At 73.8% G+C, this 56,899-nt stretch carries 48 protein-coding genes (1 of these 48 cut by a window edge); 23 read left to right on the forward strand and 25 right to left on the reverse strand.

Annotated elements, in window-relative coordinates; genetic code table 11:
* Positions 1-9: 9 nt before the first annotated feature.
* Entirely contained in the window at positions 10-231 is a 222-nt protein-coding gene (locus tag ACFRQN_RS09410; protein WP_117486616.1) for a hypothetical protein, read from the reverse strand.
* A 466-nt stretch (positions 232-697) separates the two neighbouring features.
* Here ACFRQN_RS09410 and ACFRQN_RS09415 point away from each other — a divergent pair, with 466 nt between their 5' ends.
* Positions 698-1,921: a hypothetical protein gene (locus ACFRQN_RS09415; protein WP_380739473.1), complete on the forward strand. Its 1,224-nt coding sequence runs from the start codon at positions 698-700 to the stop codon at positions 1,919-1,921.
* Positions 1,922-2,001: 80 nt separating this feature from the next.
* Here ACFRQN_RS09415 and ACFRQN_RS09420 read toward each other — a convergent pair whose 3' ends face one another.
* Both ACFRQN_RS09420 and ACFRQN_RS09425 read right to left on the reverse strand, forming a co-directional pair.
* A complete protein-coding gene (locus ACFRQN_RS09420) occupies positions 2,002-2,814 on the reverse strand; it encodes an isocitrate lyase/phosphoenolpyruvate mutase family protein (RefSeq protein ID WP_380739417.1) in 813 nt (270 codons plus the stop codon).
* Between the two features lie 133 nt (positions 2,815-2,947).
* Positions 2,948-3,691, reverse strand: coding sequence for a hypothetical protein (locus ACFRQN_RS09425; RefSeq protein WP_380739419.1), 744 nt, complete (start codon positions 3,689-3,691; stop codon positions 2,948-2,950).
* A 168-nt stretch (positions 3,692-3,859) separates the two neighbouring features.
* Between ACFRQN_RS09425 and ACFRQN_RS09430 the strand changes: the two genes are divergently transcribed.
* Entirely contained in the window at positions 3,860-4,930 is a 1,071-nt protein-coding gene (locus ACFRQN_RS09430) for a LuxR family transcriptional regulator (protein ID WP_159028455.1), read from the forward strand.
* A gap of 88 nt (positions 4,931-5,018) precedes the next feature.
* Here ACFRQN_RS09430 and ACFRQN_RS09435 read toward each other — a convergent pair whose 3' ends face one another.
* Positions 5,019-7,898 carry a hypothetical protein gene (locus ACFRQN_RS09435; RefSeq protein ID WP_380739422.1) on the reverse strand — a complete coding sequence of 960 codons (2,880 nt, stop codon included), beginning with the start codon at positions 7,896-7,898 and terminating at the stop codon, positions 5,019-5,021.
* A 481-nt stretch (positions 7,899-8,379) separates the two neighbouring features.
* A complete protein-coding gene (locus ACFRQN_RS09440) occupies positions 8,380-9,588 on the reverse strand; it encodes an RICIN domain-containing protein (RefSeq protein ID WP_380739424.1) in 1,209 nt (402 codons plus the stop codon).
* A 403-nt stretch (positions 9,589-9,991) separates the two neighbouring features.
* On the opposite strand from ACFRQN_RS09440, the gene ACFRQN_RS09445 reads away from it, so the two are divergent.
* Positions 9,992-10,462 carry a hypothetical protein gene (locus tag ACFRQN_RS09445; RefSeq protein WP_380739426.1) on the forward strand — a complete coding sequence of 157 codons (471 nt, stop codon included), beginning with the start codon at positions 9,992-9,994 and terminating at the stop codon, positions 10,460-10,462.
* Positions 10,463-10,553: 91 nt separating this feature from the next.
* Here the strand turns inward: ACFRQN_RS09445 and ACFRQN_RS09450 are convergent, their stop codons facing one another.
* Entirely contained in the window at positions 10,554-10,901 is a 348-nt protein-coding gene (locus tag ACFRQN_RS09450) for a GNAT family N-acetyltransferase (RefSeq protein ID WP_380739475.1), read from the reverse strand.
* Here ACFRQN_RS09450 and ACFRQN_RS09455 point away from each other — a divergent pair.
* Positions 10,792-11,235: a TetR family transcriptional regulator gene (locus ACFRQN_RS09455; RefSeq protein ID WP_380739479.1), complete on the forward strand. Its 444-nt coding sequence runs from the start codon at positions 10,792-10,794 to the stop codon at positions 11,233-11,235. The two genes, ACFRQN_RS09450 and ACFRQN_RS09455, sit on opposite strands and share 110 nt — an antisense overlap.
* Positions 11,236-11,500: 265 nt before the next feature.
* Here ACFRQN_RS09455 and ACFRQN_RS09460 read toward each other — a convergent pair whose 3' ends face one another.
* Positions 11,501-14,488 (reverse strand): ATP-binding protein, encoded by a 2,988-nt coding sequence (locus tag ACFRQN_RS09460; protein ID WP_380739428.1) that lies wholly within the window; start codon positions 14,486-14,488, stop codon positions 11,501-11,503.
* A gap of 193 nt (positions 14,489-14,681) precedes the next feature.
* On the reverse strand, positions 14,682-16,799 hold the full coding sequence (locus ACFRQN_RS09465; protein WP_380739430.1) for a transglycosylase domain-containing protein: 2,118 nt from the start codon (positions 16,797-16,799) through the stop codon (positions 14,682-14,684).
* A gap of 259 nt (positions 16,800-17,058) precedes the next feature.
* On the opposite strand from ACFRQN_RS09465, the gene ACFRQN_RS09470 reads away from it, so the two are divergent.
* Together ACFRQN_RS09470 and ACFRQN_RS09475 are read left to right on the forward strand one after the other, a co-directional pair.
* The gene (locus ACFRQN_RS09470; RefSeq protein WP_049650683.1) at positions 17,059-18,186 is read left to right on the forward strand and encodes a hypothetical protein; all 1,128 of its coding nucleotides are present in this window, start codon (positions 17,059-17,061) and stop codon (positions 18,184-18,186) included.
* A gap of 254 nt (positions 18,187-18,440) precedes the next feature.
* Positions 18,441-18,977 (forward strand): GNAT family N-acetyltransferase, encoded by a 537-nt coding sequence (locus ACFRQN_RS09475; RefSeq protein ID WP_074003688.1) that lies wholly within the window; start codon positions 18,441-18,443, stop codon positions 18,975-18,977.
* Between the two features lie 89 nt (positions 18,978-19,066).
* Here ACFRQN_RS09475 and ACFRQN_RS09480 read toward each other — a convergent pair whose 3' ends face one another.
* From ACFRQN_RS09480 to ACFRQN_RS09495, 4 genes are all read right to left on the reverse strand, one after another.
* Positions 19,067-19,966 (reverse strand): Gfo/Idh/MocA family protein, encoded by a 900-nt coding sequence (locus ACFRQN_RS09480; RefSeq protein ID WP_049650681.1) that lies wholly within the window; start codon positions 19,964-19,966, stop codon positions 19,067-19,069.
* Between the two features lie 79 nt (positions 19,967-20,045).
* Entirely contained in the window at positions 20,046-20,717 is a 672-nt protein-coding gene (locus tag ACFRQN_RS09485; RefSeq protein WP_049650680.1) for an O-methyltransferase, read from the reverse strand.
* A 114-nt stretch (positions 20,718-20,831) separates the two neighbouring features.
* Positions 20,832-21,497 carry a DedA family protein gene (locus ACFRQN_RS09490; protein ID WP_117486626.1) on the reverse strand — a complete coding sequence of 222 codons (666 nt, stop codon included), beginning with the start codon at positions 21,495-21,497 and terminating at the stop codon, positions 20,832-20,834.
* Positions 21,498-21,699: 202 nt separating this feature from the next.
* Entirely contained in the window at positions 21,700-22,515 is an 816-nt protein-coding gene (locus tag ACFRQN_RS09495; protein WP_380739433.1) for a class I SAM-dependent methyltransferase, read from the reverse strand.
* A gap of 275 nt (positions 22,516-22,790) precedes the next feature.
* Between ACFRQN_RS09495 and ACFRQN_RS09500 the strand changes: the two genes are divergently transcribed.
* Complete coding sequence (locus ACFRQN_RS09500; RefSeq protein WP_380739435.1) at positions 22,791-23,336, forward strand: tetratricopeptide repeat protein; 546 nt, start codon at positions 22,791-22,793, stop codon at positions 23,334-23,336.
* A gap of 60 nt (positions 23,337-23,396) precedes the next feature.
* On the opposite strand, the gene ACFRQN_RS09505 is transcribed toward ACFRQN_RS09500, so the two are convergent.
* From ACFRQN_RS09505 to ACFRQN_RS09515, 3 genes are all read right to left on the reverse strand, one after another.
* Entirely contained in the window at positions 23,397-23,936 is a 540-nt protein-coding gene (locus ACFRQN_RS09505) for a hypothetical protein (RefSeq protein ID WP_079272358.1), read from the reverse strand.
* 104 nt (positions 23,937-24,040) lie between these two features.
* On the reverse strand, positions 24,041-24,835 hold the full coding sequence (locus ACFRQN_RS09510; RefSeq protein ID WP_074003839.1) for a spermidine synthase: 795 nt from the start codon (positions 24,833-24,835) through the stop codon (positions 24,041-24,043).
* Positions 24,836-24,933: 98 nt separating this feature from the next.
* On the reverse strand, positions 24,934-25,905 hold the full coding sequence (locus ACFRQN_RS09515) for an alpha/beta hydrolase (protein WP_380739437.1): 972 nt from the start codon (positions 25,903-25,905) through the stop codon (positions 24,934-24,936).
* Positions 25,906-26,110: 205 nt separating this feature from the next.
* Between ACFRQN_RS09515 and ACFRQN_RS09520 the strand changes: the two genes are divergently transcribed.
* The 5 genes from ACFRQN_RS09520 (at position 26,111) to ACFRQN_RS09540 (ending at position 34,905) form a co-directional block, all read left to right on the forward strand.
* Positions 26,111-27,088: an alpha/beta fold hydrolase gene (locus ACFRQN_RS09520; protein ID WP_380739439.1), complete on the forward strand. Its 978-nt coding sequence runs from the start codon at positions 26,111-26,113 to the stop codon at positions 27,086-27,088.
* Entirely contained in the window at positions 27,085-29,190 is a 2,106-nt protein-coding gene (locus tag ACFRQN_RS09525) for a hypothetical protein (RefSeq protein WP_380739441.1), read from the forward strand. Before ACFRQN_RS09520 ends, ACFRQN_RS09525 begins: the two co-directional genes overlap by 4 nt.
* The gene (locus tag ACFRQN_RS09530) at positions 29,190-30,173 is read left to right on the forward strand and encodes an AAA family ATPase (protein ID WP_380739443.1); all 984 of its coding nucleotides are present in this window, start codon (positions 29,190-29,192) and stop codon (positions 30,171-30,173) included. Before ACFRQN_RS09525 ends, ACFRQN_RS09530 begins: the two co-directional genes overlap by 1 nt.
* A 64-nt stretch (positions 30,174-30,237) precedes the next feature.
* On the forward strand, positions 30,238-33,405 hold the full coding sequence (locus ACFRQN_RS09535) for an SAV_2336 N-terminal domain-related protein (RefSeq protein ID WP_380739477.1): 3,168 nt from the start codon (positions 30,238-30,240) through the stop codon (positions 33,403-33,405).
* Between the two features lie 96 nt (positions 33,406-33,501).
* A complete protein-coding gene (locus ACFRQN_RS09540) occupies positions 33,502-34,905 on the forward strand; it encodes a selenium-binding protein SBP56-related protein (RefSeq protein WP_049650674.1) in 1,404 nt (467 codons plus the stop codon).
* A gap of 61 nt (positions 34,906-34,966) precedes the next feature.
* On the opposite strand, the gene ACFRQN_RS09545 is transcribed toward ACFRQN_RS09540, so the two are convergent.
* From ACFRQN_RS09545 to ACFRQN_RS09560, 4 genes are all read right to left on the reverse strand, one after another.
* Positions 34,967-36,208: a globin domain-containing protein gene (locus ACFRQN_RS09545; protein WP_380739446.1), complete on the reverse strand. Its 1,242-nt coding sequence runs from the start codon at positions 36,206-36,208 to the stop codon at positions 34,967-34,969.
* A gap of 264 nt (positions 36,209-36,472) precedes the next feature.
* Complete coding sequence (locus tag ACFRQN_RS09550) at positions 36,473-37,003, reverse strand: DUF6114 domain-containing protein (RefSeq protein WP_241852985.1); 531 nt, start codon at positions 37,001-37,003, stop codon at positions 36,473-36,475.
* A gap of 2 nt (positions 37,004-37,005) precedes the next feature.
* The gene (locus ACFRQN_RS09555) at positions 37,006-37,662 is read right to left on the reverse strand and encodes a DUF6230 family protein (protein ID WP_380739448.1); all 657 of its coding nucleotides are present in this window, start codon (positions 37,660-37,662) and stop codon (positions 37,006-37,008) included.
* Between the two features lie 186 nt (positions 37,663-37,848).
* On the reverse strand, positions 37,849-38,577 hold the full coding sequence (locus ACFRQN_RS09560) for a TetR/AcrR family transcriptional regulator (protein WP_380739450.1): 729 nt from the start codon (positions 38,575-38,577) through the stop codon (positions 37,849-37,851).
* A 585-nt stretch (positions 38,578-39,162) separates the two neighbouring features.
* Here ACFRQN_RS09560 and ACFRQN_RS09565 point away from each other — a divergent pair.
* The 3 genes from ACFRQN_RS09565 (at position 39,163) to ACFRQN_RS09575 (ending at position 42,360) form a co-directional block, all read left to right on the forward strand.
* Complete coding sequence (locus tag ACFRQN_RS09565) at positions 39,163-39,831, forward strand: hypothetical protein (protein WP_049650670.1); 669 nt, start codon at positions 39,163-39,165, stop codon at positions 39,829-39,831.
* A gap of 193 nt (positions 39,832-40,024) precedes the next feature.
* Positions 40,025-40,906: an AAA family ATPase gene (locus ACFRQN_RS09570; protein WP_380739452.1), complete on the forward strand. Its 882-nt coding sequence runs from the start codon at positions 40,025-40,027 to the stop codon at positions 40,904-40,906.
* Positions 40,903-42,360, forward strand: coding sequence for a VWA domain-containing protein (locus ACFRQN_RS09575; protein WP_380739454.1), 1,458 nt, complete (start codon positions 40,903-40,905; stop codon positions 42,358-42,360). Before ACFRQN_RS09570 ends, ACFRQN_RS09575 begins: the two co-directional genes overlap by 4 nt.
* 43 nt (positions 42,361-42,403) lie before the next feature.
* Here the strand turns inward: ACFRQN_RS09575 and ACFRQN_RS09580 are convergent, their stop codons facing one another.
* The 3 genes from ACFRQN_RS09580 to ACFRQN_RS09590 form a co-directional block, all read right to left on the reverse strand.
* Positions 42,404-43,372: an alpha/beta fold hydrolase gene (locus ACFRQN_RS09580; RefSeq protein ID WP_380739456.1), complete on the reverse strand. Its 969-nt coding sequence runs from the start codon at positions 43,370-43,372 to the stop codon at positions 42,404-42,406.
* Between the two features lie 169 nt (positions 43,373-43,541).
* Complete coding sequence (locus tag ACFRQN_RS09585; protein ID WP_380739458.1) at positions 43,542-46,976, reverse strand: S8 family serine peptidase; 3,435 nt, start codon at positions 46,974-46,976, stop codon at positions 43,542-43,544.
* 346 nt (positions 46,977-47,322) lie between these two features.
* Complete coding sequence (locus ACFRQN_RS09590; RefSeq protein WP_380739460.1) at positions 47,323-48,174, reverse strand: siderophore-interacting protein; 852 nt, start codon at positions 48,172-48,174, stop codon at positions 47,323-47,325.
* A gap of 81 nt (positions 48,175-48,255) precedes the next feature.
* On the opposite strand from ACFRQN_RS09590, the gene ACFRQN_RS09595 reads away from it, so the two are divergent.
* Positions 48,256-49,071 (forward strand): TetR/AcrR family transcriptional regulator, encoded by an 816-nt coding sequence (locus tag ACFRQN_RS09595; RefSeq protein WP_380739462.1) that lies wholly within the window; start codon positions 48,256-48,258, stop codon positions 49,069-49,071.
* A gap of 36 nt (positions 49,072-49,107) precedes the next feature.
* Here the strand turns inward: ACFRQN_RS09595 and ACFRQN_RS09600 are convergent, their stop codons facing one another.
* Positions 49,108-49,305: a hypothetical protein gene (locus ACFRQN_RS09600; RefSeq protein ID WP_049660802.1), complete on the reverse strand. Its 198-nt coding sequence runs from the start codon at positions 49,303-49,305 to the stop codon at positions 49,108-49,110.
* A gap of 233 nt (positions 49,306-49,538) precedes the next feature.
* On the opposite strand from ACFRQN_RS09600, the gene ACFRQN_RS09605 reads away from it, so the two are divergent.
* From ACFRQN_RS09605 to ACFRQN_RS09615, 3 genes are read left to right on the forward strand one after another with little or no spacing between them, the layout of a single operon-like run.
* Complete coding sequence (locus ACFRQN_RS09605; RefSeq protein WP_380739464.1) at positions 49,539-50,915, forward strand: D-alanyl-D-alanine carboxypeptidase family protein; 1,377 nt, start codon at positions 49,539-49,541, stop codon at positions 50,913-50,915.
* 19 nt (positions 50,916-50,934) lie between these two features.
* On the forward strand, positions 50,935-51,720 hold the full coding sequence (locus ACFRQN_RS09610) for a DUF4239 domain-containing protein (protein WP_380739466.1): 786 nt from the start codon (positions 50,935-50,937) through the stop codon (positions 51,718-51,720).
* Between the two features lie 53 nt (positions 51,721-51,773).
* On the forward strand, positions 51,774-52,187 hold the full coding sequence (locus ACFRQN_RS09615) for a PPOX class F420-dependent oxidoreductase (RefSeq protein WP_117486643.1): 414 nt from the start codon (positions 51,774-51,776) through the stop codon (positions 52,185-52,187).
* Between the two features lie 16 nt (positions 52,188-52,203).
* On the opposite strand, the gene ACFRQN_RS09620 is transcribed toward ACFRQN_RS09615, so the two are convergent.
* On the reverse strand, positions 52,204-52,983 hold the full coding sequence (locus tag ACFRQN_RS09620; protein WP_375873666.1) for an MBL fold metallo-hydrolase: 780 nt from the start codon (positions 52,981-52,983) through the stop codon (positions 52,204-52,206).
* A gap of 142 nt (positions 52,984-53,125) precedes the next feature.
* On the opposite strand from ACFRQN_RS09620, the gene ACFRQN_RS09625 reads away from it, so the two are divergent.
* Positions 53,126-53,527 carry an NTP pyrophosphohydrolase gene (locus tag ACFRQN_RS09625; protein ID WP_117486644.1) on the forward strand — a complete coding sequence of 134 codons (402 nt, stop codon included), beginning with the start codon at positions 53,126-53,128 and terminating at the stop codon, positions 53,525-53,527.
* 13 nt (positions 53,528-53,540) lie between these two features.
* On the opposite strand, the gene ACFRQN_RS09630 is transcribed toward ACFRQN_RS09625, so the two are convergent.
* Positions 53,541-53,996: a hypothetical protein gene (locus ACFRQN_RS09630; protein ID WP_074003709.1), complete on the reverse strand. Its 456-nt coding sequence runs from the start codon at positions 53,994-53,996 to the stop codon at positions 53,541-53,543.
* Positions 53,997-54,227: 231 nt separating this feature from the next.
* Between ACFRQN_RS09630 and ACFRQN_RS09635 the strand changes: the two genes are divergently transcribed.
* The 3 genes in view from ACFRQN_RS09635 to ACFRQN_RS09645 are tightly spaced (each overlapping or abutting the next) and all read left to right on the forward strand, a layout consistent with a single transcriptional unit that may run on beyond the window.
* Complete coding sequence (locus tag ACFRQN_RS09635) at positions 54,228-54,389, forward strand: hypothetical protein (protein ID WP_158077736.1); 162 nt, start codon at positions 54,228-54,230, stop codon at positions 54,387-54,389.
* Positions 54,386-56,659 (forward strand): heavy metal translocating P-type ATPase, encoded by a 2,274-nt coding sequence (locus ACFRQN_RS09640; RefSeq protein WP_380739469.1) that lies wholly within the window; start codon positions 54,386-54,388, stop codon positions 56,657-56,659. Before ACFRQN_RS09635 ends, ACFRQN_RS09640 begins: the two co-directional genes overlap by 4 nt.
* A protein-coding gene (locus ACFRQN_RS09645; protein WP_380739471.1) for a copper chaperone PCu(A)C crosses the window boundary here: on the forward strand, positions 56,656-56,899 show its 5' portion. It continues 242 nt past the right edge of the window; only the first 244 of its 486 coding nucleotides appear in the window; it begins with the start codon at positions 56,656-56,658; the stop codon falls past the right edge of the window. The genes ACFRQN_RS09640 and ACFRQN_RS09645 overlap by 4 nt, the downstream gene beginning before the upstream one ends.

Here is a 56,899-nt window from a genome sequence, read left to right on the forward strand (position 1 = left end):
GGGGCGGGTCTAGCGCGGTGCGGCGGGCTGGGTGGCGCCGGCCACGCCGTAGACGGTGACGGCGGGCTTGGGGACCGAGGCGGGCGCGGCGGTCGCGGCACCGGCGGTGGCGACCGCGACGCCGGTGAGCACGCAGGCGGCCACCGCGGCGGCCCCGGCCGCGGCGGCGAGCCGGCTGCGGACGCTCGTGGTCGAGGGACGGTCCAGCGGGCGGTAGTACGTCCTGTTCATGGCACACCAGTCCAATCGGGAAGGTCCACGGGGCGCCGCACGAGGGCCGTGGGGCGCCAGAGGTTCGCTGAGCTGGAGCGACCCTAGCCGGGGCCGGAACGGCTGGGCACGTAGCACCATGCCCATGCCACGAACTTGGCCGAAATCCGCGTGACGCCCGATCAGTCGCTGAACCCATCGGCGGCCGCGGCCGTTGCGGTGGCGGCGACGATGAACCACCCCTCACCCCCACACCCTCCGGGGGCCTCCACCGGAGCCCGCTCGGCGCGCCATCTCCCGTGTCCCACCAGGGAGTTGCTCACCTGGCCCACCCCCACCAAAGCCACACCTTCCCGACCTCGACAGAGGTCGATCAAAAGTGTTCTGATGATCACATTCATCGATCATCTTCTGAACAGCTCCTGATTGAAGATCAGAGAAATGGGGTCCCGTGCGGACTGCTCGCGGCTCGGCCATCCTGCTGGCGATGGGGGTCCTCGGGGCCTCCGCCCTGGCGACGGGATGCGACGGCACACCGAGCAGACCCACCGCCACCACCGGCACCACCCCGCCCAGCCCCGCCCCGAGCACCACCACCGAGGCCCCCGCCCCGCCACCGCCCGCTCCCACCCCCACCTGGGACGGCCAGGTCAAGGTGCTCGGCGACGGCTCCACCTCCGACACCGGCCCGCAGCCCAAGCAGCCCGTGCCGGAGAAGCTCAAGCCCGGGGAGAAGCCGCCGCAGTTCGTCGTCTTCTCCTGGGACGGGGCCCTGGAGGGCGACGACCGCCAGTTCTCCCGCTTCCGCAAGCTCGGCGCCGAGAACAACGCCCAGATGACCTTCTTCCTGAGCGGCCTCTACACCCTCCCCAAGTCCAAGAGCACGCTCTACAAGCCGCCGCAGCACAAGCCCGGCGACGCCTCCATCGACTACGCCACCGACCCCCACATCAAGGACACCCTGGAACAGCTGCGCCTCGCCTGGCTCGACGGCAACGAGATCGGCACCCACTTCAACGGGCACTTCTGCAACGCCAAGGGCGGCGGCGAGTGGAGCACCGAGGAGTGGAAGAGCGAACTCGACCAGGCCGTCTCCTTCGTCACCAACTGGAAGACCAACACCGGCTTCAAGGACCTCCCGCCGCTCCCCTTCGACTACACCAAGGAACTGGTCGGCGGCCGCGCCCCCTGCCTGGAGGGCCAGAAGAACCTGCTGCCGGCCGAGAAGGCGACGGGCTTCCGCTACGACGCCAGCTCCCCGGGCGAGTTCCAGGTCTGGCCGACGAAGAAGGAGGGCATCTGGAACTTCCCGCTGCAGCTGCTCCCCACCCCCGGCAAGTCCACCCAGAGCCTCTCGATGGACTTCAACTTCCTGGCGAACCAGTCCGGGAACACCACCAACGGCGACCCCAAGAAGTACGACACCTGGGAGAAGGAGACCCGCGAGAGCTACCTCGCCGGCTTCGAACGCGTCTACAACGGCAGCCGCGCCCCGCTGTTCATCGGGAACCACTTCGAGTCCTGGAACGGCGGCATCTACATGCAGGCCGTCGAGGACGTGATGAAGGGCGTCTGCAAGCGCGACGGCGTCCGCTGCGTCTCCTTCCGCCAGGTCGCCGACTGGCTCGACGCCCAGGACCCGAAGGTCCTCGACCAGCTCCGCCAACTCGACCCCGCCCAACCGGCCGACTGGTCCCGCCTGGCCAAGTAGCCCGGCGGACCGCCACCGGAGACCCGGAGCCCGTGCGCCGGCGCCGGGTCTCCAAGCGGACCGCCGCAGCCGGGGCGCGGTCAGCCGCTCGCGGTGAACAGGCCGTTGAGCTCCGGGTAGTCGATGGTCCGCCGGAGGGAGTCGTAGCCGCCGGCGCGGTGCAGGTCGAGTGCCGCCTGCCGTGCGGCGGCGTAGGCGGCCTGGGCCACCCCCGAGCCGAGGCTGACCCGGGCCACGCCCAGGGCCCCCAGTTCGTCCACCGGCGCGGTGCCCGGCCCCGCCATGATGTTGAGGGGCACCGTCAGACCCGCGGCCAGGTCCCTGATGACGCCGGGGTCCGCGACACCGGGGACGAAGATCCCGTCCGCACCGGCGTCCACGTAGCGGCGCGCCCGTCCCAACGTCTCCCGCAGCCGGGTGGCGGGGTCGCCCAGCCCGAGCAGGTAGGTGTCGACACGGGCGTTGACGAACAGGTCGACGCCCGCCCGCCGCGCCGCACCGCGCGCGGCCGCGATCCGGTCGGCGAGCGCGCCCGGCGGGCGGGTGCCGTCCTCGATGTTGACGCCCACCACGCCGGCCTCCAGCACCCGCGTGACGGTCTCCGCGACCTCGGCGGGGCTCTGTCCGTAGCCGCCCTCGATGTCGGCGGTCACCGGGACGGCGACCGCCGCCGCGATGCGGGCGATGGCGTCCAGCACCGGGCCCCGGGGGACGCGGTCCCCGTCCGGGGCACCGAGCGACCAGGCCACCCCGGCGCTGGTGGTGGCGATCGCGGTCGCCCCCGCGGCCTCGATGACGCGGGCACTGGCGACGTCCCAGGCGTTCGCGAGCGCGAGCGGACGAGCGGGCGTGTGGAGGGAACGGAAGAGCGCGGACTTGCTGGCGTTGATCATGCCCCCAAGGCAACCAGCGGCTGCCACCGTTGTCCGGCGGAAAACCGACACCAACGACCGTAGGCCCAGGCCGCCTGAGCGCCGGGCGGGGCGGTCACGGGGCGTCGCCGGCAGCGGGCCAGGGCTAAGGGCGCTACGGCCAGGGGTAGCCCACCTGTTCGGGTTCGTAGCCTCCGCAGAGCTCGGCGGTGGCACGGGGGTCGCCCGCGGTCAGCCGCGCTTCGAGGCGCTCGGCCTGGTCCGACGGGTCCTCCGCGGAGATCGGGAGGATCATCGAGAACTGGGCCCAGGGCAGATCCGTCTCCTCCCGGCCGGGGGGATGCCGCAGGATGACGTCGATCCGGTCGGGTTCCAGGCGGGAGGCCCAGACGGCCTCCAGCTCGCACTCCCACCTGGCGAGCCAGTCCTCGCGTCCCCTCAGCCCTTCCTCCAGCAGCGTCGCGACCACTGCCCCCGGCCACTCCCAGCCGCGGTCCGCTTCGGCTCGCAGCACCTCGGCCTCGTACTGGTCCGCGGCGAACCGGAACTCCGGCAGGTCGAAGCCCCGTTCGGCCGGGTCGCGCCAGCCCGCCCAGACGACGTGCTCCCCGTCCCGAGCGACCGTCACGTACAGGGTGCTGCAGCACTGTTCCAGGCCGCACCCGGACACACCGAGCCGGACCTCCCGGGGCACGGCCGTGGCGTGCAAGCGCCCGCCCCGGCCCAGGAGGTACCGGGGACCTGATCCGATGAACCGGGGGCCGCCCGACTCCCTGTTGCGGAGGGTCAGTTCGGCCAGGAGGTCCCGGCCGCTGACGACCGGGCGGACCTCCAGGTAGCCCTCGCCGGGCGGCGGGCAGAGGATGTTCAGGTCGAGGATGTCCGGTTCCGTAGCCACCGGCCCATGATCCCGGAGCCTTCCACCGCTGTCATGCGGATTTCGCCCGGCCCGCGCCCAGGGCGGCGGTTCGGACCGCCCCTGGCCCTCTCCGCCCCCGGGGAGGGAGCCTCCGCGCTGCCGTTCGGTGCGTGGGTGGGGCGCGAACTGTCGTGCTAGCTTCACCGGATGGGGCGACGTGGGGTGGCGGGGCGGGCGGCGATCGAGGGGGTGCGGGAGCTTGCCGGGGCGGGCTTGACGGCGCCCGAGGTCTTCCGGCGGGCGGATGAACTGCTGCGGCCGGTACTGGAGTTCGACGCCGTGTGCTGGCACACCGCGGATCCGGCGACCGGGTTGGTGAACTCGGTGCAGAGCGAGGACCTCACCCTGGACGCGTTCGAGCACGCCGTGCGGCTGGAGGTGTGGGCGGACGACGTGGCGACCTTTCCCGAGATCCGGCGCAGCGGGGTGCAGGCCGAGACGCTGAGCCGGGCGACCCGGGGGTCGCTGCGGGAGAGTGTGCGGTTCCGGGAGCAGGTCAGGCCGGCCGGGTTCGGGGACGAGTTGCGGGCGGTGTTCGACGCGGCCGGCGGCATGTGGGGGTGCGCGGCGTTCCTGCGGGCTCCGGACCGCGGTCCGTACCTGGAGGGCCAGCGGCAGCTCGCCGACGCCGCCGCCCGGCACCTGGGCAACGCGCTGAGGGCCTGTCACGTACCGGCCGGCCCGCCCGAGGAGGCGGATGCCGGGCCGGCGGTGCTGGTGCTGGACCGGCGCAACCGGCTGCAGGCGCTGTCCGGACCGGCCGAGGAGTTGCTCGCCCGGCTGGCCGACCCCACCCCGACCTCGTTGACCGTCCCGACCGGCGTGGCGATGGCCGCCGAGCAGGCCCGCCGGGCGGCGCACGGGCTGCCCGTGCCGCAGGCCCCGGTGCGGGTGTGGAGCCGGGACGACCGCTGGTACCTGCTGCACGGTTCCGCCCTGCGCGACGGCGGGGCGGCGGGCGCGGTGACGGTGGTGGCCTCGCCCGCCTCGCCGGCCGAGGTGATGCCGCTGTACCTGGCCGCGTACGGGCTGACCGCCCGCGAGCGGGAGGTGGCGCTGCTGCTGGTGCGCGGCGGCGACACCCGGGACGTGTCCCGGGCCCTCGCGATGACGCCGTACACGGTGCAGGACCACCTGAAGTCGGTGTTCACCAAGACCGGGGTGGGCAGCCGCCAGGAGCTGATCGCGCGGATCATGCTCGGCGAGGGGCGCTGCTGACCCGCGCCGTGCGGGCGGCCCGAAGGCGCCCTCCCGATCGCCGCGCGGCGGTCGGGAGGGCGCCGATTTCGGACGGGCGGACGGGGTGTCAGCCCCAGTTGCCCACCAGCGGGATGTCGCCCGGGTTGCCGAACTTCCTGCTGTAGACCACCAGGTCGGAGTTCTCGGCGGCCCCGTAGAAGGTCTGGTCGCCGGGCCGGTACACGCCGATGGTCTCCTTGCCGCTGCCGTCCCAGTCGCCCTTGACCGGGCGGTCGCCGGGGTTGCCGAACCTGACGCCCGGGCGCGGGTGTTCCGTCTCGTTGGAGTCGTTCAGGTAGAAGGTCTGGGTCTGCGGGTCGTAGACGGCGACGGTGGTGGTGCCGTTGCCGTCCCAGTCGCCGACCAGCGGCTTCCAGCCCTCGTTGCCCAGCTTGATCCGGTACCTGACGGTGGCGTTGTCGTCGGACAGGTAGAAGTACTGGTCGCTGGGCCGGTAGACGCCGACCGTGCTCCGCCCCTGCCCGCTCCAGTCGCCGACCAGCGGGACGTCACCGGGGGCCCCGAACGGGAAGGTGGCGGCCACGGTGGCGTTGTCGTAGGACAGTTGGAAGGTCGCGGTGTCGCGGTGGTAGACGCCGACGGTGTCGGTGCCCGGCCCGTTCCAGTGGCCCGTCAGCGGGACGACGTCGCCGCCACCGCCGCCGAACACGGCCTGGCCGGTGTACCAGCCGTTGTGGGCGGCCTGGCCGAAGCTGCCGTCCGAGGGCCGGTACACGCCCACCGAGGCGGGCGCCGGCGTGGGCGTGGCGTCGACCACGGCCTTGCCGATCCTCTTCTGCGCCGCGACGGTCAGCGGCACCTTGTTCGGCTGGTCCGGGCCGAGCCAGCGGAAGTTCTGCAGGTAGACGACCCGGGGGTCCTGCGCGGCGATCGCGCGGTACTCGGCGTTGTACGCCGCGATGTCGGCATCGGTCTTGCCGGAGTAGCAGCCGTCGGCGACCCGGTACTCGTTGGTGGACTCCGGGAAGAGCATCAGGTGCTGGTCCGGCGAGGAGAGGAAGGTCTTCAGGTTCGCCAGCAGCCGCTGGATCTCGCCGCGGCCCTCGCAGTAGTAGTCGAAGCCGACGATGTCGACCGTGGACGGGATCGGCGCGGTCTGCTCGGCGTTCCAGCGGTCGAGGCTCATGATCAGCGTCTTGTCCGGGAACGCGGCCCTGATCTGCTCCGCCTGCGTCTGGACCTGCGCGGGGCTCAGGCCGTGCGAGTAGGGCTCGTCGCTCACGTCGACGGCGCCGATCTTGTCGATGTTCGGCCCGATGCGCCGCACCAGGTCCAGGAGGTTCCGCGCGGCGTTCGGGTTCGGGTCGACGGCCCAGGAACCCGGCGCACGCGGGACCACCGTCTCCTGGTTGAGGTCGATCACGCAGGCGGCCGGCCGGCACTGGTCCAGGAACTCCAGGCGGGGGTCCTGGTCGCGCAGGTAGTTGTTGAAGTTGGTCCACTGCGCCACCTCCGGCGCGTGGTTGGCGCTGAAGTTCGGCTCGTTCGGGTCCCGGATGTCGAAGAACCCGTAGTAGCCGAGCCCGCCCAGCATGGAGACCCGCAGGTCGTCCGCCGTGGTGACCTGGCCGGCCGCCGAGTGGTGGGCGCCGAGCGAGACGTAGCCGTCGCGGGGCAGCTTGGCGGCGGTGCGGCCGGAGAACACCGTCGTGCCGTTGACCCTGACGGTCGCCTGCTGCCGGTCGCCGGTCGCCAGCGCGGCCGACACCTCGTAGGAGCCGGCCGGCGGGACGGCGGGCAGCGCGGTCGGGGTGCCGCCCTGGAAGAGCGTCAGCCCGCCGTCGGCCTGGACGCGCAGGCCGAGCGCGATGTCCTCGGCGTCGACGGCGCCCGTGCCGCCCGAGGCGTTGCCGACGGCGAGGGAGGCCCAGTCCTGGCCGGAGGTGCTGCCGACCACGGGAGTCAGGACGGCGTGCACCGTGTAGGCGCCGCTCTGGACGTCCGAGGTGGCCGGCTTGTTGAGGCGGACCGCCGAGGTGCCCTGGGGGAAGGAGAGCACGTTCGGGTGGGCCGGGCTGTTGACCTGCACCGAGCCCGCCGGCGGGTCGAGGGCCAGGCCCTTGACACCCGACACGGCGGTGTAGTTGGCGGAGATCAGGCTCGGCTGGCGGGCGGCCAGGTCCTGGTTGAGGCCGTGGTCGGCGGTGGCGTTGGGCGCGCCGTCGAAGGTGTCGACGAACGGCTTGGCGCTGCGGGTGGCGCTGGTGTCGATCCGGCTGACGTTCAGGCCGTGGCCGGCGCCGTCACCGAAGGTGGTGACGCGGTTCGGGTCGGAGAGGTACGCGCCGAGGTAGAGGAACTCGCTGCCCGGCCAGCGGGTCACCCCGGCCGGCGCGGAGACGGTGAACGGGGTGCCGTTCACCGTCAGGGTGACGGCGCGGTCGGCGCCGGTGGAGACGGTGAGCGAGACGGCGTACTGCGCCGTGGGCGCCACCGTGCCGGTCCAGAAGGGGTTCTCGCCGCCGCCACCGTGGAAGAGGGCGAGCTTGCCGCCCGAGGTGACGGTCAGGCCGAGGTCGACGTCGCCGCCGGTGACGTAGCCGTTGCCGCGGTGGCTGCGGCTCAGCACGATCGATCCCCAGTCGGCGCCGCCGGTGTCGCCGACGACCGGGTCGACCACCGTCGAGACGGTGTAGTGGCCGGTGCCGTCCGCGACGGCGGGCGCGCCGAGCATGATCGCGGAGACGCCCTTGGCGAACAGCAGCTTGTCGGGGTGGTCCGGATGACTGGTCTGGACGAACCACTGGTCGGGCGCGGTCGAGGTGTCCCAGCGGCCGGAGACCCGGGTGTAGGAGATCCCGTGCTGCCCGGGCGGGGGCGACTGCCGGGCGTCGAGGCCGACGTTCAGCCCGTACAGCGGGTCGGTGTCCTGGGCCGGGTCCAGCCGGAAGGTGTCCGCGAAGGCGCGCGTGGTGGTGAGGTCCACCGGGGCCGGGCCGGACCCGTCACCGGCCGGTGCGCCGGGTGCTGAGCCGGCGGGTGCTGAGCCGGCGGGTGCTGAGCCGGCGGGCGTTGAGCCGGCGGGCGTTGAGCCGGCGGGCGTTGAGCCGGCGGGTGCGGCGGCCGCCGTGGTGGGTGCGAGGCCCGCGGGCAGCAGTGCCAGCGCGAGCGCCGAGGCGCCGGCGAGCAGCCCGCGGCCCAGGCGTTGAGTGAGTATCACCGAGTGTTCGTCTCCCGGTCGTCGAATCGGCGACGCGGGTGTGCGCCCCCGAGGGGAGAGCGGACACAGCGGTGTCGTACCCCAGCTCAGCGACCTTCCCCCCGGGCGGGATCATAGAGGGTGGGTACGAACGGCCGCGCCGGGTGTTCCGGCGCGGCCGTGGGCGGGTCGACTCGTTCACACCCCGTGGGGCGTCGACAGCTCGTAACTCATGACACCTCGTGGGGCGTTGGCACCTGGTGGCTCGTCACACCTCGAAGGGCGTGATCGTCTGCTCGGCGCGCCCGTCGAAGACCTGCGCGGTCACCGGGTCGCCACTGCCCCCGGACGTGCTGGAAGTCATGGCCCAGCCGGCGGAGTTCACCACGGCCTCGTTCATCACGTCGTACGTCCACTGCTGGGCGGCCGAGCCGTCACACGCGGCGGGTGTGATCTGACCGCCGACGGAGGACGGCGCGGCCAGGCACTCGTTGCCCTCGGCGCTGCGCATGCTGCCGTCGCGGGCGAAGACGAACAGCTGGTTGCCGTTGGGTGATTCGGCGCAGCCGTAGGTGATCACGCCGGTGGCACCGCCGCGGTCCAGACAGGCGCCGTTGGTGAAGCGCAGGGGCCAGCGGGCGGACTGGCCGAGACCGGTCTCGGTGATCAGCGTCCCGTCGTCCTGCTTCTGCTGCCGGACCATGTCCTGACAGGTGCCGCTGGTCGACGTTCCCGTGTTCGCGGCGGTGAGGGTGCCGCCGTTGCCGGTCATCTTGCCCCACCGGTTCTCGGCGTACGCGTTGTCGTCGCACACGTACCGGGAGTCGTTCCAGTCGAAGTACTCCACCCAGCTGCTCCAACTGTGCTGGATCTTCGAGGAGTTCGGCAGCAGGGCCTCACCCAGGACGAAGCTGGTGCCGGCGGTCTCGTCGCTCACGGTGACCTTCGACCAGTGGGTCACGGGGTCGATCTCCACGTGGAAGGCGTAGGTGTCCCCGGTGACGGGACGGCCGTGGTTGACGGTGGTGTTGGAGCACTGCAGGTGCTGGCCCTCACCCTCGTTGTTCCAGCAGTGCGAGCCCTCGGTCCCGTCCTTGAACTGGAGGTCCTTGTCGGCCCAGGTCGACCAGAGGAACTGTCCGCTGTTCTGCTTGCCGAGCTGGAAGCCGGTGTAGGAGAGGTTCCCGTCGAAGTTGAACTGGTGCGCCCAGTACACGTCGCCGTCTCCCGGGCTGGTGACCACGGTGTTGCGGAAGTCGACGTCCGTCACGGTGTCGGTGGTGTTGAAGGTCCAGTCCGAATAGGCGCCGGGCGTCTGACCGGTGGCCGCGATACCGGCGGCCGCCGGCAGGGCGGACGGCGTCGGAACGGCCTCGGCCGTCACGGCTCCGGTCCAGATCCCGGAGAGGGAGAGGAGGGCGGCGACGGTCGCCGGCCAGGCGGACGGGCGGGTTCGAGGACGGGCTGGGAATGACACGTGGGGCTCCTTGGGAGAATCGGGAGAAATCGGGCGGTCGAGCATCCACAAGATTTCTCCGGCCGGAGGCACGCGGCAATCGGAAGCGCTACGGAGCGTGACGGATTTCCTGCCGGATCCGCCCGAACGCCCTGGTCAGCGGGACGGTCCTGCGGGAGGTCCGGGCAGGGGCGGGCGGCGCGTGGGACGACCAACCGGACGCATCCGGCGACCGCCGTCCGGAGCATGGCCGGGCCGCGCCATGACGGTCAGTTGGGATCGTTTTCGGTCAGGTCAGTCGATGTATCGATCTGGATCTATCAGCGACCTGATCACCGCCGCTAAGGTGCGGCGCGTCCCCGCTGTTACACCCTCCCCGCGCCGCACCGACGGCGGGGAGACGACCGATCGGAACGGTGTCGCCGTGACCACGATCCTCCGCAAGCTGATGACCCGTACGGGGAGGGCGGCCGCCACGGTCGCCGTGCTCGCGGCCGCCCTCACCGGCACGACGGCGGCCGGCACGGCCTCCGCGGCCTCCTCAGCCCCGGCGGCCGCCGCGGCCGGCGGCTGGAGCTGCTCCGGGGCGCCCGTCCCGGCCGGCTACGTCATCACCATGTACAACGCCGGCGGCTGCAACAACCACGGCTCGTGGTACCAGCGGCCCGCGCAGGACCGCCTCTGGACCTGCTCCGGCTCGCCGATCGTCTCCGGCTACGTGCTGACCAACTACGACTCCCGGGGGTGCAGCGGCGTCGGCGCCTGGTACCACGAGCTGGTCCGCAACGGCGTCTGGACCTGCCCGTACTCGCCGATCCCGGCCGGGTACCGCAGCACCACCTACGACGCGCGCGGCTGCAGCGGCCTCGGCGCCTGGCTCACCGTGAAGATCTGAGCACCGGGAACCGCAGGACGGGACGGCGGTGGGCGACGGCGCGCGCCGAGCACGGGGGGCGAACCCGCGCGCCCGCCCGGCCGCCGTCCCCTCAGAACCGCAGGTCCATCCGCTGCTCGACCGCGTCGACGCCGAACTTGCGGGCCGGGCGGGAGACGGTGAGCTCGAACCTGGCCGTCGCGTAGAGGTGGTGGGCGGCGCCGAGCCCCTCGACCGTCCAGAGCAGCACGCCCTCGTACGCACGGGCCCGGGCCTCGTCCAGGGCCGTCTCCAGCATCCGGCGGCCCAGCCCCCGGCCCCGGGCGTCCGGGATCGGCTCCAGCCCGCGCGTGCTGCTGTACCTGTTCGGGTCGAAGGAGCAGCTGGTCCGGGAGGTCCTGGCGGTCGGACGGGCCGAGCAACTGGCGCTGCTGGAACGGTCCGAGGCCGAGGGCGGCAGCGCCCGCGAGACCCTCGACCTACTCTGGGAGTGGCTGACGCAGCCCGAACACCGAGGGGCGCTGCGGCTGTTCTTCGAGGGGTACGTCCGCGCCTTCGGCCGGCGCGAGCCGTGGCCGGACTTCGGCACCGCCTCGCTGGAGGAGTGGCTGCCACCGCTGGAACGCGTCCTCGACGGCACCCGGGCGAACCCCACCGTGGTGCTCGCCGTCCTCCGCGGCCTGCTGCTGGACCTGCTCGCCGGGGTCGACGACGAGTCCGACAGCTCCGACGGGTCCCACGCCCGGCGCGTCCACGCCGCCTGGCACGCCTTCCTCGACGCCACCCTCGCCTGAGCCCCGGCCCGGGCGACGGATCCCGTCGGCCGACAGATGTCGCGCACCGACGGATGCCGCGGTCCCGCCGGCCGCACCTCCGGCCGGGTCCGTCCCCTGCGCGGACCCGACCGGCAGCCCATGCGGCGCCTACGGGACTGACGCGTACGCCTGTCCCGTGCCGTGGGGATCGAGCCTAGGCAGGGGCGCTTACCGATCGCTTACCAATCACTGACGGCTGCGGCCCTCGACCGGTACGGCCGCGGCAACGACCCCGGCCCGGCCGCTACCGGACGTCGCTCAGCTCCCGCGCCTCCGTGAGCACCCGCGCGGCCGACTCCGGCAGCCCGGCCGCCTCGTAGGCCCGGCCGAGCGCCCGGAGCGCCTCCGCGAGGAAGGAGCGCCAGCCGCGGGCGCGCCACACCAGCACGGACTCCTCCAGGTGGGCGACGGCCGAGGCGTGGTCCCCCGCCGCCAGGTCCAGCTCCCCGAGGATGCCGAGGGCCTGGGCGAGGTGGTGCCCCAGGTCGAAGCGGCGGGCGATGGCCAGCGCGGCCTCGGCCGTCTCCCGGGCGCGGCCGTCGCCGGTGGCCGCGTACAGCGTGGCCAGGTACAGCAGCGAGAACGCCTCCACGTAGCGGTCCTTGAGCGAGCGGGCCATGGCGAGCGAGCGCAGGAGCAGCTCGCCGCCCCGCTCCACCTGGCCGGCCCGGCCGTGGGCGGCTCCCAGGAACTGGATCGCGGTCGCCTCGAAGCGGGTGTTGCCGATCAGCCGCGCCAGCCGCAGCGTCTCGGTGAGGTGCTCGATCGTGCGGTCGAGGTCCGTCTCCCCGTGGGCGATGGCGATGATCTGGTGCGCCCGGGCCTCGCCGCCCGGGTGGTCGTGGGCGGTGGCGAGGTCCAGGGCACGGTGGCCGGCGTCCAGGGCCTCCTGCGCGCGGCCCTGGGCGACCAGGCTCCAGGCCGTCAGGACGAGGGCGTCGGCGGCCCCGCGCTCCTCCCCGACCTCCTCGAACAGGCGCCGCAGGTGCCGCGCCCGCTCCTCCAGGGCGACCATCGTCTGGGCGCCGTCCGCCAGGTCGACGGCCGTGCCGGAGCCGTCGGCCGGGGTGGTCCAGGTCGTCACCTCGATCAGGCCGCGGGTGAGCACGGCGGTGCCCAGGCCGTCACCGGCCGACCGGCAGGCCTGGAGGACGGCCAGGTGGGTGGTGCGCCACTCATCGTACAGGCCGCGCACGTCGCAGTACTTCTCCTGGCAGGCGGCGAGGTCCCAGGCCACCGGCACCATGCGCAGCGCGGCGGCCTGCCGGGCGCTCGCGTCCAGGGCCGGCTGCTCGGCGTCGAACCAGGCCATCGGGTCGTCCAGCAGCGCCGCCGCGACGCCGGACGGCATCGGGTGGCGCGGCGCGGTGCCGTGGATCGGCGCGAAGCACGGCCCGGGCACCTGGTCGGCCGCCTGCTCGGCCAGCCAGAGCCAGGCGCCGAAGGCCCGTCCGAGCGCGGCGGTGCGGGCGGCCGGCTCGTCCGCGGCCTCGGCGTGCTCGCGCGCGTACAGCCGGACGAGGTCGTGGAAGCGGTAGCGCAGGTGCGGCTCCGTGCCGGTCTCCTGGAGGAGCTGGGCGTCGATCAGCTCCTCCAGCTGGCGCTCGGCCCGCTCCGGCGGGATGTCGGCCACCGCCGCCGCGACCCACGGCGCGAAGTCGGGCGCGTCGAGCAGTCCGAGCAGCCGGAACGTACGGCGGGTCGGCTCCGGCAGCCGGGCGTAGCCGACGGCGAAGCCGGCCCGTACGGCCAGGTTCCCCGCGGCCAGTTCGTCGAGCCGGCGCCGTTCGTCGCGCAGCAGGTGCGCGAGCCGGGCCAGGGTCCAGCGCGGGCGGGCGGCCAGGCGGGCCCCGGCGATGCGGACGGCCAGCGGCATGCCGCCGCACAGCTCGACGATCTGGGCGGCGGCCACCGGCTCGGCGGCGACCCGGCGGTCCCCGAGGATCCGGCGCAGCAGCGTCCGGGCGTGGGGCGCGTCGAGTTCGTGCAGGTCGACGAGCAGGGAGCCGGGCAGCGCCGTGAGCGCGGCGCGGCTGGTGACCAGGACGGCCGGGCGGTCCGGCCCGTGCCCGGCCGGGTCCGCCGGCGTGCCCGGGAGCAGCGGGCCGATCTGCTGCTCCCCGGCGGCGTTGTCGAGCAGGACGAGCGTGCGGCGGCCGGCCAGCAGCGTGCGGTACAGCGCGGAACGCTCCTCCAGGGAGGCCGGGATCTCCCGGGGGTCCGCGCCCAGGGCGCGCAGGAAGGCGGCGAGGACGCCGGCCGGGTCGGCGGGCGTCTCGTCGGCCCCGCGCAGGTCCGCGTACAGCCGGCCGTCCGGGTAGTCGACGGCGGCGCGGTGGGCGCTGTGGACGGCCAGCGCCGTCTTGCCGATGCCGCCCATCCCGGCGATCACCGGCACCCGACCGGCCGCCAGGGCGTCCAGGACGAGCCGCACCTGCTCGTCACGACCGGTGAAGTCCGGGATGTCACGCGGGAGTTGGGAGGGCACCCGGGACCGCCCCGGAACGGCTCGGGCGTCCTCCCGGTCGTGCGCCAGCAGCGCCAGGAAGACGCTCTGCACCTGCTCGCCCGGCTCGATCCCCAGCTCCTCGGACAGCCGTCGGCGCAGCGCCTGGAAGCGGCGCAACGCCTCCGCCGCCCGCCCGTCCGCCGCCAGCAGCTCCAACAGGGCGGCCTGCACCGGCTCGTCGTACGGGTACTCCTCGGCGAGCGCCGTCAGCGCGGGAACGGCCGTCCGGGCCGCCCCGTCGGCCTGCGCGGCCCGGGCCAGGGCCAGGACCGTGGCACGCACCTCGTCCTCCACGGCGGCCACCAGCGGGTCCTCCCGGTTCACCCGCTCCAGCCCGGCCAGCACCGGCCCGCGCCGCAGCCCGATCGCCCCGGCCACGTCCCCGTCGGCGGCGAGCCTGCGGAACCGCCCGAGGTCCACCGCCCCCGGCCCGGTCACCAGCCGGTACCCCTGCGCGTCCGACTCCAGCACCACCGACTCGTCCCCGAACCCGCCGAGCCAGCCGCGCAGCCGCGACATCCCGGTGTGCACCGCACCCCGGCCCACCCGGTCCGCCTGCCCCGCCCACACCAGCTCCAGCAGCCGCCCCACCGACAGCCGCTCCCCCTCCGCCAGCAACAGGACCCCCAACAGCCCCCGCAACACGCCGGCCCGCGGCAACACCTGCGGCACGGAGTCCACGGCGACCGCCAGAGGCCCCAACAGCCCGAACGTCATCTTCATCCGCTGCATCCGCTTCAGTCCCTCAGAGCCCACGACCGCCCTCGGCCCGCCCACGACCCTAGTACGGACACGGCCCGACCGGCATTCACCAGCCCTCCCCGGACCGGGGCGCCCTACCGCTCACGCGAACGACGAAACGGCAAGGCGTGGGCTGCCGGGCCCGTGAGGGTCTCGGGCCCGGCAGCCGACCGGTCTACTGTGCCGCCGTCTTCATGTAGGTGCTCCAGATGCGGGTCGGGAGGGCGGCGTCGGAGGTGTCCGGGGTGGCGCCGCCGAGGCCTTCGAGGGAGAGCAGCTTCATGTCCTTCAGGTCCGCGCGGAAGATGGTGACCGCCGTCGACAGCTGCCCGTTGTAGCCGACGAACCACCCTGCCGTACGGTCCGCGGTGGTGCCGGGTTTGGCGGCCAGGCCGGGGCCGGCCTCCGCTGCCGGCTTGGCGGCTCCGTCGCGGACGGAGCCCTTGAGTGCCGCGTCCACCTCGGCCGCGACCGACGGGGTCAGTGCCTGGGTGGCGGCCGGCAGGCGCAGGGGGAGCTGGGCGCCGTTGCGGGAGATCCTGAGGACGGAGTACGGGTCGGTGTGGCTGCCGCCGGCCGCGAAGGCGGCGTACGCGTCGGCGGTGCGGACGGCGCTGGGGGTGGAGTTGCCGACGCCGAGGGCGGGGACGAGTTCGCCCAGGCTGTTGGGGAGCAGGCCGAGGTCGGTGGCGGTCTTCTGCACCCGGTCCAGGCCGACGTCCATGCCGAGCTGCATCAGCGGCCCGTTGACGGACTGTTCGACCGCGTTCCGCAGGGTGACCGTGCCCCAGTTCCGCCTGCCGTCGTTGGCGGTCTTGACGATCTTCCCGTCCCGTCCCCAGTACGGCCCTTCCGGGGTCATCACGTTCACCCCGTCGTCGCCGTTGTAGGGGGTGGCGGGCGTCACCGGGGTGCGGTCGCCGCCCCGTTGGCGCTGCACTCCCTGGCCGAGCCCGGCGGCGTACACCACCGGTGTGAAGGCCGAACCGATCGGCACCGTGGTGGTGTTGGCGTTGTTGAAGCCCTGCTTGAGGTAGTCGGTGCCGCCGTAGAGCGCGACGATCCGGCCGTCCGGGGCCACCGAGGCGGCGCCGACCTTCAGGAGCTTGTCGGCCTCCCGGTTGTCCGGGTCGATCCCCGCGGTGCCCTCCCGTACGGCGGCGGCCAGGGCGTCGACCCTCGGCTTCTCGAAGGTGGTGCGGATCTGGTGGCCGCCGAGGTCGAACTGGGCCGGGGTGATGTCGCTGTGGCTCTCCACGTAGGCGCGGGCCATGTCCACCAGGTACCCGGTCTGGCCGCTCAGCCCCGCCGACTTCGGCTGCGGCCTGGGCTCGGGGAACACGGTGTACTTGGCGCGCTCGGCGGCGGACAGCTTGCCGACCTCCACCATCCGGTCCAGGATCCACGACCAGCGCTCCTCGGCCCGCTCCCGGTTCTCCGCGCTGACCGCCGGGTCGTACTGCCCGGCGCCCTTCAACAGCGCTGCCAGGAAGGCGCCTTCGCTCGGGTCGAGCTGGGAGACGTCCTTGCCGTAGTACGCCGCCGCGGCGCGCTCGATGCCGTAACTGCCGCGCCCGAACCAGCTGGTGTTGAGGTAGCCGGCCAGGATGTCCTGCTTGCTCATCCGGTCGTCCAGCTTGATCGCGATGACGATCTCGCTGAGTTTGCGGGACATGTCCTGGCGCTGGTTCAGGTAGATGTTCTTGACGTACTGCTGGGTGATGGTGGAGCCGCCCTGGGTCTCACCGCCGGTGACCATCTGGACGACGGCGCGCCCGATGCCGGTCACGGAGATGCCCGGGTCGTCGTAGAAGGTCTCGTTCTCGGCGGCCAGCACCGCCCACTGCACCGGCTCCGGCACCTGGCCGAGCGGCACCTCCTGCCGGTTGGTCGGACCGATCCGCGCCATCTCGCTGCCGTCCGCCCAGTAGTAGACGTTGTTCTGCTGGGTGGCGAAGGAGTTCAGGTCCTCCGGGACGGCGGTGTGCGCGTAGAACCAGAGCAGCCAGCCGCTCAGCCCGGCCGCGCCCGTCCCGGCCACCAGCAGCAGCTGCCGCCAGGACGGGAGCCAGCGGCGGACGCCGCGCCGTCCGCGGCGCGGGTAGTCGATCCGCAGGGACGGGCGCCGGCCCCGGAACGGACGCGACCCGCGTAACGGCCGGGGGCGCGGGCGCGGCAGGAAACGTCGGCGTCGGCGCCCGGGCGTCTCCTTCTCGGCGGTCTCGCCGGCGGTCTTCTCGGCGGTCTCCTCGGCCACGCCCTCGGCCGTCTCCCCGGCCCCGTCTTCGGCCACGTCTTCGGCCCCGCCGTCTTGCTGAGCACGCACAGTCCGGTCTCCGATTCGCTCGTGGGCTGACCCTCCGTACACATAGACGTGATGAGAACATCAGTACGTATGCCTGGCTTTGGTGTGATCATGGTCATACTGCGCTCGACGGGTGGGACGTGAGCGTCCGACGGGCGGGCCGCGGACCGTGGACGAACAGCCCGCGGACGGCCGCCCGCGCGGAACCCGGTCCGCGCCAGCCCCGGCGTGCCGCCAGAATGGCGCCATGAGGATGATCCAGACCGCGCTCGGCACGCTGCTGCTCCTGCTGATCATCGGCAGCATCCTGCGCACGCTGGTCGTTCCGCGCGGCCTCTACTCGGCGCTGGTGATGCGGCTCTGGCGGGTGCTGCGCACGCTGCTGCGGCTGTCCGCCGGGCCGAACCGCGGCTACCTCGCGCAGGACCGGGCGCTCACCTGGCTGGCGCCGCTGGTGCTCCTCGGCATGCTCGGCGTCTGGCTCAGCTGCATGCTGACCGCCTACACCCTGCTGCTGCACGGCACCTCCGAGCTGAGCTGGTCGGTCTCCGTGCGCGAGGCCGGGTCCAGCCTGTTCACCCTCGGCTTCGCGAGCGGCGAGCGGCTCCACCTCTCCGCGATCGACTTCCTGGCCGCCGCCAGCGGCCCGCTGGTCATCGCCCTCCAGATCGCCTACCTGCCGACCCTCTACGCCGCCTACCAGCGCCGCGAGACCGAGGTGACCCTGCTGCAGTCCCGGGCCGGCGAGCCCGCCTGGGGCCCCGAGCTGCTGGCCCGCCAGTCCCTGGTGGACACCGAGACCGCGCTCCCCCAGCTCTACCGGGACTGGGAGCGGCTGGCGGCCGACATCGGCGAGAGCCACTCCAACTACCCGGTGCTGCTCTCCTTCCGCTCCCCGCAGCCCCACCGCAGCTGGGTGGTCGGACTGATCGCCGTGATGGACGCCGCCGCCCTGCACCTGGCGCTCTGCCCGCGCTCGGCCCCACCCGAGGCCCGGCTGGTGATCCGGGCCGGCTTCACCGCGATGCGCGACATCGGCCGCTCGCTGCGGATCGACTTCGAAGCGGACCCGGACCCGGACATCCCGATCCGGCTGACCTACGCCGAGTACCTGGGCGCCGTCGCGATGATCACTGCGGCCGGGTTCCCGCGCGAGCGCCCGGTCGAGGACGCCTGGGCGCACTTCCACGGCTGGCGGGTCAACTACGAGGCGCTGGCGTACGAACTGGCCCGGCGCAGCGACGCCGTCCCGGCGCTGTGGACCGGCCCGCGCGACTTCCGCGCCCCCGTCATCCCGCCGAGCCGCCCCACCGACCGCCGCCCGTCCTCGACCCCGCCGCCGGGGGCGCCGCTGCCGCCGCTGCCGCCCGCCTGAGCGGGCGGACCGGGCGGACCGGGCGGACCGGGCGGACCGGGTACACTCGTCCGGAGTACGTGCCGTTCAGGAGCACGCAGGAGCAGAGGAAGAGGGAGGTGGGGTTGATGACCGCGCTCAAGGCCGCCATGCGCAGCGTCCGGGTCTCCCTCACGTCCCGGGCCGCGGCCTGACCTCCTCCTGTCCCGCCTCGCCGGGGGCGTGAGCCCGCGGGGCCCGCACGAACACTCCTCAGGAACGGATCTCCGTCCACCATGCGCAACTGGATCACGCGTGCCGAGACCGGCACCGACATCCCGACCATCCGCGACATCAACCTCGCCGCCTTCGGAACTCCCGCCGAGGCCGACCTCGTCGACGCGCTGCGCGCCGACGCCTCCTGGATCGAGGGCCTGTCCCTCGTCGCCACCACCGAGCACGGCACCGACGAGCAGGGCACTGGTGAGCACGGCACCGCCGTCGGCCACGCCCTGCTGACCCGCTGCCACATCGGCGACGTCCCGGCCCTGTGCCTGGCCCCGTGCGCCGTGCTCCCCGCGTACCAGCGCACCGGCGCCGGCTCCGCCGCCGTCCGCGCCGCACTGGACGCGGCACGGGACCTGGGCGAGCGCCACGTCGTCGTCCTGGGACACCCGGACTACTACCCGCGGTTCGGCTTCACCCGCGCCTCCGCCCACGGCATCGGCCTGAGCATCGAGGTCCCGGACGAGGCGCTGATGGCCCTCGCCCTGGACGCCGGCCACCCGCTGCCCGCGGGCACCGTCCGGTACGCCGCGCCGTTCGGCATCTGACGGACGACGCCGGGCGGAGCACCTGGGTGCCCCGCCCGGCGTCCTTCCCTACTGTCAGGGACTGTCAGGGCCCTGCCCGACAGCAGGCCTCAGACGGCCACCGTGGCGCCGGTCGCCAGCGAACGCTCGGCGCCGACCAGGATCTCCACCACCCGCAGGCCGAAGTCCGCCCCGCACGGGTGCGGCTCGCCGGAGGCCGCCGAGGCCCGCAGGGCGTCCAGCGCCCGGTGCAGCGCCGCGGCCGGTCCCTCGCCGCGCGGGGGCAGCTGCACCACGCCGTGCTCGCCGCGCAGCTCCATGCCCGTCCCGCCGGCCGCGAGCGGCGCGGTCAGGCTGAGCGCGAGCGTGCTGGAGGCGCCGCCGGCGTGCCGTACCACCAGGTGGACGGTGTCCAGCGGGCCGGCCGCCGCCGTCACGTGCGTCGCGTCGCCCAGGACCGGCAGCAGGACGGACAGCGCGTGCGGACCGACGTCCCACAGCGCCCCCTTCTCGACCCGCCACGGCGAGGCCGCGTACGGGCTGGTGCTGCCGGGCGCGAACACCGAGCCGAGCCAGTCCGAGCGGCCGGTGAACCAGCCGCCGAGCTCCGCCTGCCGCTCGATCCACGGGATCTGCTCGCCACCGAAGCGCACGGTGAAGAAGACCACCGAGGCGACCTTGTGCTCGCGCACCGCCTCGGCCACGGCCTCGGCGTCCGGCACCGTCAGCGCGACCGGCTTGTCCAGCAGCAGGTGGCAGCCCGCCTCGGCGGCCCGCACCGCGAGGCCCGCCTGCACGGTCGGGGGCAGCGCGATGGAGACCGCGTCCACCTCGGCCAGCAGCCGGTCCAGGTCCGCGTACCCGGGCACGCCGTGCGCGGCGCCCAGCGCCTCGGCCGCCTCCGGTCGGCGGCCCCAGACGCCGGTGAACTCCAGCCCGGGGTGCTCGGCCAGGACGGGCGCGTGCACCCGCTCCGCCCAGGGGCCGGTTCCCAGCAGTCCGATCCGCACGATGTCTCCGTTTCCTTCGTGTTCCGTCGTGTTCCGTCGCGACGCCGCCGCTTGGTCGCGGCGCGTGCTCGCGGCCCGTTCAGCCCCGGACGCGAGCCAGCGTGAAGCCGTCGTAGCCCTTGCTGCCGACCGTCTGCACCGAGGTCGCGGTGACCGTCGGCTCGGCCGCGATCAGCTCGTGCAGCGCCCGGGTGCCGACCACCGCCGGGTCGGTGCTGTCCGCGTCGGCGACCGCGCCGCCGCGCACCACGTTGTCGACGATGATCAGCGAGCCGGGCCTGGTCAGCTGGAGCGCCCGGCGGAAGTACTCCGGGTTGCTCGGCTTGTCGGCGTCGATGAAGACCAGGTCGAAGGGCTCCACGCCCTGCTCGACCAGCGCGGCCAGCGAGTCGGCGGCCCGGCCGACCCGTACCTCGGCGACCCCGGCCAGCCCGGCGGCCGCCAGGTTGCCCCGGGCGACCTCGGCGTGCCGGGGGTCCAGCTCCAGGGTGAGCAGGGTGCCGTCCGCGGGCAGCGCCCGGGCCAGCCAGATCGCGCTGTAGCCGCCGAGCGTGCCCACCTCCAGGATCCGCTTCGCGCCCTGGGTCAGTGCCAGCAGGTGGAGCAGCTTGCCCTGGTTGGGGGCGACCGCGATCTTCGGCAGTCCGGCCGCGTCGGCGGCGGCGGTGGCGCCCTCCAGCACCGGGTCGTGCCCGACCAGCTGCTCGGAGAAGTAGGCGTCCACGGCGTCCCAGGTCGGCTGCGAAGACATCGGGCCCTCCAGAGTGCAAGATCGGCAGCTACCCGGCCGATGCTACTCCGAGGGCCCGAGGGCACCACGACGGTGGTTGTGGACGGCCGGTCGCACGACCGGCCGTACGGGAGGTCAGTCGGCGACCGGCTCCTTGGCCGCGGCGGCGGCCTTGGCCGCCTCCTCCGCCTCGATCTTGGCGTGCGTCTTGGCGGCGCGGCGCTTCATGATCCAGGCCGAGAGCAGGCCGATCACCAGGGCCGCCCCCAGGCCCGCCCAGGAGAACCGGGCCAGCCAGGGCTCGATGCTCTTGCCGACCTTGTAGACCAGCAGCGTCGTGCCGCCGGCCCAGACCACGCCGCCCAGCACGTTGGCGATCAGGAACTTCCAGTACGGCATCTTCAGCGCGCCCGCGAGCGGACCGGCGAAGATGCGCAGCAGGGCGATGAACCGGCCGAAGAAGACCGCCCACATGCCCCACTTCTGGAAGGAGCGCTCGGCGGTGGCCAGGTGGGAGGGCCCGAAGTGCTTGGGGAACTTGCGTCCCAGCTTCTCGAAGAGCGGCTTGCCTCCCTTGCGCCCGATCGAGTAGCCGATCGAGTCGCCGATGATCGCGCCGGCGATCGCGCAGATGGCGACGCCCCACGGGCTCACCACACCCTTGACCGCCATCAGGGACGCCGTGACCAGGGCGATCTCGCCGGGCAGCGGAATGCCCAGCGACTCCAGCCCGATGATCAGACCGACCACGGCGTACACCGCTGTCGGCGGAATCCCCTCGATCCAGGCGTCGATGTGCAAGGCCAGTCCCTCCGTGGCAGGACGGGACCGGCCGCGCTCCCCCTGGAGCCGCGTGCCCGTCCCGGCAGTTCGTCCGATGGCGGCACCCAGGCCGCTCCCCCGGAAACGAGCCTAACGTGCCGGGCGGCCTGTCCCCCCGGCCGATCACCCGTGGTTACGACGTACGCCCCCGCGCCATGGTTCCAGCTCGACCACCGTTTCTTCAAGATTCGGCAAAAAGCAGTGCGACCACGGACGGGCGCTGCTTGATCCGGCGCGCGAACGGCAGCAGGGCGCTCACCGGCCACCGCCCGCCCTCCGGGTACACCTCGCGCACGTCGGTGACCCCCGGGTGCGCGGTGGCCAGCTCGCCGCGCTCGTCCGCGTCCATCCCGAACGGCATCGGCGGCGCCTGGTAGTACCGGTCCCGCAGCTTGCCCTCGACGGCCCGCCGGCTGAACCAGCGCGGCACCGCGTCCAGCACCATCGCCCCGCCCGGGAAGCGCTCGGCGCAGGCCGCGATCAGCGCGCGGACCTCCAGCGGCCGCAGGTACATCAGCAGGCCCTCGGTGCTGATCAGCACCCCGTTCGACGGGTCCACCTCGTCCATCCAGCCCGGGTCGGTGGCCGAGTGGGCGACGATCCGGTGCCGCTCGTCCGGCGGCAGCAGCCGCCGCCGCAGCGCGACCGTCTCCGGCAGGTCCACCGACAGCCAGCTCGCCCGCCCGTTGTCGACCCGCCAGGCCTGGGTCTCCAGGCCGTCTCCGAGCCCGACCACGGTGCCGCGCGGGCAGCGGGTCAGGAAGTCCGCCACCTCGCGGTCGAAGCAGGCGGCCCGCAACGCCTGGAGCTGGCTCACCAGAGCGTTCTCCCCGAACCGCGCCGCGAACGGGTAGTCGATCCGCTCCACCAGCTCGACCGCCTTCGGGTCCGGCAGCACGGTGTCCGGCCGCCGCGCCTCCACCGCCCGGTGCCACAGCGTCCACAGCGCCGTCTCCGGTACCTGCCCCAGCTCCGGCCGCTCCCCGCCGCCACTCATCGCTCGCTCCTTCGGACGTGGTCCCGTCGCGGTCCGACGCGGTCCGTCGCGTTCCGTCGCGTTCCCGCCGTGTTCCCGTCATGGGCATGAACCCGCCGATTCTGACACCCCGTCCGCACCTCCCCTCCCGCCGACGCGCCGACTCACCGACCCGTGGAGCTCTACGACGCCAACCATCGACCGGGCCTTCCAGGCGACCTGGAGCGCGCGAACTCGTTCTCCCGCGTGGGCACTTCTCACCCCACGGGGTGGAGAACCGAACGACGGAGGGCCACGTGCTCCAGCACCTCATCACTCACGACCACGACCTGCGGATGGTCCCCACCGACCGGAACCAGCTGACCACCTCGGTCGGCCGGCTCCACGAGGAACTCCGGGCCCTGCCCGACGGGACCGACCCCGCCCGTGCCCGCCTCCTGACCAGGTGGATCGGCATCGGCCACCTTTGCCTGGGCCACCACGAGGAGGCCCGTACGTTCCTCCGCCAGTCGCTCGACCTCGCCACGGAGACGGGCAACACCCGGGCCGTCGTCGCCACCGGACTCAACCTCGCCGACGCACACCGCTACGCCGGTGACGTGCGGACCGCGGACGCGCTCTACCGCAGCGCGCTGGACACCGCGCGAACCCGGCACCCGGAACTCCTCGACTTCGCACTCCAGCACACCGGCAAACACCTGATGGAACGCGGTGACCTCACGCAGGCCCGGACCCATCTACAGGAGGCACTGCGGCTGCGGATCGCCAAGGGGGACAGCGAGTTGATCGAGTCCACGCAGGCCGCACTCGACAGGGTGGAGCTACTGCTCGACCGCCCCTGACCACCCCTGCGGCAGACCCCGTCCCCGTTCTGCGCCAGGAGGCCGTAGCGGGGCCGGCGGTCAGCCCAGCCCGTTCGACCAGTCCGCCAGGAGGGCGAAGTCCTCCGCCGTCAGGCCGGCTTTCGGGTCGATGTGGTGGAGGAGTGCCGGGGCCGGGTGGTGGGTTTCGACCCAGGTGCGGTCGGCGTCCGTGATCAGGTCGTCGACCCAGGCGAACGGGCGGCCCTGCGCCCAGGTGACGATCTGTGGGGTCTTCCAGAACACGCCGTCGTCCGGCTCGGGCCGTGGCTCGGACCAGGGGATGTACGGCAGGGCGGGCAGCCCGAGCAGGGGGGCGATGAAGGTGTTGGCCTCCTCCTGCCACGTCGTCGCCCATGCCAGGTCGAAGGGCAGCGCGGCGAGGGCCGGGCCGTGGGCCGGGTTGAGCCAGACCCGCAGGGGCTTCGGGGCCTTGTGGGGAAGCCCCCAGGCGGTGAGTCGGCGGCGCTCGGCCGCTTCCCAACGTGGTGTCGTCAGCCGGTGGGTCCGGTAGCCCTCGGGCCGCCGGTAGGGCTTCGCCGCACACGGGTTGAGCGGTCCGTCGACGTCCAGCAGGAGCAGCGGACGCACCGGCTCACCTCCCTTGATCGTCCCCGCAGGCTACCGGCGGGGACGGGGACGGACCAGCGGATTTCCGCGCCAGGGGCCGTGAGGGGGTCGAGGGTTCAGCCGATGCTGAAGGCGCCGTCCGGCGGGGGCGGGGAGTCGGTGGCCTCGGCGTCGGTGACCGGGGCGGTCCGGCCGACCAGGGCGGCCAGGTCGTCCCCGTCGGTGAGCCGGGCCGGGAAGATGTCGCCCGCGAGCAGCCGGGTCAGCTCGGCCACCGGTAGCGGCGCGGTCGAGCCGGCCAGCAGGATGTTGCCGTACCGGCGGCCGCGCAGCACCGGTGCCTCCGCCACCAGGCAGACGTACGGGAACACCGCGCGCACCGTCGCCGCCTGCGCCTTGGCGAAGGCCAGCGGCGGGCCGTCCGCCAGGTTCGCCGCGTAGCAGCCGCCGGGGCGCAGCGCGGCGGCCGCCAGGCGCAGGAACTCCACCGAGGTGAGGTGCGCCGGGGTCCGCGAGCCGTGGAAGACGTCGGCGATCACCAGGTCCTGCGAGCCGGCCGGGGTCTCGGCGAGGGCCGCCCGGGCGTCGCCGACGGTCGCGGTGATGTCCGCGCCGGGGCCCTGCCAGGGCAGGTGTTCGGCGACCAGTTCCAGCAGCGGCCCGTCGACCTCCACCACCCGCTGCCGCGAGCCGGGCCGGGTGGCGGCCAGGTAGCGGGGCAGGGTGAGCGCGCCGCCGCCGAGGTGCAGCGCGTCCAATGACTGCCCGGCGGGGGCGAGGGCGTCGGCGAGGTGGCCGAGGCGCCGGGTGTACTCGAACTCCAGGTGGGTGGGGTCGGCGAGGTCGACGTAGGACTGCGGGGTGCCGTCCAGGGTGAGCAGCCAGCCGCCGTCCCGGTCGAGGTCGGGCATGAGCTTGGCGAAGCCCAGGTCGGTCCGGCGGCCGACCGGCACCGGTTCGTCGTCCTCGTCCCGCGAATCGTGCCCGTCGTGCCAGTCGTGCTCGGAGGTCACGCGTGCTCTCCGACGGGCTCGACGTCGAGGTACGCGGCGAGCCAGTGGTCCAGCTCGGCGAACACCTCGGTGCGCGCGGCCTCCCCGGAGAGCACCAGGTCGTGCATGCCGCCCTTGATCCGCACGATGGTGACGTGCCGGCCCAGCCGCGGCCCCTGCGCGGCGATGTCGTCGGCGCGCAGCACGGCGTCGGCGTGGTGCAGCGCGCTGTGCCACTTGGTGGTGGAGATGGAGCGGGTCGAGGCCATCAGCAGCACCGGCACGTCGATGCCCAGTCCCCGGTGCAGCCGCCGGTGGCCCTGGTGGATCGCGGACAGCCAGCCCGCGTACAGCGGGAAGCTCTCGGGGCGCTTGAGGGTGAGGTCGAAGTCCCACTCGCCCTGGTGGTCCTTGTGCAGGCTGTGGGTGTAGTGCGGGTTGAGCGCGGACGGCAGGACGCGGGTCGGCGCCAGCCGCCCGAGCGCCGTGACGGCGGGGCCGCCGAGGGTGCGGACGGCGGGCCCGGCCGGCATCGACAGGAACGGCGAGTTGAGGAACAGCCCGTCCACCAGGCCGCGCCCGGCGCGCCGGGCGGCCCACAGCGCGCCGATCAGCCCGCCGGTGGAGTGCCCGTTCAGCAGCAGCTGCCGGTGCCCGTCCACCTCGCGGATGATCCGGACCGCCTCGTCGATCTCCTCGTCGTACTCGGCGAGGTCGCGGACGAAGTTCGGCGACTGGTGCGGGCGCAGGGAGCGGCCGTACTTGCGCAGGTCGAGGGCGTAGAAGGAGAAGCCGAGCGCGGCGTAGTGGTCGGCGAGGTTGGTCTGGAAGAAGTAGTCGTTGTACCCGTGGATGTAGAGCACGGCGCGCTCCGCCCCGGGCACCGGCCGCCGGACGAGGGTCGCGCACACCGGCCCCTCGTCGTCCGGCGGCAGCGTCAGCTCGGCGGCCTCGTAGGGGGCACCCAGGATGTCTTCACGGAACTCCATCTGCTTGCCGCACCCGTCCTCTGCTCTGTCTGCCTGTACCGGCAGGTGACCGCCTGTTCCTTCCCCGACCATACCGGCCGGTAGCCGCGCGGTGCTCGGCGGTGGCCCTCCGTCCCGGCCGCGCTTGGTACGGTTGGGGCCCACTCCGCCCCGAGCGAGGACGGAGTGACGGCGGTCGGACGCACTGGTGCGCGCGGGGGAGAGCATGACGACGGCGGATCGGACGAGGCCGCAGCTGGTCTTCGTGCACGGCATCGGCCGGCCGCTGGACCCGGGCCGCGCGCTCGCCGAGTGGAAGCGCGCGCTGGCGAAGGGTGCCCGGGCGGCGGGCTTCGCGTCGGAGGTCTCGGCGCTCGTCATGGACTGGTCCGCGGACAGCGCTTTCGCCCATTACGGGGACCTCTTCTCCCCACACGAGGCCCAGGGGGCGGGCGTTGCCGCCGCGTCAGACGACGAGCAGGCGCAGCTCCTGATCGACTTGCTGGGCGAGTTCCTCGACAGCGCGAACGATCTGCGGGAGTTCCGCGGCGATCCGCGGTTCGCCCGGGTCCGGGCCCAGGTCCGGCCGAGCGGCGAGGCCCAGGGCGTCGGCGCCGTCGCGCGTCGTCTGGCTGCGGTCGTCGCCGCCGTGGCGGCCGTCCCCGGACTCCGCTGGGGCGCGCAGCAACTGAGTGCCGCCCGGCTCCTGTCCGTCCTGTCGCAGCCCGGCCGCTACCTGCGGCGGGCAGAGCCGGACGCCGACGGCCGGACCCTGGACCGGCGCATCCGCGACCGTGTGCTCGAGCACCTCGACCCGGCCAGGCCCGCGATCGTGGTGGCCCATTCCCTGGGCTCGGTGGTCGCACTGGAGGCCCTTGCCGAATATTCGGGCCCGGTCCGGCTGTTCATCACGATCGGATCGCCGCTGGCCGTGCGCGGTCTCGTTCGGCAGCGGCTGGTGCCGCAGCCGCCCACCACTCCGGAGTCGGTGGCGGCATGGGCCGACTTCTGGGACGACGACGACCTCGTGGTGCCGCCCCGGCTGCCAGCCGACGTAGTCAGGCCGAACGCCGCCGGGGTTCGCCCGGTCTCGACGCCGCTCACCTCGGCCACGCTCTGGTCCCACGACGCGACCCGCTACCTCCAGCACCCCGACGTCGCACGAGCGGTCATGGAGGCGCTGACGGCCCGGACGCCGGCATGAACCAGCCGGGGCAGTCACCGGCACGCCACCTGTTCCTGGTCGCCACCCAGTCGAAGGCGGCGGGCCAGCGGCTGACGAAGCTCCGGTCCGCCGCCGACGAGTTGTTCGGCGTCCTCACCGACCCACTGGCCGGCGGCTGCGTTCCCAGCCCGGCCACCGACCCCGCGAGCCTGCGGTCGGGCTCGGTGAACCGCCAGGAGATCGAGGAGGCCTTCCACGCCGCTCTCCGCGCCGCGGCCGGTGCCCGCGCCACCCTCGTGCTCGCGTTCCTCGGCCACGGCCAGGTGGCGCCCGGTGGGACCAGGCTCTGGTACATGGCCGCGGACAGTGAGGACGGCACGGCCACCGGCTCGATGGACGTGAACGCCCTCCTCGATCTGGCAGCCGACCAGCAGGGCGTCGAGGGGGTCATCGCGCTCCTCGACACCTGCCACGCCGGTGCGGGCCTGCCCGACACCGCGTCACTGACGGGCGGCTTCCGCGGTGGCAGGAAGCGCCTTGCCGTCCTGATGGCGTGCGGAACCCAGCAGGAGGCGTACGACCTGGGCTTCAGTCGTAGGGTGAGCGAGGTCCTCACCCGTGGACTGCCGGACACCCGGGAGTTCGTCCGGCCCGGGGACGTCAAACTCGCGATCGCGCCCGGCATCCTCCAACAGGACGTCCAGGCACTGGAGTTCGACGGGGACGCCGTCGCCGGAGCCCCCCTGTGGCTGGCCCGCAACGTACGGCGCGAAGCCCGCGGAGCAACCCGCGGCGTCGGACCGATCGGCGCGGAGGACCTCGCCAGGGCGCTGGAGTGGTGGCCCAACGCTCCCGCGACGCCGGCGGCCTGGACGCGCCAGGCCCTCGTCGACCTCACCGCGAACGCGGCCGCCGCCGGCGCCGGTTGGGCCGCCGAGGTGGCAACCGGCCTGCTGGCGGCAACGGACACCGGCGACCTCATCGTCGATCTGACCGGGGCGAACGGCCTCACCACCCGGCTGCTGCGGCGTCTGGCGGCCGAGTTCAGCCGTGATTGGTCCGACCGTCTCCCCGAGCCGGTCCGGCCGCCCGGCACCCTGGAGGGGCGGCCGCTGCTCCAGTACCTCCTCGAACACGCCGCGTTGCGCATGCACGCGCCCACCGAATCGGGGTACCGGGCCCTCGCCTGGTACCTCGCCGCCGCCGCCGAGGCCTGCGGCGTCGACCTGTCCGACGACCGGGTGACGCGCTGGACCCGGCAGACCGGTGCCCGGATCGCCCTCAACGACGCGCAGGCGATGCGCGCCGAGCGCCGCACCCGCGACCGGGCACCACACCTGGTGATCAGCCTGCACGCGGCCCGGATCGACTGGCCAGACTCGCTGTCGGTCTGCCTGCGGGAAGGACCGGACTGCCGGCACCACGAGCTGTTCGCGTGCACCCCCGACCGGGAGGGCGTCGAGCTTCTGCTGCCCGACGTCCTGGCGTGGGCCGAGGACCGGCTGCCCGACGGCGGGCAGGTGCAGCACATCGACATCGTCGCTCCGACCCCCGTCCTGCTCGACTGGCACCCGGAGGAGACCGTCGTCGGCCTGTACCGGCTCGGCGTCACCCACTCCGTCTCGCTCCGCTGGGCCGACCGGCTCGTCGTCCCGCGCCACCTGCGGGGGTTCAACGAGCAGGCCCGCGGCCAACTGGAGCGGATCGCCAAGGAGCCCCCGGCCGATGGCGCCCCGGTCGACTGGGTGCATCCGGCCGACGCCGCCGCCGAGTTGCAGAAGGACCTGCAGAACGGCAGGTACCGGCGCGCGATCGGGATCGCCGGCCACCCCGGGCCCACCCGGCTCCGGGAACTGGCGGCCGTCCTCCTGCACTACACGCCGATCCTGCTGTGGCCCGTCGCCGACGCACCCGCCCCGCAGGCCGCCCGGGACTGCGTCTCCCACCTGTGGGAAGCCCTGCCCGACGGCTTCGGGGAGGCCTACCGCCACCGCTGGCAGGGCGGCGACCAGGACCCGACGACCGGCACCCACCTGAACCGGCTGGCCGACCTGCGCACCGCCTGGCACGACCTCGACTGGCTCGACTTCTGCAGCAGCTACACGCACCACTCTCCGCCCGCCGCCCCGAGGAGCTCCTGATGTCCTGGACCAGCTACTACCGCGGCGACGGCGAGCCCCGCAGCGTCCCGCTCGCACCACCGCCGCCGTGGCGCACCTTCTCCCCCGGCCACGCTCCGCGGGCGTTCCTGCCACCCGAGGGCCTCACCGACGCCGTCAATGCGGCCCTCTACCTGCACCGCCCCCTCCTGATCACCGGGAACACCGGCACCGGCAAGTCGACCGTCATCGAGCAGGTCGCCGCCGAGCTGACGCTGGGGCCGGTCCTGCGCTGGCACATCACCTCGCGCAGCACGCTGCCGGACGCGCTCTACCGCTACGACGCCCTCGGCCACATCCACGCGTTGCGCCTCCAGCAGACCTCGACGGGTGGCGGGAACGGCAGGCACGGCAGGATCAGCCGGCTCGCCCGGCGCTCGGGCGGGCCCGACATCGCCCCGTTCCTCCAGTTCGGCCCGCTGGGCACCGCGCTGCTCCCTGGTGACCGGCCCAGGGCGCTGCTGATCGACGAGATCGACAAGAGCGACATCGACCTGCCCGCCGACCTCCTCGACGTCCTGGAGAGCGGCCGGTTCGAGATCCCCGAACTGGTCCGGCGCCCCCGACGCGACATCCGGGTCCGCGAGTGGGACGGACCGGCCACCCACCCCGTGCCGAGCGGGCAGGTGCAGTGCACGACCTTCCCGTTCATCGTCATGACCAGCAACGGGGACCGCGAGCTGCCGGCGCCCTTCCTCCGCCGTTGCATCCGCTACGACATGCCGACCCCGACGGCGGAGACGCTGCGCCGGGCGGTCGAGTCACACCTCGGGCCGGCCGCTGCGGCCCCCGGTCCTGCGGGCGAGCTCGTCACCGCCTTCGCCGAACGCCTCGCCCGCGGCGACAGCCTCGCCGTCGACCAGCTGCTCAACGCCGTCCGGCTCGTCATCGACCCGCAGGCGCCGACCGGCGACCAGCGCAGGCGGCTCCTCGACCTGATGCTCCGGGACCTGTCCGGTGCGTGAGGGTGTCGTCGGTCTGGTGGCCGCCCTCAGCCGGCTCCTACCGCCGGACACGTCCGCCGAAGCGGTGGCGGACGCCCTGTGGCTCGCCGCCGCGGGGCCAGTGGAGGAGGACCCGGCACGACCGGTGCCGACCGCCCCACCGACGACGACACCCCCCGTATGGGCCGGGGCCGAAGGCCGCGCCGCCCCCCGCGGCCTCCCTCGTCCGGACGGCCCGGCACAGGCCGGCCCCGCGCCCGAACCCGGAGTCCCGTTGTACGAGGACCTGCCGATCGGTCCCGCCCCTGCGGGCCGGCCGGTCCGGGTCGCGGCCGCCCGCACGCTGCCGCACGCCCTGGAACTCGGCCGCGCGTTGCGCCCGTTCAAGCGCCGCCACCCGCGCGGGGCCCGGCAGGCCCTGGACATGGGCGCGACGCTGCGCGAGTACGCCCGCACCGGGGAATTCGTCCCCGTCCTGGGACCGATGCCGGAACCCTGGTTCGACGTCGTCGTGCTGGTGGACGCCCACCCGACCATGGAGGTGTGGGGCGGGACGCTGGACGACTTCGTCTCCCTGCTCGAAGGCAGCGGCGCGTTCCACGCCATCCGGCGACTGCGGCTGACGACCGGCGGCGACCCGGTGGTGATCACCGACGCCCGCGGCAGGACCGTCCCGCACGGACGGGTGACCGCACCGGGCCGCCGACGACTGGTCCTGGTCCTCTCCGACTGCGCGGCCCCGGGCTGGCGCGAACCCGCCGTGTGGCAGCTGCTGCGCCGCTGGGGGGCCGGCCACCAGGTGGTCCTGCTCAACCCGCTGCCCACCCGCCTGTGGAACGGCACCGCCCTCGACCTGCCCGCGGTGCGGGTCCGGCACCGCGAACCGGCCGCCCGCAACACCGAGCTCTCCTACGACCTGCCGCTGGTGGTGGGCGCCCTCTTCGGCACCGACCCCGGCTGGCTCCCGCTGCCGACCCTGGCCCTGACACCCCGCTCGATCCGCCACTGGGCAGACGGCGTCATGCGCGGGGCCACCGCGGGTTACGAGGCCGTGCTCGTCCCCGCCTCCGGACTCCTCGCCTCCCCGTTCGCGCACCACGCGCAGCCGGACCCCGATCCCGCCGGGCAGGCGGCCGTCTTCCTCCACACCGCCGCACCAGCGGCGAAGCGGCTGGCCGCGCTCAGCAGCCCGTTCAGCCGACTCAGCCTCCCCCTCCTGCACCTGATCCGCCAGGCGGCGGTGCCCGAGGCCACCGTCAGCGACCTCGCCGAGTTACTGACGAGCGGCCTCCTGGACGTCCGTACAGCGGAAGCCGGACCCGCCCTGCTGACCTACCGGGACAGTGCCCGTGCCGTCCTGGCGGCACACCTCACCCGCCACGACGCCCGGATCGTCCAGGCCGCCCTGTCCCGGCACATCGCCGCCCGGAGCCCGCTCGGCTCGGGCCGGGGGCTGGCGGCGATCGCAGTCCAGGACGTCCGGGCCCTGCCGCCGGACCTGCGGCCGTTCGCACACGCATCGAACGAGATGCTGGCGCTGCTGGACGGCGAGCGGCGGCCAGCGGCCGCGGTGTCCGATGCCCGACCGCCGCTCCCGGCCGAGCCGATGCCAGCGGACGGGCCGATGCCGACGGAGGAGGACAACGAGCCGGACTTCCCCGACCCGCGGCGGAGTGCGGCGCTGTTCATCGGCGTGGACAACTACCGGACGCTGCCTCCGGTTCCGGCCGCCCACCAGGCTGTCCTGGAGATGCGCGCCCTGCTGACCTCGGAGAGCAGTTGGAACCTGAGTCCCGAGCACTGCCGGGTGCTGCTCAACCCGGAGTCGGTGGAGGAAGTCCTGAGGGCCGTCCGGGACGCCGGCAGGCTGGCCGAGGACGCCCTGTTGGTCTACTTCGTGGGGCACTGCGCACTGGAACAGGAGATCTACCACCACCTGATGCTGGACGACACGACGAGCCTGTCGGTCGATCGGCTCGGCGATGCCGACGTCCTCGGAGCGGTCCGGCAGGCCGTGTTCGTCCTCGACCTGTTCGGTCGTCCCACCGGGGACAGCCGACTGCCCCTGATGCAGCGCACGGTGCAGACCGGCAAGGACGTCCAGGTGCTGATGTGCCACGGGGAACACGCCGCGACGAGCACCGATCGGCTTCCCCGTGCCCTGACCGAGCTGGCTTCGACAGGGGTGCGGAACGCCCCCGAACTGCTGAGCATCGGTGACATCGCCGGTGTCCTCCGCGGGCACCGTCCGGTGGAGCACGATTTCCTCGGAATCGACCACCGCTCCACCATCGCCCTCCTCCGCAACCCCCAGGCGCCCGGATTCGTCGAGCCCGCGTTGCGCGGGATCTTCGACGAGGTCTGCCTGGCGATCCGGGGCCTGTTGGTGGCGCTCTACCCCGCGCGGGTCTTCGACGAGGTCCACCGCGTCCTCCTCGCGCTGATCACGTTCACGCACGGCCACACGGCTTCCTCCGTGCAAGCGCTGGAGGCCGACCTCCGCGCCTTCCTGGCGCCCGGGCTCAGCTTGGTCCAGGGCACGCGTCGCGACCACGCCGACCTGTACTGCCTGGTGCCCGGCGGTACCGTCCGGCTACCGGTCAATCTGCGCACGGTGCATCGCCGTCGCGGGCTATCGCCACTGGACATCATGGTCACCAAAAGCGTCGGAGCCCCCATCGAGGTCACCATCGTCCTCGACCGGTCCCGAGGCACCAGGGATGCCGGCCTGTTCAACCTCTCCCCCAGGATCGGCTTGGTCGGCGGAGGCGATCCGACGACCACCCTGGTGCTGCGGATGCCGTTCGAGGACCTCGATTCCGAGACGGAGCCGACGCTGGAAACGTCACTCCGCGAAGCCCTGGCCAACGCCTGCGAGGACCTGCTGGGCGGAACCCTCAACGTCAACGAGCACCACGGATGGACAGTCCCCCACGTGCTGGGCGCGGACGAGGCCACCATCGCGTCTGTGGAACTCGACGACTCGACCGTCGAGTGGAACGTCACGGAGAGCTACGAGCACGGGACGGTCCTGGCCGAGGTGCGGGTCGCCGCCGATGTCATCCTGGAGGCGTTCGTCTTCAAGTCCGACCTGTACATCATGGACGCGGTCACGGTGCTGGACCCGGACGTCAACGACCATATGGCGGAGGTGGCCGTCGCGGTCCGAATGGAGCTGGTCTACCAGGCCCAGATCGACGGGCCCGACCACCAGATCCGGCTGGAGATGGACGACCTGACGGTCATCAGATAGTCTCCTGCGCCACCCACCCGCCCCTCGTGCGCCTGCTGTGCGCCGGTGGTTCTGTGGAACGCTTCCGGGACAGACCAGGCGAGTTGGGGAGTTTGCATGCAGCACGGGCACACCGATCCGTCGCTCTACCGTTCGGCCGCCGAGGCGATCGCCGCCCCGCCGGAGAGGCTGGCGTACGTGGCCGGGTTCGACCGGTCGGGGCGGCGGCCGGACGCGTTGCTGAGCGTCGACACCGATCCGGACTCGGCCAGCTACGGGAAGGTCCTGAACTTCGCCGAACTCCCCACGCTCGGCGACGAGTTGCACCACTTCGGCTGGAACGCCTGCTCCAGCGCCCTCGCCCACGCGTGCCACGAGAACCCGGAGCGGCGCTACCTGCTGCTGCCCGGGCTGCGCTCCTCCCGGCTGCACGTCATGGACACCTACCCCGACCCGGTCCGCCCGCGGCTGGTCAAGACGGTGGAGGCGAAGGAGCTCGCCGCCAAGGCGGGCTACTCGCGCCCGCACACCCTGCACTGCGGCCCCGACGGCGTCTTCCTGTCCTGCCTGGGCGGCGCCGAGGGCAACGACGGCCCGGGCGGGGTGGCGCTGCTCGACCACACCACCTTCGAGGTGCTGCGCGCCTGGGAGACCGAGCGCGGGCCGCAGCACTTCGCCTACGACGTCTGGTGGCACCTGGGCACCAACGTGGGCATCACCAGCGAGTGGGGCACCCCGTCGATGGTCGAGGGCGGGGTGGTGCCGGAGCTCCTGCTCGGGCGCAAGTACGGCCACGCGCTGCACTTCTGGGAGCTGGACTCCGGCCGCCACCTCCAGCGGGTGGACCTCGGCGACCAGTACCAGATGGTGCTGGAGCTGCGCCCGGCGCACGACCCGCAGGCGGAGTGGGGGTTCGCCGGGGTGGTCACCAACGTCGAGGACCTGTCCTCCTCGGTCTGGCTCTGGTACCGGGACGGGCCGGCGTTCACCGCGCGCAAGGTGATCGAGATCCCCGCCGAGCCGGCCGCGGCCGAGGACCTGCCGCCCGCGCTGCGGCCGTTCGGCGCGGTGCCGCCGCTGGTCACCGACATCAACCTGTCGGTGGACGACCGCTGGCTGTACGTGTCGGCCTGGGGCACCGGCGAGCTGTTCCAGTACGACGTCTCGGACCCGTTCCACCCCCGGCTGGCCGGCTCGGTGCGGCTCGGCGGGATCACCGCCCGCACCCCGCACCCGGCCGAGCCCGGCCGTCCGCTGAGCGGGGCGCCGCAGATGGTGGAGATCAGCCGGGACGGCCGGCGGGTCTACCTCACCAACTCGCTCTACGGCGCCTGGGACGACCAGTTCTACCCGGACGGCATCGAGCCCTGGATGGTCAAGCTGGACGCCGACCCGGAGGCCGGCGGGCTGAGCGTCGACGAGCGCTTCTTCCCGCACGGCGCCGACTTCCGGGGCCTGCGCGTCCACCAGACCCACCTGGCGGGCGGCGACGCCTCCTCCGACTCCTACTGCTTCCGCTGAGCGGTCGTCATCAGCTGAGCCGACCCGACCGGACGGGCGGGCGTCACCGGTCAGGCGGGCGTCACCGGAACAGCGCCTGGTCGAACCGCACCTGCGCCGACGGCAGCCCCGCCGCCGTCAGCCGGGTGCGGACGGAGCCGACCATGCCGGCCGGCCCGGTGACGCAGGCCAGGTGCTCGCGCCAGTCCCCGGCCGTCGCGACGGCGTCCGCGAGTTCGCCGACGGTGACCGGGGTGACGGTCAACCACGGCTTGTGCAGGCCGAGTTCGGACAGCGACTGCCAGTCGTAGAGGTCCCGGCGGTCCCGGGCGCCGACGAACAGGTGGACCCGGCGGCCGGTCGGCCGGTGGGCGGTCTGCTGCTCGATGATCGCCTTCATCGGGGCGAGGCCGGTGCCGCCCGCGACCAGCAGCAGGTCGCGGGCGTCGCCGTCGGGCAGCAGGCTGCCGCGCGGCGGGCCGAGGCGCAGCCGGTCGCCGATGCCGGTGTGCTCGACCAGGGCGGCGCTGACCCCGCCGGGGGCGGTGCGGCGGACGTGGAACTCCAGCTCGTTGTCGGCGCGCGGGGCGCAGCCCATCGAGTACTGCCGCCAGGTGTGCGGCAGCGCCGGGTGCTCGACGGTGCCGTACTGCCCGGCCCGGTACGGGTACGGTTCGCCGGTGCGCACCCGCAGCACGGCGAGGTCGGGGCGGCGGCGCTCGTGGCCGGTCACCACGGCGTGCCAGTACGGGGGTTCGGTGAGCGCGGAGTCGGCGCCGGCCACCATCGCGCCGACGGCGAAGCGCAGCATCCGCACCCAGGCGCCCTCCAGCTCCTCCGTCCAGCGCTCGCCGGCCCGGTGCCGGACGGCCGCGCACAGGGCCTCCTCGAAGGCCTCGTAGTGCACCGGCCGGACGCCCAGTTTCCGGTGGTCGCGGCCGAGTTGGCGGAGCGTCTGCTCCAGTTCGACCGGGCGGTCGAGGTGGTCGATCAGGTGGTGGAAGATCCGTTCCAGGTGGAGCTGCTGGAACTCCATCGAGGCGGGGAAGAGCGGTCGCAGGTACGGGCGGTGGCTGAACATCACCGCGTAGAGGTGGTCGATCAGGTCCGCGAGCGGGGAGATCAGGTCGAGGTCGCGCCGGATGACGTGCTGGTCCGCGGCGCCGTCGTAGCCGCCCTCCTCCCCGTACGCGTTGCACCCGAGGTCGCCGCCGGCCGAGGTGGAGGGGGCGAGGAGTTGGCGTCGCAGGCGCATCGCGTGATGGCGGGCGATCAGGCGGTCGTACTCGGCGGTGGCGGTGGCGGTGGCGGTGCCAGTGCTCATGCTGCTGCTGTTGTCCATGTCCCGCCCAGTGAACTGCCGGGCCGCCGGACACGAGAAGGGCCGATCGCCCCGGAGAGACCCGGGACCAACGACCCCTTGCGGTGGTACGTCCGGACCGGGACGCTTTTCGGCCACCGCGCGCACGCACCCCCACCGCGCACGGGCCCCATCGCGCGCACGCACCCCCGGAACGGGCGGGCAGGACGGAAGGGTGCCCCGCGCCCCGGTGCTCTCCTACCACCAGGACCCGGGGCACCGCCGTCGTCAGACCCCTGCCCGGCGCGCCTCCCGGCGCTCCAGCCGCCGCTGCCGGCCCTGGCGCAGCGGCTGGTCGGGCAGCCACCCGAAGGTGAGACAGGCACCGACCACCCCGAGCAGCATCCCGATCACGAAGCCGCCCAGGTTGGAGGTGACCCAGCTGGCCAGCGAGGCCAGCACGGCGAGGATGGAGTAGAACAGCCGCTGCGCCGGATTGAACAGGATCAGCAGGCCGCACAGCAGCATCACCGCGGGCACCAGGTACCCGGCCAGCCCCTGCATCCCGATGTGCAGGATGACGGGCAGCGGGGCCTTCAGGGTGAACAGGACCTCGGCGCCGCCGAGTGTCACCAGCAGCCCGCCCCAGAACGGTCGCCGGCCCCGCCAGTCGCGTGTGACCGGGCGTGCGGCGGGCTCGGCGACGGGGGCCGCCACGGCCTGGGCGGGCGCGGCCGCCGTCCCCTCGGCGGCCACCCCCTCGGCCCGTGCCGCGGTGCCCTCGCCGGTGCCGGCCGGCTCCGGTACGGACTCCGCCATGCTCAGCAGCCCGTGGAGCTGAAGCTCAGCCGCAGGTTCGGCAGTTTGAACCCGACGGCGGTGCTCGCGTAGTTGTGCTGGTTCAGGTGGGTCAGCGTGACGTGGTCGGCCTGCTGGCCGAACACGCCGGGGTTGCCCTTCCCGACCGGGCCGGCCTTGGTGTACGTGCTGGCGTCGCCGCCGATCTCGATGTTCTTGAACTCCGCGTCGCCGGACAGCATGTCGGAGTCGGTGGTGAGGTCGGAGGCGGTGACGGGGGTGACGCCGTCGCCCGCGTGGATCACCAGGTTGATGCCGCCGAGGTCGACGCTCTGGCACAGGTTGGTGATCTCGGCCTTCTTGATCGCCGACACCGCGACCAGCACCTGGCCGCCGGTGGAGCCCGCGTTGGGGCTGTCGGGGATCATCGAGTCCAGCGAGCCGAACTGGGCGAAGCCCTCGCCGTCCAGCTTGTCGGCGGTGATGGTGAACGGCATGCCGGAGATGGAGAACTGGGCGGCGAGCACGCCCTGGGCGGTGAGCGCCATCAGGACGCCACCGGCCGCGATGGCCGGTACGGCCATCAGGGCGCTGCGCTTCAGCCGGACCCGTCCTCTTCTCGGCCCGCTCGGCGTCTGCGGGGTCTCGGCCGCCGTGGCGGCGTCCTCGGACATGGCCATGTGTGTGCTCCCTGTGGGTGGAATGGGTGTGCAGGCACTTGGCACGTTGTCCTGGCGCGGACAGCGTTCCCCGGCCCGACCGGGCTGTCCGCCCCTCGGCAGCGGGGCGGACCGGTCGGCGCCGGTAGGTAACTGGGAAGCTACTGCCCGGTATTGGCCGGGTCAATACAGGTGCACGAAGGATCTTCACCAATCCGCGACCCGCTTCGGCCAGTCCCGCACCCCCAGCCGCTCGGCCGCTTCCGCCGGGCCGAGGAAGGGCGAAAGGCAGAACAGGCTCAACAGCGGCAGGAGCTCCAGTAGTTGTTCGGTCCGGCCGGAGTCGATCCGCCGGTAGATCGCGCTGTAGACGCCGCCGACCACGGCGTCCACCATCTCCTTCGACCCGACCCCGCACGGAAGTTGGGGCACCTCTGCGAAGAACGAGCGGAACCTGGTCAGCAGTTGGGCCCGCTCCCGGCGGCCGGCCGGACCGACCGCCTCGATCTCGATCACCGCCATCGTGGCGAACGCCGGTGTCCCCGCCAGCAATTGCAGCATCACGCCGAGCGCCTTCCGGATGCCCCGGCACCAGTCGGATTCGGCCGCGAAGGCCGCCGCCATCCGCCGGATCACCACGCCGGTGCCGTGCCGGTGCGCGGCCAGGAAGGCGTCCTCCTTGCCGTTGAACAGCTCGTAGAAGACCGGCCTGGTCACGCCCGCCGCGCGGCAGATGTCGCTGATCGTCGCGTGCTGGTAGCCGCGCTCGGCGACGGTCCGCACCAGCCCGTCCAGGAGTCGATCGCGCTGGGTCGCGGCGACCACGCCGGCGGGCAGCCGGCGCGGGCCCGGCTTGATCGAGCGGGCCGGATCGCGGCCGGTCCGGGCACCCGGCAGCAGGACCACGTCGGCTCCGCGGAGGTGTTTCCGATCCATCACCAACTCCTGTGTCCTGTATTGACATTGATGGAACACCGGGTTTACAACACTGACAGGTTTCCAACCGGTGGGCCAGCAGGCGCCCACCGGCCGGACCTCCGGGGGCTCCGCGGACCGGGGCGAAAGCCCGGGCCACGGGACCACGGCGGGGACGGGACCGCGACGGTGGCAGTCGTCGAGGGCCCCGACGGCACCGCACGTCCCCGACCGAACGGCGCGGTGCCGCGGTGTTCCACGCCGCCGTCCGTACGCAAGGCCACACGCAAGGCCACATGCAAGGCCGCACCGCAGCTCCACCGCACCGCAGTTCCACCGCACCGCCGTACGCCCACCCTCGCGTACGTCCGCACCGCCGTACCGCACGGACGGGCCCGTGGCGCCGGGCCCGCCCGCCCTCGGCATGGGCCGAGGCATCCGGTGTGAAGACCGGAGCGCGGCCCGGAGCGCGACCCGGGGAACGGTACGACGTCTCCGGTGCGAAGCCTCCGGCACCCGTCACGCCCCTCCCCCGTCGTGCACACCACCACACCCGCACGCCGGGTTTCCCCCACCCCCGTCCACCGGACGGAGAGAGGTACCCTCATGCGCATCAGCCGCACCCTCGCCACCGCCGCCCTGGCCGCACTCGCCCTCACCGGCGCGGCCGTGACCCCCGCCCAGGCCGCCGGCGCGGTCCTGACCACCGGAAGTCCGAGCGGCCCGGACGTCGCCGTCGGCGACGTGCTGACCGCCAACCTGGTCTCCGGCACCACCGCGAACTTCAACAACAGCGCCACCGGGTCGACCGGCGTCAAGTGTGCCGCCTCCTCCTTCTCGGCGACCGTCACCGCCAACCCGGCCGCGCCGGGCAGCGCCGTCGAGCGGCTCGACACCCAGACCTTCGGCTCCTGCACCTCCAACGTCATCGGTGTCACCGGCGTCAAGAGCGTCACGGTCACCAGCCTGCCGTTCACCAACACGGTCAGCGACGCCCCTGGCAACCCGGTCAAGCTCACCCCCGGCGCGGCCGGCGTGATGGGCACCACCGTGGTGCTCAACACCATCCTGGGCAGCATCAGCTGCAACTACCAGAACAGCACCGGGATCAACGGCACCACCTCGAACACCGGCAACACCATCGGTTTCGCCGGCCAGCCGTTCGCCCTGGTGTCCGGGCCGAGCCTGTGCTTCTCGACGGGCTACTTCAGCGCCACCTACGGCCCGGTCCTCGACAGCTCCGTCGCCGGCAGCCCGGCGCTCTTCGTCAACTGACGCCGGGCCCCCGCGGCCCGTCCTGACGACGGCGGCGTACGGCACCCTCACCGGGCCGTACGCCGCTGCACCGGACCCGTCCCCGAACCGGAACGCCCGCCCCCGACCCCGGACGCCCGCCCCCGAGACAGCGAAGTGACCGGCCGGTAGGGTGGCGCCGCACGGAGACGGCGAACCGGAACGGGGCAGGCGGATGAGCGACGACGGCGGGCACGGCACGGGCTTCTTCACCTCGGTGGCGGACGCCGCCGAGCAGTTGGCCGCCACCGGCTACCTGGCCTCCACCTCCGTGGCCACCACCGTCTTCCTCGCCGACCGGCTCGGCAAGCCGCTGCTGGTCGAGGGCCCGGCCGGGGTCGGCAAGACCGAACTCGCCAAGGCGGTGGCCGCGATCGGCCGCGCCCGGCTGGTCCGGCTCCAGTGCTACGAGGGCATCGACGAGGCCCGCGCGCTCTACGAGTGGAACCACGCCAAGCAGCTGCTGCGGATCACCGCCGGCCGCGACGAGGGCTGGCAGGAGGCCCGCACCGACATCTTCGGCGAGGAGTTCCTGCTCGCCCGCCCGCTGCTCACCGCGATCCGCGGCGAGGAGCCGACCGTGCTGCTGATCGACGAGATGGACAAGGCCGACGTCGAGGTGGAGGCGCTGCTGCTGGAGGTGCTCAGCGACTTCCAGGTCACCGTCCCCGAGCTGGGCACCATCACCGCCGAACGCCGCCCCTTCGTGCTGCTCACCTCGAACGCCACCCGCGAGCTCTCCGAGGCGCTGCGCCGCCGCTGCCTCTTCCTCCACCTCGACTACCCCGAGGCCGAGTTGGAGCGCCGCATCGTCCGGCTCAAGGTGCCCGGCCTGGACGAGACGCTGGCCGAGTCGCTGGTCCGGGTGGTCGGCGCGCTGCGCGCGATGGAGCTGCGCAAGGCCCCGTCCGTCGCCGAGACCATCGACTGGGCCCGCACCCTGCTGGCGCTCGGCGCCGCCACCCTGGACGAGACGGTCGTCCGGGACACCCTCGGCGTGATCCTCAAGCACCAGGACGACGTCCGCAAGGCCGCCCAGAAGCTCACCCTCGCATGACGACGCCCCGGGAGGCCGACACCGCCGCCCGCCTCACCGGCCTGGTCCGCGCCCTGCGCGGGCACGGCCTGCGGATCGGCCCGGCCGAGACGGTGGACGCCGCCGCCGTCCTGGACGTCCTCGGCTTCGCCGACCGCGAGCAGATGCGGGCCGGCCTGGCCGCCGCCCTGCTCCGCTCGGAGGCCCAACGGACCGTCTACGACGCCGCCTTCGACCTGTTCTTCCCGCTCGGTGTCGGCACCCCGGAGGCCGTCCGGGCCGACCCGCCGCCCGTCCCCGACGACCCCGAACCGCCGCGCTTCGGCCGCCCCGACCCGCTGCGCGAGCAGCTGCGCGAGCGCCTCGCCGCCGCGCTGGCCGCCGACGACCGCGCCGCCCAGGCCCGGCTGGCCGGCGAGCTGATCGAGGCCTTCGGCCGGTACGGCACCGGAGGCTCCCCCGGCAGCGGGGGCTCCCCCGGCTCCGGCGGCTGGTCCGCCCAGCAGGCGCTCGGCCGGCTCGCCCCCGAGACGCTGCTCGCCCGCGTCCTCGCCGCCCTGCGCGAGCGGCCCGGCGACCAGGGCCCCGCCGACCGGGACCTCTCCGACCGGGTGCTCGCCGACGAGATCCGCCGCCGCATCCGGGACTTCCGCGCGATGGCCGCCGGCGAGGCCCGCCGCCGGGTCTCCGAGCTGCGCGGCCCCGAGCGGATCGCCGAACGCGCCGTCGCCCCCACCGCCGACCGGGTCGACTTCCTCTACGCCGGCCGCGACCAGCTCGCCGAACTGCGCCGCACCGTCCACCCGTTGGCCCGCAAGCTGGCCACCCGGCTGGCCACCCGGCGCCGGCGCGCCGCCCGCGGCGAGATCGACCTGCGCCGCACCCTGCGCCGCTCGCTGGGCACCGGCGGGGTGCCGCTGCGCCCCGCGTACCGGCGGCGCCGCCCGGCCCGCCCGGAGCTGGTGCTGCTGTGCGACGTCTCCGGCTCGGTGGCGGGCTTCGCCGACTTCACCATGCTGCTGGTGCAGGCGATGGGCGAACAGTTCAGCAAGGTCCGGGTGTTCGCCTTCGTCAACCGCACCGCCGAGGTGACCGGCCTGCTGCGCGGCGGCGACGACCCGGCACGCCTGGCCGCCCGGATCCTCGCCGAGGCCGAGGTCACGGGCTACCACGGCAACAGCGACTACGGCTCCGCACTCGGGGAGTTCGCCGAGCGGCACCTGGACGCCGTCGGCCCGCGCACCTGCGTCCTGGTCCTCGGCGACGCCAGGAACAACCACCGCGACCCCAACCCGGACGCGCTGCGCCGGATCGCCGCCCGGGCCCGCCGGGTGTTCTGGCTCAACCCCGAACAGCCCTCGCTCTGGCCGACCGGCGACTCCGCCGCCCTCGTCTACGCGGGCGTGGTGGAGATGCACTCCTGCCGCAACGCCCGCCGCCTCGGCGAGCTGATCGCCCGCCTCCTGCCGGTCTGACACCGGGCGCGGCCCCCGAGGCCGCGCCCGGTGCTCCCGCCGGCTACTTGTCCAGGTGCGCCAGGAAGTCCAGCAGAGCCTCGGTGACCTCGGCCGGGCGCTCCTGCTGCGTCCAGTGGCCGGTGTCCGGCAGCCGGACGTGCCGGTGCAGCCGGGGCGTCAGGTGCGTCAGCAGGTACTGGACCGCCTCCGGGGCGATCATCGCGTTCACCAGGTCCCGCTCGCCGACCACGAACAGCGCGGGCACGTCGATCCGCTGGCCGACGAACGCCGTCATCAGCTCGCTGTTCCGGTCGATGTTGCGGTACCAGTTGAGGCCCCCGGTGAAGGCGTTCTCGCCGTGCCGGGCGTAGTCGGCGGCGAACACGTCGAGATCCTCGTCGGTGAGCCAGTCCGGCAGGCTCTCCGGCTCCGGGACGGTGTCCAGCAGCTTCTTTCCCTCGGGGACGATCCACGGTCGCGGCTCGCCGTCGGGCTGGATGCCGCAGAGGATGCGGCGCAGGCTGGACTTGACGTCGGCCGCCAGCTCGGCGTCGGCGCGGCCCGGCTCCTGGAAGTAGATCTGATAGAAGCCCTCGCCGAAGTTCTCCCGGGCCGCAGACAGGGTGCCGGGCCCGGCCGGCAGCGGCGGCACGCTCAGCCCGGCCACTCCGCGCACCAGGTCCGGCCGCAGCGCCGCGGCGGCCCAGGCCACCGGCGCGCCCCAGTCGTGCCCGACCACGACGGCCTTCTCCTCGCCGAGCGCGGCGATCAGCGCCGTCACGTCGCCGACCAGGTGCAGCAGGGTGTAGGCGTCGATCCGCTCGGGCTGCTCGCTGCGGGCGTACCCGCGCTGGTCCGGCGCGACGACCCGGTAGCCGGCCTCGGCGAGCGGCGCGAACTGGTGGCGCCAGGAGTACCAGCTCTCCGGGAAGCCGTGCAGCAGCAGGACCAGCGGCCCCTCGCCCTGCTCCGCGTAGTGCAGCCGTACGCCGTTCACCACGACCTCGCCGTGCTTGATCGCGTCGTTCAACTCGCAACTCCCCATCCGGTGACAACATCCGGTGACAACATCCGGTGACAACATCCGTTCACTCCCGACCCTGCCCAGTCGGCCGCCCCCGGAACCCCGGCCGCCGAACGCGGCCGAGGCCGCCCCGGAACCCCGGGACGGCCTCGGCCTGACGTCGGCTGACGTGGCGTCAGTTCACGGTGTAGCTGTACGGGATCGCCGCGAGCACCGAACCGGTGGTGTTCAGGGCGTTGTTGGCGGTGGCCACGCCGGTCGGGCCGGACACCAGGTACAGCACGCCCTTGACGGTGCTGCCCTTCGGGCCGGTCGGGGTCAGCGTCACCTGGAGCGTGCCGGTGGCGCCGGGGGCGACGGTCACCGGGGTGGCGGCCGCGGCCGAGGCGTTCACCGAGGCGGCGTACGGGTCACCGGTGCTGGAGGTCAGCGCCGGGTCGAAGGCCTGGGTGTGCGCGGTGGCCGTGATGGTGGAGGTGCCGGCCGGCGCGCCGCCGGTGCCGAACGGGCCGATCTGCTGGACGAAGGTGCTCCAGGTGCCGGGGACGACCGGCTGCTCGGCGGTGCCGTTGTCGGTGACGACCGAGACGGTGGAGCCGTCCTGGGCCTTCTTCAGGTCGCCGAACAGGTCCGGCGAGCCCGTGGTGGCACTCAGCTCGATCTGCGCCGGCGTCGAGGACGCCGCCACGGCCTTGAGCCGGTCGGTGCCCGGCGGCACCAGGAAGGACGGCACCGCGGAGCTGAGGCTCAGCGGCAGGGTGACGGTCGCCGAGGTGCCCTGCGGCACCAGCGGCACGTCCACCCGGCGGTCCAGCCGGCCGTCGGCCGCGATCCGCTGGGTCGCGACGGTGTTGTTGGTGTAGTTCACCTGGACGGTGACCGGCTTGCCGGCCGCCAGCTTCGTGTGGGCGTCGTTGGGCAGGCCGGCCGCGGTGGCCTGGTTCTGGTTGAACGCGATGGTGCCGGTGAAGTCCTGGGCGAGCTCCTGGCCGCTGACCGGGCCGAGCACGTTCAGGACGAACCGCCAGCGGCCGGCGGCCGGGTTGACGGCGGTGGCCGAGACGCCGTTGCCGGTGCCCGCCAGGTTGCCCTGGGCGTCGAACTGCCCGTTGCCCTCGATGTCGACCGGGGTGCCGTTCGGGCTGATCAGCGCGCCCTGCATGAGCAGCTTCGGGTCCTTGCCGACGGTCAGTCCGACCCGCAGGTCCTTCTGGCCCTTCGGGACGTCGAAGGCGTACGAGAAGCTCTGCGTCGGCGAGGCGCTGCGGCCGTTGCCGCCGGTGATGGTGCCGGTGAAGGTGCCCTTGCCCTGGTTGACCGGGACGAGGCTGCGCAGCACGACCGGGACGCTGGTGGTGTTGCCGTTGGAGCCGGAGACCAGGACGGCCTCGCTGGAGTCGCCGCTGGTGGCCGGGGTGGTGAGCTGGACCTTGAGGGTCTTGGTCTGGCCCGGCTTCAGGTCGGTGGTGCCGGGGCTCACGGCGCCGGCCGGCACCGCGCGCTGGGTGGCGGTGCCGAGCTCGACGGCGCCGTTGTAGCCGGCCTGACCGGCCGGGGTGTAGAGGACGGCGGTCCACTCGCCGGCCACCGGGTGCGGGACGTCCACCAGGCCGAAGTCGGCCGGGGTGGCGCCGCCCTGCGGACGGGTGTTGGTCTCGAAGCGGCCCGAGGGGTCGAGCAGCGTCATCCGGACCACCGGCCCGTTGGTGACCGGGTTGGGCGCGCCCTGCCAGGCGATCGAGGCCGCGAGGCGGTCGGCGCCGGCCGGGACGGTGAACTTGACCTGCTTCTGCACCCAGTCCGCGCCGTTGGTCGCGTACTTGAAGGTGTCCTTCGAGGACGGGTCCAGCTGGACGGTCTGCCGGTTGCTCGACTGCGGCGCGAAGCCGCGGGTCGTGGCGCTCACCGTCTGGGTGCTGTCACTGGTGTTGGTGACGGACACGTCGGCGGTGTGGGTCGAGCCGGGGGCGCCGGCGATGTCGACCTGGCCGGTGTTGACCACGACGGTCTTCGCACCGTCGGTGCCATCCCCGTCGTCGTAGCCGCGGGCGGCCTCGACGGCGGCGCGGACGTTCAGCAGGCCGGCGCCCTGCTCCTCGGCCGGCACGCCGAGGTCGGTGGCGGTGCCGGTGAGGAACTTCTTCACCAGCGCCGGGGCGGGCGAGTCGCCGCCGTGGGTGTCGCGGTAGGCCTGGATGACCAGGGCCGCGGCGCCGGTGACGAACGGGGCCGACTGGCTGGTGCCGCCGAACGGCTGGATCGGCGAGGGCTGCCCGTTGTAGCCCGTGCAGTCCGTGTACTTGCTGGTGTCGGGCGTGCACAGCGCCCAGTCCGACTCGCCCGGCGCGACCAGGTCGACGGTCCGGCCGGCCTGGGTGAAGCCGCCCGAGGAGAGCGCGGAGATGCGGCTGTTGCTCCAGGTCTTGTTGGAGAACTGGGAGGCCGCGTAACCGGTCTGCTGGTAGTTCTGGTTGTCCGTCGAGGCGCCGACCGCGATCACGGACGGGTCGGTGGCCGGGGTGCCGATCGTGCCGCTGAGGCCGGCGTCACCGGTGGAGACCGCGACGGTGACACCGGCCTTGACGGCCTGCTCGTTGAAGAGCGAGATGGTGTCGTGCGCGCCGCTGTCCGGGGTGACGTTGCCGCCGAAGGACTCGTTCAGCACGTCCACGTGGGCGACCCGCACCGCGTAGTCGATCGACTGGAGGATCGACGAGTTGGACATCATCTCGCCGCCGGCCTTCAGCGCGACCAGGTCGGCGTCCGGAGCGAGGCCGCGGATGCGGATGTTGCAGCCGGCCGGGAGCGGGTGCGAGGAGTTGACGAACTTGGAGACGTCGTAGACCTGGCGGCCCTGGGCGATGACCGCCGAGGCGTCGCCGAAGGCCTCGGCCGCGCCGGTCGGCGCGTCCCAGCCGTCGCCCGCGAAGTCCTGGTAGTCGACCACGGCGTGCGAGCCATCGGCCCGGATGAAGTCCGGGTTGTTCGGGTCGAGGCCGTCCGCGATGTAGGCGACCTTGACGCCCTTGCCGGTGGCGAGGTCCTCAACGCCGGGCTTGCCGTTGCCGGTGACGGCCCGGGTCGAGTAGAGGCCCTCGGGCTCCAGCAGCGGCTTGGCCGGGTCGGCGGGGCAGACCGTGTTGGTCGCGTTCTCCTCCGCCCCCTGGCCGTTACTGCCCGAAACGGCCTGCGGAGCGGCGTCGGCCTTGGGCGCCTTGGCGGCGGCGGTGTCCTTGGCCGCCTTCGCCTTGGCGGCGGCCGGCGGGGCGACCTGGACCTGGGCGTCCGCCACCACGGAGGAGACGGCCGGGTCGGCCTGGAGCTGGGCCCGCAGGGCGGGGCTGACCGTGGCCGAGAAGGCGTTGCCGACCACGAAACTCTTGATATCGGTGCCGCCGCCGGCCTTGACCTTGTTCAGCAGCGGCGCCTGTGCGTCGGCGGTCTTCTGCTGCCGGGCGCCGAGGTGGCCGTGGTCGGCCGGGGCGTCCGCGATCTGGTCCTTCATGATGACGATCACCGGCACCGGGGACCCGTCCGTGGACGCCGCCTGGGCGTTCTGCGGTTCGGGGGCCGGGGCCGCGGTCGCGATGGTCCCGAGGCTCAGGACCATGGACGCGGCGGTCACCGTGACGGCGGCCGCTAGCTGGGTTTTCCGCCAGCCGATCATATAAATCCTCTCGTCAGATGGACAGCTGACGCATTCCAACGCACCTGAGAGGATCACGACAAGGGGGTAAATCCCCATCAGAAAGTAAAGTTGACCATCAATCAGTAAAATTCGGAGAGGAAATCGGGTCGAATCCGCATCTTTCAGCCGATCGGCCCTTACCGGATCCGGACGGCCGGCACGGGAGAGCCCCGGCGGACTCCCTTCCCACGCCGCCGCCCGGCGAAACGGCCGCCACGGCGCCCGGGCGCCCCGCGACGGGAGCCGCCACGGGACGCCCGGCCCGGCCTCAGGCGCCGGCCAGCCGCTCCTGAGCGTCCGCCAGGTCCTCGGCGGTGGGCGCGTCGTCCTGGGTCAGCCGGTGGCGCCAGTAGCCGGTGAAGTCGATGTCCTCCTTCGGCACCCCCTGCTCCTCGATCAGGAGCCGGCGGACCTCCCGGACCGCCCCCGCCTCCCCGGCCAGCCAGACGAAGGGCTCACCCCCGGGCAGCACGCCGTCCCGGAACGCCTCGGTCAGCACGGTGCCCGGGGCCGCGCCGTCGCGGTACAGCCACTCCACCTCCAGCTCGGCGCGGCTCTCCAGCTCCTGGCGTTCCGCCTGGTCGGCGACCTCGATCCACACGTACGCCCGCACCCCCTCGGGCAGCACCCCGAGCAGCGTCGCGAGCGCCGGCAGCGCGGTCTCGTCGCCCGCCAGCAGCACCCAGTCGGCCTCCGTGGCGGCCTCGACGAAGGGAACCCGCGGGGCGTACAGGGCGGAGGGGCCGACCATCCCGAGCCGGTCCCCCGGCGCGGCCCGCTCCGCCCAGGCGGCGGCCGGGCCGGAGTCCCCGTGCAGCACGAAGTCGATCTCGACCAGCCGGGCGCCGGGCCGCCGGCCGCGCAGGGTGAAGCTGCGCAGCAGCGGGCGCTCGGCCTCCGGGATCGCCAGGTAGGCCTGGTACCAGCCCATCGGGTCGTCCTGCCGGGCGGGCAGCACCGGCTCGCGCTGCCCGGGGCGCGGGAAGCAGAGCTTCAGCTGCTGGTCCGGGGCGGTCCCGACGGCGTCGGGGAGTTCCTCGGCGGCGAAGGTGATCCGGGCGGTGCGCGGTGTGATCCGGCGGACCTCGACGACCTCGACGAAGGTGACGGGCAATGTCATCGCGAAACCCCTTCGATTGGTAACCTTACGGCATAAAGAGTTGCCGTCGGAGCGATACTTTACGCCATAAGGAGATGTCGGATGACCGTCTACGCCGGACAGGGCGACGCCCACCGCGCGCTCGCCCTGCTCTGGGGCGCGCCCGAGGAGCCGCGCGCCGGGCGCAGCGGCCCCAAGCCGGGCCTGAGCGTCGACGCGATCGTGTCCGCCGGAATCGCGGTGGCCGACGCCGAGGGCATGGCCGCGCTGTCGATGCGCGCCGTGGGCGAACGGCTCGGCCGCACCGCGATGGCGCTCTACACCTATGTGCCCGGCAAGGCCGAACTGCTCGACCTGATGCACGACCGGGCGCTCGCCGAACTCGCCACCGAACCCCCCTCGGGAGTTCCCGCCGAATTCCCCGGCGGACTCCCGGTGGCCGACACCTGGCGGGAAGCCGTCACCGCCTGGGCCGAGGCCCTGTACGCCTGCTACCTGCGCCACCCCTGGGTACTCCAGGTCTCGCAAGCCCGCCCGGTCCTCGGCCCCGCCGAACTCGCCGCGATGGAGGCGCTGTTGCGCGCACTGCGGCCGGCCGGCCTGGCACCGGCGCGGCTGCGCGGGGCGGTCGCCGCGCTCTGGCAGTTCGTCCGCGGCCTGGCCGCCACCACCGCCGACGCGCGCGGCGCGGCCGCCGCCACCGGGATCGCCGACGAGGACTGGTGGGCCACCCGCTCCGCCCGACTCGCCGAGCTGGCACCGGACTTCGCGGAACGCTTCCCCCTGCTCGTCGCCCTGCAGAGCACCGGCGGCGGCGCCCCCGAGGACGGCCACCGGGAGGCCTTCCGCGCCGGGCTCGCCGTCCTGCTCGACGGCATCGCGGCGGGGGCGCCCTCAGACGATCAGGGCGTGCGCTGACCGTGCCGGGCGCGTTCCAGCCCTGCCGCGCATCCGCTAACCGTGCCGGGCGGCGGGGAGCGCCAGCAGGACACCCAGCACCACCAGGGTGGAGTACCCGGCGATCTCGTGGCCGGCCGGCACCAGGACCCGGACGAAGCCGAACAGCCGGAAGCCCTCGATCCAGGTGGACAGCAGGCCGGAGGCGCCGCCGACGATCAACACGGAGCCGAGGTAGCCGAGCAGGGTCTTCATGCTCCCGAGCCTAGGAATCCGGCCCTCCGCCGGACATCCGACTTTCGGTGCGGGCCGACGCCACCAAAGTCGTCCCTTCCGCGCGGCTCCGACCCGGCTCCGGACGGTTCCTCACCGCCCGGCCCGGCTCCGGACGGCCCGGCCCGACTCCGGACGGCTCCGGACGGCTCAGCCCGGCTCCGGACGGAGCAGCAGGCCCGGCGGCCCGGCGGCGGCGCGGGTACGTTCGCCGTGTGTTCCCCACCCGCACACCCCTGAAGTCGCCCTCCGCCGCCGTGACCGCGGCCGGAGCCGCCGCCTGCGCCGTCCTGGTCCTCGCCGTCACCGCCCCGGCCTCCCTCGCCCAGGACTCCGTCCCCGCCGTCGGCGGGGAGCGGCTCGGCCACCCGGCCGTCCAGGTCGCGCCGCTGGCCGGGGCGCCCGCGCTGCCGTCCGACCTGACCGGCCGCTCCTGGCTGGTCGCCGACGCGGCCACCGGCGAGGTGCTCGCCGCCCGCGACGCCCACCTGCCGCTGCCCCCGGCCAGCACCCTCAAGATGCTGTTCGCGGACACCGTGCTGCCCAAGCTCGACCGCACCACCGAGCACAAGGTCACCACGACCGAGCTCGCCAGCCTCGGCGCCGGCAGCAGCCTGGTCGGAGTCAAGGAGAACCTGCCCTACCGGGTCGAGGACCTCTGGCGGGGCGTCTTCCTCAGCTCCGGCAACGACGCCGTCCACGTCCTCGCCCACATGAACGGCGGCATCCAGCAGACCGTCACCGAGATGCAGGAGCGCGCCCGGGCGCTCCAGGCCCGCGACACCAAGGTCGTCTCCCCCGACGGCTACGACATGGACGGCCAGGTCTCCTCCGCCTACGACCTCACGCTCTTCGCCCGGGCCGGGCTGCGCAACGCCGACTTCCGCTCCTACTGCGCCACCCGCACCGCGCGCTTCCCCGGCGGACTGGACAAGCTCACCGGCCAGCGCACCAGCTTCGACATCGCCAACACCGACCGGCTGCTCGGCAAGTACCCCGGCCTGATCGGCGTCAAGAACGGCTACACCACCAACGCGGGCGCCACCTTCACCGGCGCCGCCGAACGCGACGGCCGCACCCTGCTGGTCACGGTGATGCACCCGGACGCGCAGGGCAGGGTCTACGACGAGGCCGCCAGCCTGCTCGACTGGGGCTTCGCGGCCGCCGGGAAGGTCCAGCCGGTCGGCAAGCTGGTCGACGACACCGCCGCCCCCGCCCCCGCCGGGCCGTCCGCCGCCGCTGGCGGGGCCGAGGCCGGCGAGCAGCTGCCGCCCTGGTCCCGTCCGCCGCTGACCAGCGGCTCCGGCTCGGGCCTCGCCCCCGCCGTCTGGACCGCCGCCGTCCTCGCCACCGCCCTCGCCGCCTGGGCCACCGCCCGCGTCACCGCCCGCCGCCGCACCGCGTCCGCCGCGTCCGCCGCGGCGTACGACGGGGGCGGGGCGACCGCCGTCGGGGGCGCCACCGGCGCCACCGGCGTCGGCGGCCACGGCCGGCACCGCCTCACCCGCCGCGCCCGCACCCTGCTCCGCACCGCCCGGACCGGCGGGCCTCCCCGTACCACCCGCGGGCCCCGCGGGACCACACCCGACTGACCGGCGAGGACGGACGGCCGTGGAACTCTGGCTGCTGAACCACTTCTCCACCACCGAGCTCACGTTCCTGGTCGTCGGCGGCTTCGTCGTCCTGGCCGTGGCCTGCAGCCTCCTCACCACCCGCCGCTTCCCCGCCCTCACCGGTGGCGAGAACAACGACATGGTCGGCGTGGTGCTCGGCATGTTCGGGGCGATCTACGGCATCATCCTCGCCTTCGTCATCGTCAACCTGTGGACCGAGCTCCAGGACACCCAGAAGGTGGTCTCCACCGAGGCGACGTCGATCTCCCAGATCGCCCGCGACGCCAAGGCCTTCCCGCCCGACGTCCAGACCGCCGTGAACGCCTCGATCCACGACTACGTGCACGCCGTGGTCGAGCAGCAGTGGCCGCTGATGAGGGCCGGCCGCGGCGACTTCACAGTGACGGCCGCCAAGGTGGACCGGATGTACCAGGTGCTGCGCGAGTACGAGCCCCAGTCCCAGTCCGAACAGGCCTTCTACACCGAGGCGTTGGGCAGCCTCAACGACGCGGTCGGGCAGCGCCGGGACCGGATCAACGAGAGCCGCAACGAACTGCCGGTCCTGCTCCAGGTGCTGATCGTGGGCGGCGCGCTGGTGATCCTCGCGCTGACCCTGCTGTACGGGCTGCGCAGCCCGAAGGTGCGGCTGCTGTTCGTCGGCTCGGTGGCCGCGCTGATCGGGTTCAGCCTGCTGCTGGTCCTGGTACTGGACCGGCCCTTCGCCGGGGACCTCAGCGTGAGCCCGACGCCCTTCAAGGAGAGCGCGCTGGCGCAGTTCTGGTGACCGCCCGTCTCCGCTGCCCGGGATGGTGCCCGGGGCCCTCTAGACTTCCGGCCATGACCACGCCCGACCCCTCCGCCGCGGACCGGCTCGCCCGGATCGTCCAGCTCTCCTCCGGGAGCTACCTGCTCGTCACCACGTACAGGAAGGACGGCACCGCCGTGCCGACCCCGGTGTGGGTGGTGCGCGACGGGGAGGCGCTCGGGGTCTGGACCGTCGCGGACTCCTGGAAGGTCAAGCGGATCCGCAACCGCGCCGACGTGCTGGTCGGCCCGTGCGACGTCAAGGGCCGCCCGACCGGCGAGCAGTACCCCGCCACCGCCGAGCTCCTCGGCCCCGAGCGCACCGCCGCCTACCGCACCCTGCTGCGCCAGAAGTACGGCCTGCTCGGCGTGCTCACCCTGCTCGGCAGCCGGCTGCGGCGCGGCGAGCGCGGCACCGTCGGCATCCGGATCACGCTGACGGACTGAGCGCTGACGGACCGGGCTACGGGTGCGGGCCGGCCAGTGCGCTGGGCAGCCCGACGAACCCCGACTCCGGCCCGAACCGCTCCTCCAGCCCGTCCGCCAGGGCGGTCAGCGCGGCCGCGCCGTCGCCGTGGAAGGACGAGCCGTGCATCACCGCCAGGGTGCGCGGGCGCAGCTCGGCCAGGGAGCGCAGCGCGGTCGCGGCGGCCGTCAGGCAGGAGGTCTGGCGGAACAGCCCCTCGGATTCCAGGGCCGATTCGACCAGGTCGGCGTCGGTGACGGCGGGCCCGTTGCCGAGGTGGGTGAACAGGTCGCCGCAGAACAGGGTGCGGGTCTGCTCCTCGAACAGCACCCGCGCCTCCCAGCCGTGCGGCACGTGCGCGGTGTTGATGTTGCGCACCCGGCGGCGCACCTGGCGCCCGCCGAGGTCCAGCACCTCGCCGTCGTCCATCGGCACCGGCGGGCGGTCGGCCAGGTCGTTCAGCGAGACCAGGCAGCCGAGCGTGTTGTGCGCGACCCGCGCGTGCGGGGCCGCGGCGAGGAACTCGTTCATCGCCCCGCACTCGTCCGCCTCGACGTGGCCGAAGGTCACCCACCGCAGCCGCTCCACCGGCAGCACCCGGCCGACCGCCTCGGACACCGCCGGGAACAGCGAGCGCATCCCGGTGTGGAAGATCAGCGGCTCCTCGGCGTCGACCAGGAACTGGTTGAAGGTGAACCCGGCGGGCGGGGCGATCTCCGGGACGAAGGTCGAGATCCGGTAGATGCGTTCGGCGATCTCGTCGATGCGTGTGTCCATGGGCCCGTTGCCTACCCGAGCCGCCCGGGGCCGGCGCTCAGGCGGCACCGGACATGCCGCCCGCGTCGCCGGTTCGGCCGAGCGGCGCGGCTCCGACCGGTCGCCGCGGAACCCGCCCGGGCGGCGTGGCAGGCTGGCGGCCATGGACGAGAACGAGGCCGGACCGCTCCCGCTGCTGGTGGTGGACGGCGCGAACGTGGTCGGATCGGTGCCGGACGGCTGGTGGCGCGACCGGCGGGGCGCCGCCGAGCGGCTGCGGGACGCGCTGGTGGCCGTCGCCGAACGGGGCGTGCCGGAGCACCCCGGCCCGTTGGAGGTGGTGCTGGTCGTCGAGGGCGCGGCCCGGGGGGTGGACGGCGTGCCCGGAGTACGGGTGGTGGCGGCGAGCGGCAGCGGCGACGACCGGATCGTGGAGCTGGTCCGGGCCGAGAAGACCCGAGACCCCGCCCGCACCTGCCTGGTCGCCACCGCCGACCGCGAACTGCGGGCCCGGGTCGGCGTGTCGGGTGCCACCGCCATCGGGCCGCGCAGCGTTCGGCCGTAGCCCTGCGATATGTCTAGTCGGCCTGGGTGGCGTACATGCCCCAGTGGATCGACGGGTCCGAGGTGTGCGCGGTGAACAGCAGGTCCCGGCCCGGGCGGGCGGGGACCTCCACCGAGCCGACGCCGGTGGAGTCGACCGGGCACTGGACCGTGAAGTCGACCGGCGCCGCGCCGCCGATGTGCACGTCCACCGAGCCGCCGCCCCGGCAGCCGAGCGTGAACGTGAACGGCTGCGACGGGTTCACCGAGGCCGTCACGGCGCCGCCGTCGCCGATCCAGTCCGGTATCCAGATCAGCCCCTCCGGCCCCGGGTGCGGCAGGATCTCGCCCGTCCCCGGCTGGCCGGGAACCGCGGCGGGCGCCTCGGCCCCGCTCCCGGCCGGCTGCGCCACCGCCGTCCCGGCGAGGGCGAGCACCGCCCCCACCGCCCCGGCCACCGCCGCGAAGCCGTGCTTCCCCGTACGCTTCATCGCTGGTTCCCCCTTCGGTGTTCCTCGGTCCGCACGCCCGGTGTTCGGCGTGCGGAGCAAACCTACGACGCCCCACTGACAAGGGACACCCGCCGGGGCGCCGCCCGGCGGAGCGGCCTGGCACCGCCGGTTCGGGAACGTACGGGAACCGGTTCCGGAACGTACGGGAACCAACCGCGTCGCCCGTCCGACTGCTGGGGGGTGAGTGCGAAGTCGCCGGGAGTCCGGCCGTTGAGTGTGCTGGCGGGGTTCGTCCTGCTGCTGGTGGTGGTGTTCGTGGTGGCCTACGGGGTGGGGCGCCAGGTCGGCCCGGTCGCGCCCGGGTTGCGGCCCGGTAGCGGGGGCGGCGCGTCGCCCGGGATGGACGGGCACGGCATGGGCGGGATGCGGTGAGCGCCGTCGCCGAGCCCGTGGTCGCCACCGATCTGGCGGTCGGCGGGATGACCTGCGCGGCGTGCGTGGGCCGGGTGGAGAAGCGGCTGGCCCGGATCGACGGGGTGACGGCCGGGGTGAACCTGGCGACCGGACGGGCCCGGGTGCTGCACCCGGCCGGGGTGCCGGTCGCGGAGCTGGTGGCGGCGGTCGAGCGGGCGGGCTACACCGCCGAGCCGCTGCCCGCGGGGGCGCCGGTCGGGGTGGCGGCGGAGGAGCCGGACGAGCGGTGGCGGCTGCTGGTCACCGCCCTGCTGGCCGTCCCGGTGCTGGTGCTGTCGATGGTGCCGTCGGCGCAGTTCACCGCCTGGCAGTGGGTCTGCTTCGCGCTCGCCGTCCCGGTGGTGACCTGGGGGTCGGCCGGGTTCCACCTCCGCGCCCTGCGGGGGCTGCGGCACGCGGCGGCGACCATGGACACCCTGGTCAGCCTGGGTGTGGTGGCCTCCTTCGGCTGGTCCGCGTACGCGCTGTTCCTCGGCGGGGCGGGCGATCCGGACATGCGGATGCCCTTCTCGCTGACCGCCGACGGCGGCGGCACCGCGCACGTGTACCTGGAGGCGGCGGTCGGCGTACCGCTGTTCGTGCTGGCCGGGCGGCTGCTGGAGGGCCGGGTGCGGCGGCGCAGCGGGTCCGCGCTGCGGTCGCTGGCCGAGCTGGGCGCCAAGCAGGTGTGCCTGCGGGGGGCGGACGGCGAGGAGCGCCTGGTGCCGATCGAACTGCTGCTGCCCGGGCAGGAGTTCGTGGTGCGGCCGGGCGAACGGGTGGCCACCGACGGGGTGGTGGTCGACGGGGGTTCGGCACTCGACCTGAGCCTGCTGACCGGGGAGAGCGTGCCGGTCGAGGTCGGCCCCGGGGACCGGGTGGCGGGCGCGACGGTGAACGTGGGCGGCGCCCTGGTGGTGCGGGCCACGGCGGTCGGCGCGGACACCCAACTGGCCCGGATCACCGCGCTGGTGGCGGAGGCCCAGGCCGGCAAGGCGCGGGCGCAGCGGCTGGCGGACGCGGTGGCCGGGGTGTTCGTGCCCTGCGTGCTGGCGGTCGCGGCGAGCGTGCTGGGCTTCTGGCTGGGCGCGGGCGCGGCCCCGCAGGCGGCGGTGACGGCGGCGGTCGCGGTGCTGGTGGTGGCCTGCCCGTGCGCGCTCGGGCTGGCCACGCCGACGGCGCTGCTGGCGGCGACCGGGCGGGGAGCGGAGCTGGGCGTGCTGGTGCGCGGCCCGGAGGTGCTGGAGAGCCTGCGCCGGGTGGACACGGTGGTGATGGACAAGACCGGGACGCTGACCACCGGCCGGATGGAACTGACCGCCGTCATCACCGCGGACGGTCCCACGCAGGACGAGGCCCTGCGATTGGCCGGCGCGGTCGAGCACCGCTCCGAACACCCGATCGGCCGGGCCGTCGCGGCGGCGGCCCGCGAGCGCTGCGGGCCGCTGCCGGCCGTGACCGGCTTCGCGGCCGCCACCGGGCTCGGGGTGTCCGGGACGGTCGAGGGCCGGGCCGTCCGGGTCGGGCGGCCGGACGACGCCGCGCTGCCGCTGGCCCTGGCCGAGGCGGTGGCGCAGGCCGGGGAGGCGGGCCGCACGGCCGTCGTGGTCGAGCTGGACGAGCGGCCGGCGGCCGTCCTGGCGGTCGGCGACACGGTGCGCTCGGGGAGCTGGCGGGCCCTGCACCGGCTGCGCGGACTGGGCCTGGAGACCGTACTGCTGACCGGGGACGGCCCCGGCGCCGCCCGGGCGGTGGCCGCCGAGCTGGGCATCGAGCGGGTGCACTCCTCGGCCTCCCCCGAGCGCAAGGCCGAGGTGGTGGCCGAACTGCGCGCCGCCGGACGGACGGTCGCGGTGGTCGGCGACGGCGTCAACGACGCGGTGGCACTGGCCTCGGCGGACCTCGGGGTGGCGCTGGCCTCCGGCAGCGACGCCGCGATCGGCGCGGCCGGGCTGACCCTGGTGCGCGGCGACATCGAGGCGGTGGTGGACGCCGTACGGCTGGCCCGGCAGACCCTGGCGACCATCCGGGCCAACCTGCTCTGGGCCTTCGGCTACAACCTGGTGCTGATCCCGCTGGCCGCGGTCGGACTGCTCAACCCGATGCTGGCGGCGGTCGCCATGTCGCTCAGCTCGCTGCTCGTGGTGGGCAACAGCCTGCGGCTGCGCACCTGGGAACCGGGGCGGGGACAGCGCAGGGGCCAGGGACAGGGGCAGGGACGGGGACAGCGCAAGGGAGGACGACGGTGAAGGCCTGGCAGCGTCTCGGGGCGGTCGGCCCGCCGGTCGGCGCGGCGGCGCTGGCCCTGGCCCTGCTCACCGGGTGGACGGCGTTCGGCGGGGCCGGCCGTGACCGCCCGGTGGAGGCCGGACCGGGCTGGGTGCTGCTGCCGACGGCCGGCGCGGCCTCCGCCACGGCGGCCTTCTTCACGATCCGCAACCCGGGCGACATACCGGACGAACTGACCGGTGCCAGCTGGGAGTTCGGCG

This window comes from Kitasatospora sp. NPDC056800, from assembly GCF_042789775.1.
Lineage (GTDB): Bacteria > Actinomycetota > Actinomycetes > Streptomycetales > Streptomycetaceae > Kitasatospora.

Bases quoted from the DNA above. Each gene is read 5' to 3' on its own strand.
- ACFRQN_RS09540 (WP_049650674.1), top strand. From the start codon at position 33,502: ATGCAGCACGGGCACACCGATCCGTCGCTCTACCGTTCGGCCGCCGAG.
- ACFRQN_RS09525 (WP_380739441.1), top strand. From the start codon at position 27,085: ATGAACCAGCCGGGGCAGTCACCGGCACGCCACCTGTTCCTGGTCGCC.
- ACFRQN_RS09420 (WP_380739417.1), bottom strand. From the start codon at position 2,814: ATGATCAACGCCAGCAAGTCCGCGCTCTTCCGTTCCCTCCACACGCCC.
- ACFRQN_RS09595 (WP_380739462.1), top strand. From the start codon at position 48,256: ATGACCGTCTACGCCGGACAGGGCGACGCCCACCGCGCGCTCGCCCTG.
- ACFRQN_RS09565 (WP_049650670.1), top strand. From the start codon at position 39,163: ATGCGCATCAGCCGCACCCTCGCCACCGCCGCCCTGGCCGCACTCGCC.
- ACFRQN_RS09520 (WP_380739439.1), top strand. From the start codon at position 26,111: ATGACGACGGCGGATCGGACGAGGCCGCAGCTGGTCTTCGTGCACGGC.
- ACFRQN_RS09545 (WP_380739446.1), bottom strand. From the start codon at position 36,208: ATGAGCACTGGCACCGCCACCGCCACCGCCACCGCCGAGTACGACCGC.
- ACFRQN_RS09530 (WP_380739443.1), top strand. From the start codon at position 29,190: ATGTCCTGGACCAGCTACTACCGCGGCGACGGCGAGCCCCGCAGCGTC.
- ACFRQN_RS09585 (WP_380739458.1), bottom strand. From the start codon at position 46,976: ATGGTCCTGAGCCTCGGGACCATCGCGACCGCGGCCCCGGCCCCCGAA.
- ACFRQN_RS09415 (WP_380739473.1), top strand. From the start codon at position 698: ATGGGGGTCCTCGGGGCCTCCGCCCTGGCGACGGGATGCGACGGCACA.
- ACFRQN_RS09560 (WP_380739450.1), bottom strand. From the start codon at position 38,577: ATGGATCGGAAACACCTCCGCGGAGCCGACGTGGTCCTGCTGCCGGGT.
- ACFRQN_RS09475 (WP_074003688.1), top strand. From the start codon at position 18,441: ATGCGCAACTGGATCACGCGTGCCGAGACCGGCACCGACATCCCGACC.
- ACFRQN_RS09470 (WP_049650683.1), top strand. From the start codon at position 17,059: ATGAGGATGATCCAGACCGCGCTCGGCACGCTGCTGCTCCTGCTGATC.
- ACFRQN_RS09515 (WP_380739437.1), bottom strand. From the start codon at position 25,905: ATGGAGTTCCGTGAAGACATCCTGGGTGCCCCCTACGAGGCCGCCGAG.
- ACFRQN_RS09620 (WP_375873666.1), bottom strand. From the start codon at position 52,983: ATGGACACACGCATCGACGAGATCGCCGAACGCATCTACCGGATCTCG.
- ACFRQN_RS09495 (WP_380739433.1), bottom strand. From the start codon at position 22,515: ATGAGTGGCGGCGGGGAGCGGCCGGAGCTGGGGCAGGTACCGGAGACG.
- ACFRQN_RS09410 (WP_117486616.1), bottom strand. From the start codon at position 231: ATGAACAGGACGTACTACCGCCCGCTGGACCGTCCCTCGACCACGAGC.
- ACFRQN_RS09510 (WP_074003839.1), bottom strand. From the start codon at position 24,835: ATGCCCGACCTCGACCGGGACGGCGGCTGGCTGCTCACCCTGGACGGC.
- ACFRQN_RS09575 (WP_380739454.1), top strand. From the start codon at position 40,903: ATGACGACGCCCCGGGAGGCCGACACCGCCGCCCGCCTCACCGGCCTG.
- ACFRQN_RS09430 (WP_159028455.1), top strand. From the start codon at position 3,860: ATGGGGCGACGTGGGGTGGCGGGGCGGGCGGCGATCGAGGGGGTGCGG.
- ACFRQN_RS09630 (WP_074003709.1), bottom strand. From the start codon at position 53,996: ATGAAGCGTACGGGGAAGCACGGCTTCGCGGCGGTGGCCGGGGCGGTG.
- ACFRQN_RS09550 (WP_241852985.1), bottom strand. From the start codon at position 37,003: ATGGCGGAGTCCGTACCGGAGCCGGCCGGCACCGGCGAGGGCACCGCG.
- ACFRQN_RS09615 (WP_117486643.1), top strand. From the start codon at position 51,774: ATGACCACGCCCGACCCCTCCGCCGCGGACCGGCTCGCCCGGATCGTC.
- ACFRQN_RS09570 (WP_380739452.1), top strand. From the start codon at position 40,025: ATGAGCGACGACGGCGGGCACGGCACGGGCTTCTTCACCTCGGTGGCG.
- ACFRQN_RS09600 (WP_049660802.1), bottom strand. From the start codon at position 49,305: ATGAAGACCCTGCTCGGCTACCTCGGCTCCGTGTTGATCGTCGGCGGC.
- ACFRQN_RS09460 (WP_380739428.1), bottom strand. From the start codon at position 14,488: ATGAAGATGACGTTCGGGCTGTTGGGGCCTCTGGCGGTCGCCGTGGAC.
- ACFRQN_RS09485 (WP_049650680.1), bottom strand. From the start codon at position 20,717: ATGTCTTCGCAGCCGACCTGGGACGCCGTGGACGCCTACTTCTCCGAG.
- ACFRQN_RS09625 (WP_117486644.1), top strand. From the start codon at position 53,126: ATGGACGAGAACGAGGCCGGACCGCTCCCGCTGCTGGTGGTGGACGGC.
- ACFRQN_RS09590 (WP_380739460.1), bottom strand. From the start codon at position 48,174: ATGACATTGCCCGTCACCTTCGTCGAGGTCGTCGAGGTCCGCCGGATC.
- ACFRQN_RS09555 (WP_380739448.1), bottom strand. From the start codon at position 37,662: ATGGCCATGTCCGAGGACGCCGCCACGGCGGCCGAGACCCCGCAGACG.